This is a genomic window from Poseidonocella sp. HB161398 (assembly GCF_005870025.1).
Lineage (GTDB): Bacteria > Pseudomonadota > Alphaproteobacteria > Rhodobacterales > Rhodobacteraceae > Mangrovicoccus.
Map to the genome: position 1 here is coordinate 1 of NZ_VATA01000055.1, position 42,423 is coordinate 42,423.

The 42,423-nt window shown below is 69.5% G+C and carries 37 protein-coding genes; 20 read left to right on the forward strand and 17 right to left on the reverse strand.

The features are described from left to right. The 4 genes from FGX59_RS28190 to araD form a co-directional block, all read right to left on the reverse strand. Positions 1-672 (reverse strand): aldehyde dehydrogenase family protein (locus FGX59_RS28190; protein ID WP_138470645.1); only part of this gene is annotated, 672 nt, incomplete at its 3' end. A gap of 67 nt (positions 673-739) precedes the next feature. Continuing rightward, positions 740-1,480: an SDR family oxidoreductase gene (locus tag FGX59_RS28195; RefSeq protein WP_138470647.1), complete on the reverse strand. Its 741-nt coding sequence runs from the start codon at positions 1,478-1,480 to the stop codon at positions 740-742. Further along, complete coding sequence (locus tag FGX59_RS28200) at positions 1,477-2,376, reverse strand: dihydrodipicolinate synthase family protein (protein ID WP_138470649.1); 900 nt, start codon at positions 2,374-2,376, stop codon at positions 1,477-1,479. Before FGX59_RS28200 ends, FGX59_RS28195 begins: the two co-directional genes overlap by 4 nt. A gap of 11 nt (positions 2,377-2,387) precedes the next feature. Continuing rightward, positions 2,388-4,130, reverse strand: coding sequence for an L-arabinonate dehydratase (gene araD / locus FGX59_RS28205; RefSeq protein ID WP_138470651.1), 1,743 nt, complete (start codon positions 4,128-4,130; stop codon positions 2,388-2,390). Between the two features lie 245 nt (positions 4,131-4,375). Here araD and FGX59_RS28210 point away from each other — a divergent pair, with 245 nt between their 5' ends. From FGX59_RS28210 to FGX59_RS28225, 4 genes are all read left to right on the forward strand, one after another. Then, positions 4,376-5,419 (forward strand): ABC transporter substrate-binding protein, encoded by a 1,044-nt coding sequence (locus FGX59_RS28210; RefSeq protein WP_138470653.1) that lies wholly within the window; start codon positions 4,376-4,378, stop codon positions 5,417-5,419. Between the two features lie 124 nt (positions 5,420-5,543). After that, the gene (locus FGX59_RS28215; RefSeq protein ID WP_138470655.1) at positions 5,544-5,963 is read left to right on the forward strand and encodes a tripartite tricarboxylate transporter TctB family protein; all 420 of its coding nucleotides are present in this window, start codon (positions 5,544-5,546) and stop codon (positions 5,961-5,963) included. An 18-nt stretch (positions 5,964-5,981) separates the two neighbouring features. Next, positions 5,982-7,466 (forward strand): tripartite tricarboxylate transporter permease, encoded by a 1,485-nt coding sequence (locus tag FGX59_RS28220; protein ID WP_138470657.1) that lies wholly within the window; start codon positions 5,982-5,984, stop codon positions 7,464-7,466. Positions 7,467-7,534: 68 nt separating this feature from the next. Then, positions 7,535-8,581: a LacI family DNA-binding transcriptional regulator gene (locus tag FGX59_RS28225; protein ID WP_240722780.1), complete on the forward strand. Its 1,047-nt coding sequence runs from the start codon at positions 7,535-7,537 to the stop codon at positions 8,579-8,581. 97 nt (positions 8,582-8,678) lie between these two features. On the opposite strand, the gene FGX59_RS28230 is transcribed toward FGX59_RS28225, so the two are convergent. From FGX59_RS28230 to FGX59_RS28245, 4 genes are read right to left on the reverse strand one after another with little or no spacing between them, the layout of a single operon-like run. Beyond that, entirely contained in the window at positions 8,679-9,977 is a 1,299-nt protein-coding gene (locus FGX59_RS28230) for a TRAP transporter large permease (RefSeq protein ID WP_138470659.1), read from the reverse strand. Between the two features lie 3 nt (positions 9,978-9,980). Further along, entirely contained in the window at positions 9,981-10,493 is a 513-nt protein-coding gene (locus FGX59_RS28235) for a TRAP transporter small permease (protein WP_138470661.1), read from the reverse strand. Then, positions 10,493-11,464: a TRAP transporter substrate-binding protein gene (locus tag FGX59_RS28240; protein ID WP_240722781.1), complete on the reverse strand. Its 972-nt coding sequence runs from the start codon at positions 11,462-11,464 to the stop codon at positions 10,493-10,495. The genes FGX59_RS28235 and FGX59_RS28240 overlap by 1 nt, the downstream gene beginning before the upstream one ends. A gap of 40 nt (positions 11,465-11,504) precedes the next feature. Next, positions 11,505-12,629: a glycoside hydrolase family 105 protein gene (locus FGX59_RS28245; protein WP_240722782.1), complete on the reverse strand. Its 1,125-nt coding sequence runs from the start codon at positions 12,627-12,629 to the stop codon at positions 11,505-11,507. Positions 12,630-12,840: 211 nt separating this feature from the next. On the opposite strand from FGX59_RS28245, the gene FGX59_RS28250 reads away from it, so the two are divergent. The 3 genes from FGX59_RS28250 (at position 12,841) to FGX59_RS28260 (ending at position 16,133) form a co-directional block, all read left to right on the forward strand. After that, positions 12,841-13,656, forward strand: a complete 816-nt coding sequence (locus tag FGX59_RS28250) for an IclR family transcriptional regulator C-terminal domain-containing protein (RefSeq protein WP_138470663.1) — start codon at positions 12,841-12,843, stop codon at positions 13,654-13,656. A 79-nt stretch (positions 13,657-13,735) separates the two neighbouring features. After that, complete coding sequence (locus FGX59_RS28255; RefSeq protein ID WP_138470665.1) at positions 13,736-15,064, forward strand: oligogalacturonate lyase family protein; 1,329 nt, start codon at positions 13,736-13,738, stop codon at positions 15,062-15,064. A 148-nt stretch (positions 15,065-15,212) separates the two neighbouring features. Beyond that, positions 15,213-16,133, forward strand: coding sequence for a GNAT family N-acetyltransferase (locus FGX59_RS28260; protein ID WP_171060869.1), 921 nt, complete (start codon positions 15,213-15,215; stop codon positions 16,131-16,133). Positions 16,134-16,163: 30 nt separating this feature from the next. Here FGX59_RS28260 and FGX59_RS28265 read toward each other — a convergent pair whose 3' ends face one another. Next, complete coding sequence (locus FGX59_RS28265) at positions 16,164-17,453, reverse strand: FAD-binding oxidoreductase (protein WP_138470669.1); 1,290 nt, start codon at positions 17,451-17,453, stop codon at positions 16,164-16,166. A 232-nt stretch (positions 17,454-17,685) separates the two neighbouring features. Between FGX59_RS28265 and FGX59_RS28270 the strand changes: the two genes are divergently transcribed. From FGX59_RS28270 to FGX59_RS28305, 8 genes are all read left to right on the forward strand, one after another. Continuing rightward, on the forward strand, positions 17,686-18,054 hold the full coding sequence (locus FGX59_RS28270) for a cupin domain-containing protein (RefSeq protein WP_138470671.1): 369 nt from the start codon (positions 17,686-17,688) through the stop codon (positions 18,052-18,054). A gap of 34 nt (positions 18,055-18,088) precedes the next feature. Continuing rightward, a complete protein-coding gene (locus FGX59_RS28275; protein WP_138470672.1) occupies positions 18,089-19,462 on the forward strand; it encodes an aspartate aminotransferase family protein in 1,374 nt (457 codons plus the stop codon). Continuing rightward, a complete protein-coding gene (locus tag FGX59_RS28280) occupies positions 19,462-20,370 on the forward strand; it encodes a glyoxylate/hydroxypyruvate reductase A (RefSeq protein ID WP_138470675.1) in 909 nt (302 codons plus the stop codon). Before FGX59_RS28275 ends, FGX59_RS28280 begins: the two co-directional genes overlap by 1 nt. 211 nt (positions 20,371-20,581) lie before the next feature. Further along, positions 20,582-21,316 carry an HAD-IA family hydrolase gene (locus tag FGX59_RS28285; RefSeq protein ID WP_138470677.1) on the forward strand — a complete coding sequence of 245 codons (735 nt, stop codon included), beginning with the start codon at positions 20,582-20,584 and terminating at the stop codon, positions 21,314-21,316. Positions 21,317-21,396: 80 nt separating this feature from the next. Then, on the forward strand, positions 21,397-23,010 hold the full coding sequence (locus tag FGX59_RS28290) for an ABC transporter substrate-binding protein (RefSeq protein WP_138470679.1): 1,614 nt from the start codon (positions 21,397-21,399) through the stop codon (positions 23,008-23,010). A gap of 100 nt (positions 23,011-23,110) precedes the next feature. Beyond that, complete coding sequence (locus tag FGX59_RS28295; RefSeq protein WP_138470681.1) at positions 23,111-24,070, forward strand: ABC transporter permease; 960 nt, start codon at positions 23,111-23,113, stop codon at positions 24,068-24,070. After that, entirely contained in the window at positions 24,067-24,927 is an 861-nt protein-coding gene (locus tag FGX59_RS28300; protein ID WP_138470683.1) for an ABC transporter permease, read from the forward strand. Before FGX59_RS28295 ends, FGX59_RS28300 begins: the two co-directional genes overlap by 4 nt. After that, a complete protein-coding gene (locus FGX59_RS28305) occupies positions 24,927-26,591 on the forward strand; it encodes an ABC transporter ATP-binding protein (RefSeq protein WP_138470685.1) in 1,665 nt (554 codons plus the stop codon). The genes FGX59_RS28300 and FGX59_RS28305 overlap by 1 nt, the downstream gene beginning before the upstream one ends. 213 nt (positions 26,592-26,804) lie before the next feature. Here FGX59_RS28305 and FGX59_RS28310 read toward each other — a convergent pair whose 3' ends face one another. The 3 genes from FGX59_RS28310 to FGX59_RS28320 form a co-directional block, all read right to left on the reverse strand. Then, on the reverse strand, positions 26,805-27,599 hold the full coding sequence (locus FGX59_RS28310) for a hypothetical protein (protein WP_138470687.1): 795 nt from the start codon (positions 27,597-27,599) through the stop codon (positions 26,805-26,807). A 296-nt stretch (positions 27,600-27,895) separates the two neighbouring features. Beyond that, positions 27,896-28,162 (reverse strand): hypothetical protein, encoded by a 267-nt coding sequence (locus tag FGX59_RS39845; RefSeq protein WP_138470688.1) that lies wholly within the window; start codon positions 28,160-28,162, stop codon positions 27,896-27,898. Between the two features lie 1,209 nt (positions 28,163-29,371). After that, a complete protein-coding gene (locus FGX59_RS28320; RefSeq protein ID WP_138470691.1) occupies positions 29,372-29,866 on the reverse strand; it encodes an Lrp/AsnC family transcriptional regulator in 495 nt (164 codons plus the stop codon). A gap of 225 nt (positions 29,867-30,091) precedes the next feature. Here FGX59_RS28320 and FGX59_RS28325 point away from each other — a divergent pair, with 225 nt between their 5' ends. Genes FGX59_RS28325 through cowN form a run of 4 tightly spaced genes read left to right on the forward strand, consistent with a single transcriptional unit; the run spans position 30,092 to position 33,627 of the window. Next, entirely contained in the window at positions 30,092-31,138 is a 1,047-nt protein-coding gene (locus tag FGX59_RS28325) for a tartrate dehydrogenase (RefSeq protein WP_138470693.1), read from the forward strand. A gap of 3 nt (positions 31,139-31,141) precedes the next feature. Next, positions 31,142-32,608 (forward strand): NAD-dependent succinate-semialdehyde dehydrogenase, encoded by a 1,467-nt coding sequence (locus FGX59_RS28330; protein ID WP_138470695.1) that lies wholly within the window; start codon positions 31,142-31,144, stop codon positions 32,606-32,608. Positions 32,609-32,638: 30 nt separating this feature from the next. Then, positions 32,639-33,280, forward strand: coding sequence for a Crp/Fnr family transcriptional regulator (locus FGX59_RS28335; protein WP_138470697.1), 642 nt, complete (start codon positions 32,639-32,641; stop codon positions 33,278-33,280). 59 nt (positions 33,281-33,339) lie between these two features. Beyond that, positions 33,340-33,627, forward strand: a complete 288-nt coding sequence (gene cowN, locus FGX59_RS28340) for a N(2)-fixation sustaining protein CowN (protein WP_138470699.1) — start codon at positions 33,340-33,342, stop codon at positions 33,625-33,627. 4 nt (positions 33,628-33,631) lie between these two features. On the opposite strand, the gene FGX59_RS28345 is transcribed toward cowN, so the two are convergent. The 4 genes from FGX59_RS28345 to FGX59_RS28360 all read right to left on the reverse strand — a co-directional run bounded on the left by FGX59_RS28345 (position 33,632) and on the right by FGX59_RS28360 (position 39,703). After that, positions 33,632-35,044 carry a hypothetical protein gene (locus tag FGX59_RS28345; protein ID WP_138470700.1) on the reverse strand — a complete coding sequence of 471 codons (1,413 nt, stop codon included), beginning with the start codon at positions 35,042-35,044 and terminating at the stop codon, positions 33,632-33,634. Positions 35,045-35,185: 141 nt separating this feature from the next. Continuing rightward, positions 35,186-36,700 (reverse strand): amidase, encoded by a 1,515-nt coding sequence (locus FGX59_RS28350; RefSeq protein ID WP_206078458.1) that lies wholly within the window; start codon positions 36,698-36,700, stop codon positions 35,186-35,188. Further along, positions 36,697-38,277 (reverse strand): gamma-glutamyltransferase, encoded by a 1,581-nt coding sequence (locus tag FGX59_RS28355; protein ID WP_138470702.1) that lies wholly within the window; start codon positions 38,275-38,277, stop codon positions 36,697-36,699. Before FGX59_RS28355 ends, FGX59_RS28350 begins: the two co-directional genes overlap by 4 nt. Before the next feature lie 4 nt (positions 38,278-38,281). Continuing rightward, positions 38,282-39,703, reverse strand: coding sequence for an amidase (locus FGX59_RS28360; RefSeq protein ID WP_138470704.1), 1,422 nt, complete (start codon positions 39,701-39,703; stop codon positions 38,282-38,284). Between the two features lie 241 nt (positions 39,704-39,944). On the opposite strand from FGX59_RS28360, the gene FGX59_RS28365 reads away from it, so the two are divergent. After that, positions 39,945-40,745: an IclR family transcriptional regulator gene (locus FGX59_RS28365; RefSeq protein ID WP_138470706.1), complete on the forward strand. Its 801-nt coding sequence runs from the start codon at positions 39,945-39,947 to the stop codon at positions 40,743-40,745. Here the strand turns inward: FGX59_RS28365 and FGX59_RS28370 are convergent. Further along, positions 40,742-42,037 carry an ArgE/DapE family deacylase gene (locus tag FGX59_RS28370; RefSeq protein ID WP_138470708.1) on the reverse strand — a complete coding sequence of 432 codons (1,296 nt, stop codon included), beginning with the start codon at positions 42,035-42,037 and terminating at the stop codon, positions 40,742-40,744. The two genes, FGX59_RS28365 and FGX59_RS28370, sit on opposite strands and share 4 nt — an antisense overlap. Between the last annotated feature and the right edge of the window lie 386 nt (positions 42,038-42,423).

Below are 42,423 nucleotides of genomic sequence, written 5' to 3' on the forward strand. Positions count from 1 at the left end.
CCTTTTTCCGCCTTGAATCAAGGAGAAGACGCCCGCGGGCATGCCGGTTTTCGCGATTGCGGCATGGATCGCCTCGGCGACGATCTCGCCGGTGCCGGGATGCGCGGAATGGCCTTTCACGACGACCGGGCAGCCTGCGGCGAGCGCGGCGGCGGTGTCGCCGCCCGCGGTCGAGAAGGCCAGCGGGAAGTTCGAGGCGCCGAAGACGGCGACCGGGCCGATCGGCCGCTGGATCATCCGCAGGTCCGGCCGCGGCAGCGGCGCGCGGTCGGGCAGCGCCTCGTCATGGCGGCGGTCGAGGTAGTCGCCGGCGCGGATGTGGCTGGCAAAGAGCCGCAGCTGGCCGGTCGTCCGGCCGCGCTCGCCCTGCAGCCGCGCCTCGGGCAGGCCGGTTTCCTGGGAACCGATCTCGGTGATGGCCTCTGCGCGGGCCTCGATCTCGTCGGCGATCGCCTCGAGGAAGGCGGCGCGGGCCTCGCGCGTCGTGTAGCCGTAGGACCAGAACGCCTCTTCGGCGGCTTCGCAGGCGCGGTCGACCAGCGCGACGGTGCCGACGGAGAAGTCATACGCCGGGCCTTGGGCGGGCTCGGAGGCGAAGGTTTGGTCCCCCGCCACCCACTCGCCTGCGATCAGGTGCTTGCCATGCGGCGTGAAAACGGACTTGTCGAGCATCTCGGGATCTCCTTGTCTGGGACGCGCAAGCGCCCGGGATTCCTTGAGTTTCAGGATCGGACGCGGATCAGCCGCGGCCGATGAACGGCATCTTGGTTGCCATGATCGTCATGAACTGGACATTGGTCTCGGGCGGCAGGGTCGCCATCGACAGCACCGCCTGCGCGACATGCTGGACATCCATCATCGCCTCGGCGCGGATCGAACCGTCGGCCTGCGGCACGCCTTTCGCCTGCCCCGCCGCCATGTCGGTCGCGGCATTGCCGATGTCGATCTGGCCGCAGGAAATGTCGAAGGGGCGCCCGTCGAGGCTGAGCGTCCGGGTCATGCCGGTCACGGCATGCTTCGAGGCGGTGTAGGCGATCGAGCCCGGGCGCGGCACATGGGCCGAGATCGAGCCGTTATTGATGATCCGTCCGCCCTGCGGCTCCTGACGGCGCATCCGTGCGAAGGCGGCGCGGGCGCAGTAGAACATGCCGTCGATATTGACCGAGGTGATGCGGCGCCAGTCCTCGACCGACATGTCGTCGATCAGCACGGATTTCAGCGACTGCCCGGCATTGTTGAAAAGCGCGTCGATCCGGCCCCAGGCCGCCATGGCGGTGTCGAAGGCCCCGTCGACGGCCGCGGGATCGGTGACGTCGCAGGGCAGGACCAGCGCGGCCGGGTTGCCCGCGGCAGTCTCTTCCAGGGCTTCGGCGCGGCGGCCGATCAGCCCGACCCGCCAGCCCGCCCCGAGAAAGGCGCGCGCCGTGGCGCGGCCGATCCCGGCGGAGGCACCGGTGACGATGATCGAGGGCGCGCTCACGTGAGACCGACCTCGGCCAGGAACGCCTCCAGCGTTGCCTGCTGGGCGCCGGTCAGCGGCCAGGCGGAGGGCGGACGGGTCGCGCCGCAATCGAAGCCGGTCGCGGCCAGCGCGGCTTTCACGCCGGTCACGTTGGTGCCGTTCAGCTCTTCGGCGCGGATCTCCTCGAAGGGCTTCATCTCGTCGATCAGCTGGTTCGCGGTGACGTAGTCGCCCGCGTCCAGCGCCTTGTGGATCGCGACGGAGCGCTCGGGCCAGACATTGATGAGGCCCGAGGTGAAGCCCCGCGCGCCGACAGCATAGAGCGGCGGCGCCCAGACCTCGGCCAGCCCGCCGACCCAGACGATCGAGGGATCGCAGGCGGCGATGGCATCGGCCAGCTTCAGCGGGTTGGGCGTCGCCCATTTCACGCCCTTGACGCCGGGCAGGTCGCAGAGCGCCTTGATGTTCTTGGTGCCGATCGCGTCATTGCGCAGATACAGCATCATCGGCAGCCCGCCGGAGGCCTCGTGCACCGCCTTGACGTAGTCGACGGTGCCCCGCGGGGAGACGAAGGGATCCGGCGGCTGGTGGATCATCAGCGCCGAAGCGCCCGCCTCGGCCGAGGCCTTCGCCAGGCGGCAGGCGTCGCGGATGCCGCGGCCCACGCCAGCCAGGACCGGCGCGCGGCCGTCGACCATGCGGCAGACCTCGGCGACCATGGTGCAGGCCTCGTCGGTCGTCAGCGCGTAGAACTCGCCGGTATTGCCGTTGACGACCGGGATATGCACCCCGGCCTCCAGCGCGCGGTCGATGATCGGCGCGAGCTTCGCCGGGGCGATTTCCCCGGCCTCGTCATAGGGCGTGACGAGGATGCCGGAGATGCCGGTGAGCGCCTTGTCGAGATCGAATGCCATATGCGGCCTCCTCAGAAGATGTCGGGCTCGCCCGCGGCGCGGCCGAAATCGGATTGCAGGTAGTCGAAATCGCAGCCCTTGTCGGCCTGGGTGACGTGCCTGGAGAACATCCAGCCCCAGCCGCGCTCGTATTTCGGTTCGGGCGGCGTCCACGCGGCCTTGCGCGCGGCGATCTCCTCTTCGGGGACCAGCATGTCGAGGCGGCGGTTCGGCACGTCGAGCCGGACGATGTCGCCGGTCTTCACCAGCGCCAGCGGGCCGCCGACGAAGCTTTCCGGGGCGACATGCAGCACGCAGGCGCCGTAGGAGGTGCCCGACATCCGCGCATCCGAGATCCGCAGCATGTCGCGATGGCCCTGCTTGATCAGCGCCTTGGGGATCGGCAGCATGCCCCATTCCGGCATGCCCGGCCCGCCCAGCGGCCCGGCGTTGCGCAGGATCATGACATGGTCCGGGGTGACCTCCAGATCCTCGTCGTCGACCGCCTTCTTCATCTCCGGATAGCTGTCGAAGACCAGCGCCGGTCCTTCGTGGACATAGTATTTCGGATCGCAGGCGGCGGGCTTGATGACCGCGCCGTCAGGGCAGAGATTGCCGCGCAGCACGGCGAGCGAGCCCTCGTGGTAGACCGGGTTCGAGAGCGGCCGGATCACGTCGTCATTGTAGACTTTCGCGCCCTCCAGGTTCTCGCCCATGGTCTTGCCGGTGACGGTCAGGCAGGTCGTGTCGAGCCGGTCCTCGATCTGCTTCATCAGCGCGCGCAGGCCGCCGGCGAAGAAGAAGTCCTCCATCAGGTAGCCCTTGCCCGAGGGACGGACATTGGCGATCAGCGGCGTGGTGCGCCCCAGCGCGTCGAGATCGTCGAGCGTCAGGTTGACGCCCGCGCGGCGCGCCATGGCGATCAGGTGGACGACGGCATTGGTCGAGCAGCCGGTCGCCATCGCCACGATGGCCGCGTTCTTCACCGCCGATTCGGTGATGATCTGGTCGGGGGTCAGGTCTTCCCAGACCATGTCGACGATGCGGCGGCCGCAATCGGCGCCCATGCGCTGGTGGCCCGAATCGACCGCCGGGATCGAGGAGGCGCCGGGCAGCGTCAGCCCCATCGCGTCGGTGATCGCGGTCATGGTCGAGGCGGTGCCCATGGTCATGCAGACGCCCGCCGAGCGCGCAATGCCGCCCTGGATGCCGACCCATTCCTCGTCGGTGATATTGCCCGCGCGGCGCTCGTCCCAGTACTTCCAGGCATCCGAGCCCGAGCCCAGCCTGTTGCCCGCGTAGTTCCCGGCCAGCATCGGCCCGGCGGGCAGGTAGATGAAGGGAATGCCCGCGGAAATCGCGCCCATCACGAGGCCCGGGGTGGTCTTGTCGCAGCCGCCCATCAGCACCACGCCGTCGAACGGGTGGGAGCGGATCATCTCCTCGCATTCCATGGCCAGCATGTTGCGGTAGATCATCGAGGTCGGCTTGGTGAAGCTCTCGTCGACGCTGAGCGACGGCATCTCGACGGCGAAGCCGCCGCCCTGGAACACGCCCCGCTTCACGTCCTGGGCACGCTCGCGGAAATGGCTGTGGCAGGAGTTGATCTCCGACCAGGTATTGAGGATGCCGATCAGCGGCTTGCCTTTGAAATCCGCCTCCGAATAGCCGAGCTGCATGAGCCGCGACCGGTGGCCGAAGCTGCGCAGATCATCCGGCGCAAACCAGCGTGCCGAGCGCAAGCTGTCCGCGTCCTTGCGGTCCACATCTTTCATGGATCACCCTCCCTAGGCGCAATCGTCTTTGCGTCGATGTATGCGCTTACATTTTCGCTCGTCAATGGGCTTCGCCGAAATTCAATGATATTTTTGTGAGATCAATTCAAAGCTTGACAGCTCGAGCCCCGATATGGTGTTGAGCTGTGTATGCGCTTTCATAGTGCAGCATGGAGCGGTGAGGGGCCGCTCCTCTTTCTCGGGACACCCGTCGCCCGCTCGGGCGACCAATGGGAGGAAAAGACATGACTTTCACCCGCCGGACTCTCCTGGCCGCGGCCTCTGCCGCCGCGATTCTCGCCCAGCCCTTTGCGGCCTCGGCTGCCGATCTGCCGCGCAACATCCGCATGGTGATCGGCTCGACCTCGACCGGGGGCGACACCTACCAGGCCGCCGCGATCGTCGCCGATGCGCTCTCCGACAAGCTCGGCGTGAACATCAAGGTCGATGCCGTCGGCGCCGTGAACGGCTTAAAGGCGCTCGAGCGCGACAAGCGCGGCACCACCATCATGCTGTTCCACGATTTCGCCTATCTGGCCGAGCTCTACGGCGGCAAGGGCTTCGTCAATCCGTTCGACGCCTTCACCGTCGGCGCGACCATCGCCAACAACCCCGGCAATGCCTACCTGGTCGGCGCGAACTCGCCCTACCAGACGATGGAGGACATCCTGACCGCCGCCGAGAACGGCGAGCGCGTGCGCGTCGCGATCCAGCCCGGCGGCGTGTCCGAGATCGGCTTCTCGGCGATGAAGAACGCCGCCAAGGTGCGCGCGCCCGGCTCTGAGGAGAACATCGTCGCGGTCAATACCGGCTCGCAGTCGGACAAGAACCAGGCGATGTGGGACGGGCTTGCCGACGTGATCAACGGCTCCATCCAGGCCAACGAGCAGTTCACCCAGCTCGACGGCGACGACCAGAAGGCGATGCGCTTCGTCTGGATCACCGCCTCGCCGGAGACCCTGGCCGAAGCGCCCGAGGCCGGCATGGGCGCCCTGACCCGCGACGCCATGCTGGACTATGCCAGCCCGAAGACCTCCGTCACCCTCGACGGCACCCAGGACTTCACCTTCGACAAGGAATTCTTCCTCATCTACAACAAGGACATGGACCCGGCGATGATCGACACGATCGACCAGGCCCTGGCCGAGATCTACGAGGAAGGCGAGATCCAGAAGAAGGAAACCGCCGCGTTCTTCACGCCGAACTTCCGCCCCTCCGCGGAAGCGCGCGAGCACCTGATGGAGAAGCGCGAGACCTACAAGAAGGTCATCTCCGACATCTCGGGCTGAGCCTCCCCGGCCTGACGGTCCCTGCCCGCCCGGGCGGGGGCCCCTATCCCGTTCCGGGCTGTGCGCCGCGCGACGCGGCCGCCTAGCCTGCCTTTGCCAAGTTCCGGACCGAAGGGAGACCGCGATGGGCAGCCTGACCCACGTGACCATCAATTTCGAGACATCGCACCTGATCTTCCCGACGCTGATCGGCTGCATCCTGGCGCTCCTCGGCCTGGCCATCGCCATCCGCGACCGCCGCCAGCTTGCCGCCTCGGGGGCCCACTGGCGCAAGATCCTGGGCGAAATGGACAAGATGCGCTTCTTCGGCACGCTCGCCCTGACCGTGCTCTACTTCTCGGCCATGGTGCCGGTGGGCGACATCTGGCCCAATACCGGCATGGGCTTCCTGCTCTGCTCGATCCCGCTCGTGGCGCTCAGCGGACTGCTCTTCATGCGCGAGCGCAGCGCGAGATCCGTCGTGCCGCTCCTGATCGTCGCTGTCGCCGCGCCGACGCTGGTCTGGTGGCTCTTCACCGACCTCTTCTTCCTAACCCTGCCCTGAGATCCGGGACCGCCGCTCATGGACATTCTCGCATTCCTGTCGCCCCTCTTCGTGCTGCTGATCATCGGCGGCACCCTCGTGGGCATCATCTTCGGCGCCATTCCCGGCATGACCGCCACCATGGCCGTCGCCGTCTGCCTGCCGGTCACCTACTCGCTGGGGCTGGAGAACGGCCTGGCGCTGCTTCTGGGCCTCTATGTCGGGGGCATCTCGGGCGGGCTCGTCCCGGCCATCCTGCTGGGCATACCCGGCACGCCATCCTCGATCACCACGACGCTCGACGGCTATCCGATGGCCCGCGCGGGCCATGGCGAGAAGGCGCTGAAAATCGGCATCTGCGCCTCGCTGGTCGGCGGGCTCGTGTCGCTGATGATCCTCTACTTCTTCGCGCCCACCCTGGCCGATTTCGCGATCCGCTTCTCCTATGTCGAGAAGTTCCTGATCATCCTCTTCGCGCTCTCGGTGATGGCCGCGCTCAGCTCCGACCTGCTGCTGGGCATCTTCTCGGGCTTCCTGGGCATCTTCATCTCGCTGATCGGCACCTATGACGTCACCAAGGGCGGCAACGGCGAATGGCGGCTGATCCCGCCGGGGACCGAATACTGGCTGGAGCAGGGCTTCTCGCTGCTGCCGGTGCTGATCGGTCTCTTCGGCCTGGCCGCGATCCTCGACGAAGCCGAGACCGGCATGAAGCCCGGGCTCGGCGGCAAGGGGGTCGATGTCGGCCAGCACGAGCGGTTCTCGCTGTCGATCTTCCGCGGCCAGTGGGTCAACCTGATCCGCTCCAGCTGCATCGGCACCTTCGTCGGCATCCTGCCGGGCGTCGGCGGCTCGGCCGCGTCGATCCTGAGCTATTCGAACGCCAAGACCTTCTCGAAGAACCCGCAGAACTTCGGCAAGGGCGAACCGGCCGGGGTGATGGCCTCGGAGGCCGGGAACAACGGCCTGACCGGGGGCGCGCTGGTGCCGCTGCTCAGCCTCGGGATCCCGGGCGACTCGACGACCGCGCTCCTGATCGGCGCCTTCACGCTGCAGGGCATCCAGGTCGGGCCGCTCTTCATCGGCAACAACCCGGTGACCTGGGACGCGATGATCGTCGCCATGCTGATCGCCAATGTCGCCATGTTCGGGCTGATGTACTTCGCCATCCGCTACTTCGCGATGGTGGTGACGATCCCCAAGCACATCCTCTTCCCCGTGATCCTGATGATGTGCGTGATCGGCGCCTACACGATCAACTACGGCATCATGTTCGATGTCTGGACGCTGCTGATCTTCGGCGTGTTCGGCTGGCTGATGACCAAGATCCGGCTGGAGGTCGCGCCCTTCATCATCGGCTTCATCCTGGGGCCGTCGGCAGAGGTCTATTTCGTCAAGACGCTGGAGAGCTTCGGCGACCTGACGATCTTCTTCACCAAGAGCTGGATCGCGGTCTTCCTGTGGGTGCTCATCGCGCTCTCGGTCGGCGGCTCCGCCTACCTGCAGACCAAGAAGAAGGGCTGATCCGCCCGGGGGCCGCGACAGCGCGGCCCTCTTGCGGCCGCCCGGCCGCTCCGCGAGAATGAGGCGCCATGAAGGACCCCGCCCCGCATAAGAAGACCCGGCGCGCCCCGCCCGAGGGCGGGCCCGTCACCATGGCGACCGTCGGCCGGATGGCCGGGGTCAGCCAGGTCACCGTCTCGCGCGCCCTGTCGAACCCCGAGAAGGTCTCGGCCGCCACCATGCAGCGCATCCAGGAGGCGATCCGCGTCACCGGCTTCGTGCCGAACGCGCTGGCGGGCGCCCTGGCCTCGCGCAAGAGCTCGCTGATCACCGCGCTGGTGCCCTCGATCACCAATGTCGTCTATTCCAGCCTGCTCCACGGCTTCTCCGAGATCATGCGCGCCGAGGGCTACCAGCTGATGGTCTCGGAAACCGGCTTCCTGCCGGAGACCGAGGAGGCGCTGATCTTCACCCATCTGTCGCGCCGCCCCGACGGCATCCTGCTGACCGGCATCCATCACAGCGCCGCGGCGCGCAAGATGCTGCTGGGCGCGGGCATCCCGGTGGTCGAGTTCTGGGACATCACCGAGAGCCCGATCGACTGCTGCGTCGGCTTCTCCCATACCGAGACCGGACGGCGCACCGCCGAGGCCGCCTTCGGCTGGGGCTACCGCCGCGCCGCCACCGTCTCGGCCGGGGACGAGCGCGCGCTGCGCCGCCGCGACGGGTTCCGCAGCCGCTTCGCCGAGCTCTCCGGAGACCGCGACATTCCCGGCATCACCGGCGAGGCCGGGCCTGCCTCGCTGCAGAGCGGGCGGCTGGCACTCTCCGCGCTGATCGCCGAGCATGCCTTCCAGGGCGGGGTGATCCATTGCAGCTCGGACCAGTCGGCGCATGGCATCGTCACCGAGGCCCGCTCGCGCGGGCTGCGCGTGCCCGAGGACATCGCGGTGATCGGCTTCGGCGACCAGGATTACGCGGGCTTCACCGATCCGCCGCTGACCACGGTGCGGGTCGACCGCGACCGGCTGGGCCGCGCCGCCGCCCGCGCGATGCTGACCCGGTTCCGCGGCGAGGAGGACCCCGAGCGCGTCACCGATATCGGCTTCGAGGTGATCCGCCGCGGCTCGGCCTGAGCCTCCGGGCCGCGCCCGTCCATGGAACGCAAAAGGCCCGGGCGGATGCCCGGGCCTTTTGCGTTGAAGGCGTTGTCGCCTGCCCCCGCCTTTCGGCTCAGAAGCCGAAGGCGCGGGGCAGCGACATGGTCAGCGACGGCACGTAGGTGACGAGGAAGAGCAGCGCGAAGAGCGCCAGGTAGAAGGGCGCGAGCCCGCGGATCGCCTGCTCCACCTTCACCTTGGCCACGCTGGCGCCGACGAAGAGCCCGGTGCCCACCGGGGGCGTGATCGTGCCGATCGCCAGGTTGAACACCATGATGATCCCGAACTGCACCGGGTCGACGCCGACCTTCTGCGCGATGGGCAGCAGGATCGGGGTGAAGATCAGGATCGCCGGTCCCATGTCCATGAAGCAGCCGATCACCAGCAACAGCAGGTTGATGATCAGCAGAATCACGATCGGATTGTCCGAGACGCCGAGGATCAGCCCCGAGATCGCCGCCGGGATGCCGGTCAGCGCCATGGCGAAGCTCAGCGTCGCCGAGGCCGCCAGCAGCAGCATGATCGTGCCGGTGATCTGCGCGGTCTCCAGCAGGAATTCCGGCAGCGCCGAAACCGGCCGCGTGCGGTGGATGACGAAGGTCAGTAGCATCGTGTAGATCACCGCGATGCCCGAAGCCTCGACCGCGGTGAAGATGCCGAAGATGATGCCGCCGATCACGATCAGGATCATCAGCAGGCTGGGGATCGCCTCGGCCGTGATCCGCGCCGCGGCGCGCCCGCCCGCCCAGGGCGTCACCGGATAGCCGCGCCGCCAGGCATAGATGCCGGCAATCGCCATGATGACGATGCCCCACAGCAGCCCCGCCACCGCGCCGCCGAGGAACAGCGCCGCGACCGAGGTGCCCCCCGAGACCAGCGAGTAGATGATGAAGGCGGTGGTCGGCGGGATCAGCATGCCGGTCGGCGCCGAGGCGATGTTGACGGCGGCGGCGAAGCCCGGATCGTAGCCCTCCTCCTTCTGCATCGGCACCATGACGCCGCCGATCGAGGTCGAGGCGGCGATGGCGGAGCCCGAGATGCAGCCGAAGAGCATGTTGCCCGCGATATTGGTCTGCGCCAGCGCGCCGGGGATGCGCCCCGCCAGCAGCTTCGCGAAATTCACCAGGCGCAGCGCGATGCCGCCGGAATTCATCATCACGCCCGACAGGATGAAGAACGGCACCGCCAGCAGCGAGAAGCTGTCGAGCGCGGCGAACATCTTCTGCACGGAGGTGAAGAGCGCCATGTCGAGCGGCGCCACCATCGACACCGCGGCCAGTGCGGCGGCGGTCAGCGCCAGCGCCAGCGGCAGGCCGAGCGCGGTCAGCCCGGCGAAGACGCCGACGAGGATCAAGCTGGCAGTTCCGGCCAAGGGTCAGTCCCCCCAGTTGAGCGCCGCTTCCACCTCGTCCGGCCGCGCGCGCCGCTGGCGCAGGAGGTCGGCGAAGTTCAGGAGCGCATAGAGCGTGATGCAGATCCCCGCGGCGGGGATCGCGGCATAGATGGCGGACATCGGCAGCTGCAGCACCGCGGTGCGCTGCCCGGCGGCGATCTCCATCGCCCTGAGCCCGCCGAGCCCCAGCACCACGGTGCCGAAGATGGCGAAGGCGGCCGGGACCAGCAGGTCTAGGATCCGCTGCAGCGGCGGCCGGGCGAAGTCGCGCAGGAGCGTCACCGCCATATGCGTGCCCCGCCCCGTCGAATAGGCCGCCCCGAGAAGGGACAGCCAGACCAGGCCGAAGCGCAGGATCTCCTCGGAGAAGGTCGAGGGGGCGTTCAGCGCGTAGCGGCTGAACACCTGCCAGGCCAGCACCGCCACCATCGCCGCCAGAAGGAGGCAGCAGGCGGTGCCCACGACCCGGTCGAGCAGGCGGCGGGCGGCGGTCATCAGTCGTCCTCGGCCTCGGCGCGGATCGCCTCGAAGAGCGCGTATTTCGCGGGCTCGGCCTTCAGTTCGTCATACATCGGCGCGACGGCCTCCTGGAACTGGGCCACGTCGGTGTCGTAGAACTCGACGCCCATCTCCTCGGCCTTGGTCTTCTCCGCGGCGATCGCCTCGGCCCAGACCTGCTTGTGGAACTCGGTCGACTCCTTCGCCGCCGCGACCACCGCGGCGCGGTCCTCGTCCGACAGGCGCGACAGCGCGGCATTCGAGATCAGCACGATGTCCGGGATGCGGCTGTGCTGGTCGTAGGTGTAGTACTTCGCCACCTCGCCATGGCGGGCGATGGTCAGCGCGTATTCGTTGTTCTCGGCCCCGTCGAGCACGCCCTGCTGGATCGAGGTATAGACCTCGGCCTGCCCCATCGCGATCGGCGCGGCGCCCAGCATCTCGACCATGCGGATCGAGGTCGGGCTCTGCATCACGCGGATCTTCTTGCCCGCGAGGTCGGCGACGCTCTCGACCGGCCCGTCCTTCAGGTAGAAGCTGCGCGCGCCGGAATTGTAGTAGGTCAGCCCGACGAAGCCCTGGTCGGCGGTCGCCTGGTAGACCGGATCCATCACCGCCGGGTCGTCCATCGCCTTGTAGAAATGGTCCTCGCCGTCGAAGAGATAGGGCATGGAGAAGACGCCGTAGACCGGTGCGAAGCTTTCCATCAGCCCGCCCGAGACCTTGGTCATGTCGAGCAGCCCGCCCTTGAGCATCTCCACCAGCTCGCGCTCGCCGCCCAGCTGGCTGTCGGGGAAGAACTGCACGGTGACGTCGCCGCCGGTCTTCTGTTCGACCAGCTCGGCGAATTTCTGCATCGCCTCGACGGTCGGGGTCGCGTTCGAGGCATAGGCGAAGCGCAGCGTCTCGGCCTGCGCAATGGCGGTCGAGGCCAGCAGGGCAGCGACGCCCAGGATCATCCTGGTCATTGAAATTCCTCCCAGATTTCCGTTTTCATTGGGCGCCGCCTCAGATGAAGCTGCGCAGGTATTCCGACAGGGCGAGGATCGCCATGGCCTGGCCGTAGGGCATCGAGGTCAGGGCGATGTCGCGGTAGAATTGCAGGTCGCCGCCCATCGCGGTGCCGAAGCTGACCTGCTTCAGCTCGCCATCGGCGTCGATATTGGCGATCACGCCTTCCATGGCGCGCTCGGCCACGGCGAGGTATTCGGGCGGCAGGTAGCGCTTGCGCACCGCCTTCATCAGCCCGTAGGCGAAGCCCGCCGTGGCGGAGGCCTCCAGGTAGCTGTCCGGATCGTCGACCAGCGTGTGCCACAGGCCCGAGCGGTCCTGCGTCTCCTTCAGGAAGCGCGCCTGCCGTTCCAGCGTCGAGACCAGGTGCTTGCGGACCGGGTCGCCCGCGGGCAGGTCCAGCATCTCGATGATCTCGGGAATGGCGATCGTCACCCAGCTGTTGCCCCGCGCCCAGAGCGCCTCGGCGAAGTTGTGGCGCCCCTCGAAGGTCCAGCCGTGGAACCACATGCCGGTCTTGCGGTCGGCCAGGTACTGGGTGTGGACCAGGAACTGGTACTTGGCCTCGTCGATATAGTCCGGGCGGCCCAGCACCTGGCCGATCCGCGCCAGGGGCAGCACCGACATCATCAGCGTGTCGTCCCACATCTGCTGGTGGTTGACGCTGTTGTAGACGATGTGCTGCAGCCCGCCCTCTTCGGTGCGGGGCATCTCGTGCATCACCCATTCCGCCCAGGCGTCCAGATAGGGCACCCAGGCCGGGTTGCGGTCGCGCTCGTAGAGATTGGCCAGCGTCAGGAAGGGCGCGACGGTGTTGATGTTCTTGGTCGGCGTGCCCTCGGCCAGCCGCGCGTCGAACCAGTCGCGGATGATGCCCATGGTCTTGGCGTCGCCGGTCTGTTCCCAGAACTTGTAGAGCCCGTATAGGCCGACGCCATGGGTCCATTCCCAACCGGCCCAGCCCTTGGTGTCGATCACCCGGCCGTCCTCCAGCCGCAGCAGGAACTCGCCGGTGGTGTCCTCGATATTGACCAGGTTGTCGGTCAGGCAGCCGATCAGACCGGCGACCTCGTCGCGGCTGTGGCGGCGGGCCTTCTGCATCAGTAGCGGGTGCATGGTCATCGTCGGTCTCCTCCCGAACGCGTCCGTATTTTTCCGGAACAGCGTTTCGAAAATCAAGGAACCATAGTCCGGCGAATTATGCAACCGGATTCTTTTTCTGACCAGTTTCGGGAAAACTCATAATTCACGGCGGGTTACGCTAGGCCACTAGACAGGGCGACGATTCTCTGCAAGAAATTCGGAACATAATTCCATAATAATCGGGACAGCCATGACCGCCGGACGCCCTGCGAAAACCGAGAATGTCGCCGCCGTGATGAAGGTCTTTGCGGTGCTCGAGACCCTTGCCGAGAACCGCCATGCCGGGCTTGCCGAGATCGCGCAGACCGCCATGACCTCGAAATCCACGGCGCACCGGCTGCTGCAGACCATGGTCGATCTGGGCTATGTCGAGCAGGATCCCGAGACCGAGCGCTACGGCCTGACGCTGAAGCTCTTCGGGCTGGGCGCGCGGACGCTGCGCGGGCAGGAGGCGCTGCTGACGGTCGCCGATCCCGGCATGGGGCGGCTGAGCCGGGCCTTCGGCGAGTCGGTCAATCTGGGGGTGATGGACAGCCGCGACCAGCGCGTCGCCTATATCCACACCTACGATTCCGCCTTCGCGCTGTCGATGCAGGCGCCTCTGGGCATGCGCAATCCGCTCTACTGCACCTCGCTCGGCAAGGCGCTGCTGGCCTGGCGCGACCCGGTCGAGGTCGAGGAGCGCATCGCCAGCATGGAGTTCGAGCCGCGCGCGCCCAACACGCTGCAGGACGCCGACGCGCTGCGCGCCCAGCTGCCGCAGATCCGCGCGCTCGGCTATGCCGAGGAGATCGAGGAGGCCGAGGCCGGGGTCCGCTGCATGGCCGCGCCGATCCTCGACCATCGCGGCCGCTCGGTCGCGGCGGTCTCGCTGAGCTTCCCCCTCTTCCGCTTCGACGAGGCGAAGAAGCCCGACTACGTGGCGCTGCTGCTCGACGTCACCCGCGAAGCCTCCGAGGGGCTCGGCTACCGCGCCGCCCCGGTCGAGGCGACGCTTCCGGGATAAATTCGAAACTCCATTTCAAAAATATTGCGACTCGGTTCCGAAAGCGTAAGGTGGACCCATCGTTCAAGAGGAGGAAACGATGAAGAGACGCATGCTGCTCGGCCTTGCCGGGGCGGCCGGATCGCTTGCCGCCGCAGGCTTCCCGACCCCCTTCCTTGCCGCCGCGGATGCCGATGACGGCGTCCCGCGCGAATTCCGCGATCCGGTCTCGGGCCAGCTGGTCCGGCGCCTCTCCCGCCAGGCGGGCTCGCATGTGCTCTATTTCCACGACAACGCCTTCACCGCCGATGGCCGCTACATGGTCTATGACGCGCCGAACGGGGTGGACGTGGTCGACATGGCCAGCCACGAGGCGCAGCCGCTGATCGAGGGCCCCTATGAATGCATGATGGTCTCGCGGCAGCAGAACATCGCCTATGTCTACCGCAAGAATTCCGAGGGCGGCGGCAAGGGCGCGATGGGGCTCGACTATTTCGCCGTCTCGATCCCCGACGGCAAGGTCACGCAGATCGCCGAGAAGCTCGATGGCAGCCTGTTCCAGGCGAATGCCGATGACACGCTGATGCTGGGCGTCTGGCAGGAGCGCCCCTTCGAGCTGCAGCCCGGCCCCAAGGTGACGGGCACCGATGGCGGCTACAACGCGGTCGGCCCGGACGGCAAGCCGCTGAGCTTCGCCGCCGCCAAGGAGGTCCGCATGGCCGAGCGCCTGTCGCAGGGCATCCCGATGGAGATCTTCACCCTCGACCTCGCCACCGGCGAGCGCAGGACCGTCACCCGCTCGGACCGCGACTGGCTGAACCACATCCAGTTCTCGCCCACCGATCCGGAACAGATCATGTATTGCCACGAGGGTCCCTGGCACATGGTCGACCGCATCTGGACGATCCGCGCCGATGGCAGCGGCCAGCGCCGGATGCACGAGCGCAGCATGAACATGGAGATCGCCGGGCACGAGTTCTTCTCCTATGACGGCAACCGCATCTGGTACGACCTGCAGACGCCCCGCGGCGAGGATTTCTGGCTGGCCTCGGTCGATCTGGACAGCGGCAAGCGCATCTGGCGGCACATGGGGCGCAACGAATGGTCGGTGCATTTCATGACCGACCGCCAGGGACGGCTGGGCGGCGACGGCGGCGGGCCGGACATGGTCGCCAAGGCCCCCGACGGCAAGTGGCTCTATCTCTATGACGAGGAGATCATCGAGGATCTGGGCGTCTCCGCCCCGAATGCCGAGGATCTGGTCCGCCCCGCGCGGCTCGTCGCGCACAAGCTCGTGGACATGTCCGCCCATGACTACCGGCTGGAGCCGAACCTGCAGTTCTCCGCCGATGGCAGCCTCCTGAGCTTCAAGTCGAACATGCATGGCGAAATCCATGTCTACGCGGTCGAGACCGGGCGCAGCGCCTGAGCCTTCCCCGGCCTGCCGCTTCCGGGCCGCAGGCCGAATAATCTTCTGTTTCCGGTGCGCAAACGGGCTTTTACCCTGCGCGCGCCATGCCATGATGGACCGGGCCGCGGAGGCGGCTCGGCACAATGGCAGGCAAGGACAGGGGCGCATGGCATCGACGGACATCCAGGAGAACGGCACGCAAGGCGCGGTGCCCGGTCCCGGACAGATGATGATCGACAGCTTCCTGGCCACCGCGCACCGCGTCGCGCCCGAGCACCGGCCGCTGCTGCACGAGCTGGCCGTCGGCGTGTTCTGGCCGCACCGCTCGCGCGATCTCGACATGATGATCCGGCTCGGCGAGGGCTATGTCGCCGCCGACGAGATCGGCCGCGCGATGGGCTCGGTCATGTACTTCCCCGCCGAGGACGATTTCAGCTTCCTCGGCATGATGGTCGTGGCGCCGCGGCTGCGCTCCTACGGCACGGGCCGCTGGCTGATGCGCATGGTGCTGGCCGAGAACCGCGACCGCGACCTGCGGCTGACCGCGACCAGGGCGGGCTACCGGCTCTATGAGAGCGAGGGCTTCGAATCCCGCGGCCAGGTCCGCCAGCACCAGGGCCGCGTCCGGCCGATCCGCGCCCCCGATCCGGTCCCCGGGCTCGAAATCCGGCCGATGGAGCCGGGCGACCTGGAGGCGCTGCGCGCGCTCGACGCCCGCGCCTACGGTGCCGGGCGCAGCCGCGCGCTCGACGATTTCCTCGGCGTTTCCGAGGCACTGGTGGCGGTCGATGGCGGCGAGCTGCGGGGCTTCGCGCTGATGCGCGATTTCGGCCGCGGCAAGGTGATCGGCCCGGTCGTCGCCGCCGAGGCGCCGGTCGCCATGCAGCTGGTCGCGCCCTTCCTGCTGGCCAATGAGGGCCAGTTCCTGCGGATCGACACGCTCAGCGACAGCCCGGTCTTCGAGGCCTTCCTCGCCGCCGCGGGGCTCGGCGTCTACGACACGCTGTCCGAGATGGTCCTCGGCGCGCATCGCCGCGCGCTCAAGGGGCCGCAGATCTTCGGCATGGCCTCGCATTCCTTCGGCTGAGCCGGACAGACGCCCGGCGCCCCGGACGCGCTAGGACAGCCGGTCCTTCAGCCCGAACCACAGCCCCACCAGCGGCAGGAACCACGGCTCGCCCGCATGCAGCGGGATCGGCGGCCAGTCGAGCCCGTCAAGCGGATTGGTGTCGCTGCGCCCCATCGCCAGATCGGCCAGCACCTGCCCGAGAAGCGTCGACATCTGCGCGCCATGGCCGGAATAGCCCATGCCGTAGATCATCCCCTCGGCCTCGCCCGCCCGCGGATAGCGGTCCTTGGTCATTCCGACGAGCCCGCCCCAGCAGTAGTCGATGTCGACATCCGCCAGATGCGGGAAGGTCCGGGCCAGCGAGGCGCGCAGGATCTCGCCCGATTTCGCGTCCGAGCGCTGGTCGGAGACCGCCGAGAACCGCGCCCGGCCGCCGAAGATCAGCCGGTTGTCCGGAGAGAGCCGGAAGTAGTTGCCGATATTGAGCGACGTGACATAGGTGCGGTTGCCCGGCACGGTCGCCGCGATCTCCTCGGCGCTCAGCGGCCGCGTGGCGATGATGAAGGAGCCGACCGAGATGATCCGGCGGCGGAAATAGCCCAGCGGCGCGCCCTTCGCCGCCCCGCCATAGGCCCCGGTCGCGGCGATCACGCGGGAGGCCTCGATCGCGCCTTTCGGGGTCTGCAGCCGCCAGCCGCCCGCGGTCTTCTCGCGGCCGGTCACCGGCGCCTCTTCCCAGATCCTGGCGCCATGGCGCGCGGCCGCCCCCGCAAGCCCATGCACGTAGCGGCCCATATGCATCATCGCGGTCTTGCGGTAGAGCGCGCCGCCATGGAAGCCGCCGCCGCCGACCTCCGCCCCCAGCCCCCCGGCCGGGATCCAGTCCGTCTCGGGATCGACCTCGCGGGCGATCAGCTCGATATTCGCCTTCAACCCGTCGGCATGGGAGGCCTTGGAGGCGAGCTTCAGCTTGCCGCAGCGGCGGAAATCGCAGTCGATGCCCTCCTCGGCGATCAGCGCCTCGATCATGTCGATCGAGCGGTCATAGGCGCGGTAGAGCGCATGCGCCCGCTCCGCCCCCAGATGCGCCTTGGCATCGGCATAGCCATGCGCCACGCCGTTGTTGAGATGCCCGCCATTGCGCCCCGAGCCGCCGGCGCCGACATGGGACGCCTCGAGGAGCGCGACAGACACGCCCTCCTTCGCCAGCTTGCGCGCCGCGTTCAGCCCGGTGAAGCCGCCACCGATCACCGCAACATCGCAGCGCCCCGCGACCGGACCGGGTTCGGCGCCGCCGAAACGCGGCGCGGTGTCATGCCAGTAGGATGTGAATTTCACGGCGGTTGTCCTTCCCGGGCGGGCGCGACGGCCCTCTGTGCGAACTCGCCGCCACGCTAGCAGGGCCTGCCCGGCGGGGGATGCGGGCTTTGCGCGCGGGAAAACAGAAAATGCCGTATCCCCGCCCCGATCCGGCGGAAACTGCCGCTCCGCCCGGCAATTCAGCCGCCCGCGCAGAGCGCCCGGCGCGAAGATGGCGGCAACACGACTTGCCTGGCACAGGACCCTGCCCATGACCCTCCTCCTTCCCGTCGACACCGCGCCCGCCTTCGAGCCGCGCTGCACCGAGGCCGCGCCGGACCGGCTGATCGAGGGCGCGCCCGCCTACAGGACCTGGGATCTGGACGCCGCCATCGCCGCCGCCGCGCCCTGGGGCAAGATCCGCACCGGCATCTGGGAGGCCACCCCGGGCACGACCGTGTCGCTGAAGGGCGAGACCTTCGAATTCTGCCACATCCTGTCGGGCCGCTGCCGGATCAGCGAGGACGGCGGCAAGAGCCATGACTTCGGCCCCGGCGACAGCTTCGTCATGAAGCCCGGCTTCAAGGGCAGCTGGCAGACCATCGAGACGGTGAAGAAGATCTTCGTCATCGCCTCCTGACCCCCGATTTCCAACACAGAAGCCAGAGCATATCATGCTGTCCAACTCCCTGGTCGAACTCGACCGCCGCCACCTGATCCACCCCGTCTCCTCGTTCCGCGGCCATGAATCCCGCGGCGTGCGCCTGCTGAGCTCCGCCAAGGGCGCGCAGGTCACCGATGCCGAGGGCCGCACCCTGATCGACGGCTTTGCCGGGCTGTGGTGCGTCAACGCGGGCTACGGCCACGAGCGCGTGGTCGAGGCCGCCGCCGAGCAGATGCGCCGCCTGCCCTATGCCACCGGCTATTTCGACCTCGGCACCGAGGCGCCGATCCGCCTGGCAGCGGAACTGGCCGAGCTGGCGCCGGGCGATCTGAACCACCTCTATTTCTCGCTGGGCGGCTCCGACGCGGTCGACAGCACGATCCGCTTCGTGCGCTACTACTGGCACGCCAAGGGCGAGCCGCAGCGCGACCAGTTCATCTCGGTCGAGCAGGGCTATCACGGCTCCACCTCGCAGGGCGCCGGGCTGACCGCGCTGCCGGCCTTCCACGAGGGCTTCGGCCTGCCCTTCGCCTGGCAGCACAAGATCTCGTCGCACTATGTCTACCGCAACCCGCTGGGCCAGGATCCGCAGACCATCATCGACGCCTCCGTGGCCGAGCTGAAGGCGAAGGCCGCCGAGCTTGGCGAGGACCGCGTCGCCGCCTTCTATGTCGAGCCGATCCAGGGCTCGGGCGGCGTGCTGGTCCCGCCGGCGGGCTGGATGAAGGCGATGCGCGAGGCCTGCCGCGAGCTGGGCATCCTCTTCGTCGCCGACGAGGTCATCACCGGCTTCGGCCGCACCGGCCCGGCCTTCGCCTGCGAGGAAGAGGGCATCGTGCCGGACATGATGACCACCGCCAAGGGCCTGACCTCGGGCTATGTGCCGATGGGTGCCGTCTTCATGTCGGACCATGTCTACGAGACCATCGCCGAGGGCGCGGGCGCAAGGGCGGTGGGCCACGGCTTCACCTATTCGGCGCATCCGGTCTCGGCCGCGGTCGCGCTCGAGGTGCTGGCGCTCTACCAGGGCGGCCTGTTCGAGAACGGGCAGAAGATGGGCGAGCGGCTGATGGCGGGGCTTGCCACGCTGTCCGACCACCCGCTGGTCGGCGATGTCCGCGGCCGCGGCATGCTGGCCGCCGTCGAGCTGGTGACCGACAAGGAGAAGAAGACGCCGCTGCCGGCCGCCCTGCAGCCCGCGACGCGTCTCTTCGACCGCGCCTGGGAGAAGGGGCTGATCATCCGCTCCTTCGCGCAGGGCATCTTCGGCTACGCGCCGCCGCTGTGCTGCACCGCGGAGGAGATCGACGCCATCGTCGAGCGCACCCGCGCGGTGCTGGACGAGACGCTGGAAGACCCGGAAATCCGGGCCGTCCTGGCCTGATGGCACTGCTCTACCTGGAGCCGGACGACCGGATGCCGGTCTGGCAGGCGGCGTTCGAAGAGGCCGGCGAGACGCTGATCCCGGGGCCCGGCGCGCTGGCCGACCCCGCATTGGTGACGCATCTCGCCTGCTGGGTGCCGCCGGATCTGGCGCGCTTCCCCGCGCTCCGGGTGGTGCTGTCGAAAGTCGCGGGCGTGGAGCGGATGCCGCCCATGCCCGCGGGCATCCGGCTCTGCCGCATGGTGGCGCCGGGGATCGAGGCGATGGTGCGCGACTACGTGCTGATGGCGGTGCTGATGCTGCATCGCGACATGCCGGCCTATCTGGCGCAGGCGCGCCGCGGCCAGTGGCAGGCGCAGCCGGTCCGCCGCGCCTCCGGCCGCCGGATCGGCATCCTGGGCATGGGCCGGACCGGCGGGCTGCTCGCCGCCACGCTGCGCGATCTGGGCTTCGAGGTCGCGGGCTGGAGCCGCTCGGGCCAGGGCCCGGAGGGGATCGCGGCCTATGGCGCCGACGGGCTCTCCGCCTTCCTGGCGCGGACGGAGATCCTCGTCTGCCTCCTGCCGCTGACCGCGGCGACGCGCGGGATCCTCGATGCGGGGCTCTTCGCGCAGCTGCCGCAGGGCGCGGCGCTGGTCCAGGCCGGGCGCGGGCCGCAGCTCATCCTCGAAGACCTGCGCGCCGCGCTGGAGACGGGCCAGCTCTCGGCGGCGATGCTCGACGTGACCGATCCCGAGCCGCTGCCCGCGGACCACTGGGCCTGGCGCCATCCGCAGGTGATCGTCACCCCGCATGCCGGCGCCTACACCCCCGCGGAGGAAGGCGCGCGCCACGCGCTGGCGGTGATCCGCGCCGACCGCGCGGGCCTGCCCCTGCCCGGCGAAGTGCCGCCGGAAAAGGGCTACTGAGCGCCGCCGACGATTGTGCCGTGGCGGCGCGGAATTCGGAACAATCTGCCACGGCACGCCCCGCCTTCGGAACCCGGACCCGCCGCGGCAGTGGAAAGATGCAGGCAAGAGGCCCGATCCGCGGCGGCCCGCCCCAGGCGCATCCCCGCAGAGACCGCAGCATTTCCTGCCGACGACCCGAGGTCGCGGCACAGCCGAAAGGACCGCCGCAATGGCACGACCCGCCCCGAAACCGCTGACCGAGTTCCGCTATGTCACCTTCGACGTGGTCGGCACGCTGATCGACTTCGAAGGCGCCATCAAGGAAGGGCTGGCCGAGATCGCCGCCGCCGCGGGCATGGAGATCGACGGCGAGGCCGCGCTGTCGGTCTACCGCGACGCACGCTACGAACCGGAGGCGCTGCGCTTCCCCGACGATCTCGGCCGCTGCTTCTCGAAGATCGCCGCCGTCTTCGGCCTGCCCGATACCGAAGAGAACCGCCAGCACATGATCGACAAGGTCGGCGAGGCCAAGCCCTTCCCCGACAGCGCCGAGGCGATGAAACGGCTGAAGGCCCGCTACAAGCTGATCGCCATGACCAATGCCCGCCGCTGGGCCTTCGACAAATACGCCGAGAAGCTGGGCAACCCGTTCTGGGCGGGCTTCAGCACCGACGACACCGGCTGCGAGAAGCCGGACCCCGACTACTTCCGCCAGGTCTTCGCCCATGTGGAGACGGATGGCGGCACCAAGGACGACATCCTGCACACCGCGCAGAGCCAGTACCACGACATCGGCATCTCGCGCGAACTGGGCATGACCAATGCCTGGATCCAGCGCCGCCACGCCCAGGCGGGCTATGGCGGCACGATCGAGCCGAAGGAATTCACCGAGCCCGACTACCACTTCCACGCGCTGGCCGAGCTCGCTGATGCGGCGGACGCGGCAGCCAAGGCCCCGGCCTGAGCCGTTCCGGCACCTGCCACCGGCCCAGGGCGGCGCCAGACCGCCCGGCCCATGTGATCCTCCAGACAGGGAAATTCGAGATGACCGACAGACTGCCGACCAACTGGACCTCCCGCGATGACGCCATGGTCGAATCCGCGATCCGCCGCGGCGCCACCCGCCGCGACCTGCTGCGCATGCTGATGGCCTCGGGCGTCGGGCTTGCCGCCGGCGGCACGCTTCTGGGCTCCGCCAGCCGCGCCGTCGCCGCCACCCCGGTCGCGGGCGGCTCGATCCGCGCCGCGGGCTGGTCCGCCTCGACGGCCGATACGCTCGACCCGGCCAAGGCCTCGCTCTCGACGGACTACGCGCGGATCTGCGCCTTCTACAACCGCCTGACCTTCCTGGCCGAGGGCGGCGCGCTGCAGATGGAGCTGGCCGAGGAAATCGCCACGGTCGACGCGAAAACCTGGTCGATCAAGCTGAAGTCCGGCGTCCAGTTCCATGACGGCAAGACGCTGAGCGCCGATGACGTGGTCTATTCGCTGTCGCGCCATCTCGACGAGGCGACCGGATCGAAAGTGCATTCGATCGCCGCGCAGATGACCGAGATCGCCAAGGTCGACGAGCTGACCCTGCGCATCGTGCTGGCCGAGGCCAATGCCGACCTGCCGACCATCCTGGCGCTGCACCATTTCATGATCATCGCCGACGGCACCACGGATTTCTCCACCGCCAACGGCACCGGCCCGTTCATCTGCGAGGCCTTCGAGCCCGGCGTGAAATCGGTCGGCGTGAAGAACCCGAACTACTTCAAGCCCGAGGGCCCCTATCTCGACAGCTTCGAGTTCATCGCCATCGCCGACAACACCGCGCGGCTCAACGCGCTGATGTCGGGCGACATCCAGCTGGCCGGGGCGATCAGCCCGCGGGCGCTGCGGATGATGGAGGGCCAGGACGCGGTCTGGGCCAGCACCACGACCGTCGGCAACTACACCGACCTCAACATCCGCCTCGACATGGAGCCCGGCTCGAAGGCCGAATTCATCGAGGGGATGAAATCGCTGATCGACCGCGAGCTGATCCGCAAATCCGTACTGCGCGGGCTCGGCGATATCGGCAATGACCAGCCGGTCTCTCCGGCCAGCCGCTACTACAACCCCGACCTGAAGCCGCGCGCCTTCGACCCGGAGAAGGCGAAGCACCATTTCGAGAAGGCGGGCGTCCTGGGCGCCGAGATCCCGATGGTCGCCTCGGATGCGGCCGCCTCCTCCGTCGACATGGCGACGGTGGTGCAGCAGGCCGGTGCGCAGATCGGCATGAAGCTGAAGGTCGACCGCGTCCCCTCGGACGGCTACTGGTCGAACTACTGGCTGAAGGCGCCGATCCATTTCGGCCATATCAACCCGCGCCCGACCCCGGACATCCTGTTCTCGCTGCTCTACGCCTCCGATGCGCCCTGGAACGAGAGCCACTGGAAATCCGAGAAATTCGACGGGATGCTGCGCGAGGCGCGCGGGATGCTCGACGAGGAGAAGCGCACCGCGATCTACCACGAGATGCAGGCGATGGTCTCGGACGGGGCGGGCACCGTGATCCCGGCCTTCATGGCCAATGTCGACGGCGTGTCCTCAAACCTGGGCGGGCTGAAGCCGAACCCGCTGGGCGGGCTGATGGGCTTCGCCTTCGCCGAATACGTCTGGCTCAAGGACTGACCGCCCTGCGCCGGGCCCGCTCCCGCCCGGCGCATCCTCCCGGCCGCGGCCGCCCCCGGCGCCGCGGCCCCCGTCCATTCCGCCCAAGAGGAGGCGCCGCGTGTCCCCGTCACTGCTCCCCTGGTACTATGTCGGCCAGCGCTTCGCGATCGCGCTGCTGACCCTGCTGATCATCTCCTTCACGGTGTTCTTCGCCACCCAGCTGCTGCCCGGCGATGTCGCCGAGATCCTGCTGGGCCAGGCCGCGACCCCCGAGGCGGTCGCCGGTCTGCGCGAGGCGATGGGGCTGAACGCGCCCGCGCTGAGCCAGTATGCCGGCTGGCTGGCCGGGCTTGCGCATGGCGATCTGGGCACCTCCTATGCCAACCGGATGGAGGTTTCCGAGCTGATCTCGGGCCGGCTGGCGAATTCGCTGCGCCTTGCCGGGGTGACGACGCTGATTTCGGTGCCCTTCGCGCTCGCGCTCGGCATCCTGGCCGCAATGTACCGCGGCTCGGCGCTGGACCGGGCGATCTCGATCTGCACGATCTCGGTCATCTCGGTGCCGGAATTCATGCTGGCCACGCTGGCCGTGCTGGTCTTCGCCGTCTGGCTGGGCTGGCTGCCCGCGCTGAGCATCGGCGGCAATGCCGACACGCTGGGCGGGCTGCTGAAGACCTACGCGATGCCGGTCATCAGCCTGGCCATTGGCGTCTCGGCGCAGATGGTCCGCATGACCCGCGCGGCAGTGATCGAGACCATCCAGACCCCCTATGTCGAGATGGCGCTGCTCAAGGGCGCCTCGCGCTGGCGCATGGTGATCGGCCACGCCCTGCCGAACGCGATCGGGCCGATCGCCAATGCCATCGCGCTCTCGCTGTCCTACCTGGTCGGCGGCGTCATCATCGTCGAGACCGTGTTCAACTATCCGGGCGTGGCCAAGCTGATGGTCGACGCGGTCGCCACCCGCGACCTGCCGCTGATCCAGTCCTGCGCCATGATCTTCTGCGTCAGCTACCTGTCGCTGATCACCCTGGCCGACATCGTGGCCATCCTGTCCAATCCGAGGCTGCGCCGATGACCCTGACCAAGACCCTCGCCGCCGTCCTGCCCACCCCCGGGCGGCTCGGCTACCGCTTCAACCTGGCCGGGCGGACCGGCCTCTGCGTGATCGCCTTCTGGGCGCTGATCGCGGTCTTCGGCCCGCTGATGTCGCCCTATGCCCCGGGCGAGATCGTCGACTGGGACTATTTCAGCCCGATGAGCGGCCAGTTCTGGCTGGGCACCGACTATCTCGGCCGGGACATGCTGTCCCGCATCCTGATGGGCGCGCGCTACACGGTCGGGATCTCGCTGGCGGCGGTGGCGATCACCGTGACCGCGGGCGTGCTTCTGGGCATGACGGCGGCGGTGATCGGCGGCTGGTTCGACATGGTGCTGTCGCGGCTCCTCGACGCGCTCAACGGAATCCCCTCGCTGCTCTTCGGGCTGGTGGTCGTGGCCGCGGTCGGCTCCTCGATCCCGGTGCTGGTCCTGACGCTGGCGGCGATCTACATCCCCGGCGCCTACCGCTATGCGAGGGCGCTCGCGGTCAACATCAACACGATGGACTATGTCACCGTCGCCCGCGCCCGCGGCGAGACGACCTTCTACCTGGCCACGCGCGAGATCTTCCCCAACATCCTCGGCCCGGTGCTGGCCGATCTGGGCGTGCGCTTCATCTTCATCGTGCTGGTGCTTTCGGGCCTCTCGTTCCTCGGGCTCGGCGTGCAGCCACCCAATGCCGACTGGGGCGGGCTGGTGCGCGAGAATCTCGAGGGCATGAGCCTCGGCGCCCCGGCGGTCATCTTCCCCTCGGTCGCCATCGCCACGCTGACCATTTCGGTCAACATGTTCATCGACAACCTTCCCGTGAAAATCCGCGACAGGAGCGAATGATGACCGAGCCCCTCGTTTCCGTCCGCGACCTCCGCATCGGCGCCACCACCGATGCCGGACGCAAGGTCGAGATCATCAAGGGCGTCTCCTTCGACATCGCTCCCGGCGAGATCGTCGCGCTGATCGGCGAGTCCGGCTCGGGCAAGACCACGATCGCGCTGTCGCTGATGGGCCATGCGCGGCCCGGCTGCCGGATCTCGGGCGGGCGGATCGCGATCGGCGGCGACGACGTGACCGCGATGTCCGAAACCGGCCGCGCCGCGCTGCGCGGCACGCGGGTCTCCTACGTGCCGCAATCCGCCGCCGCGGCCTTCAATCCCGCGAAGCGGATCATGGCGCAGGTGATCGAGATCACCGATATCCACAGGCTGATGCCGCGCGCCGAGGCCGAGGCGAAGGCGGTGGAGCTCTTCCGCGCGCTCGCCCTGCCCGAGCCCGAGTCCATCGGCACCCGCTATCCGCACCAGGTCTCCGGCGGCCAGCTGCAGCGGCTCTCGGCGGCGATGGCACTGATCGGCGGGCCCGACCTGGTAATCTTCGACGAGCCGACCACAGCGCTCGACGTGACCACCCAGATCGAGGTTCTGCGCGCCTTCAAGTCCGCCATGGCCCAGGGCGGCGCCTCCGGCGTCTATGTCAGCCACGACCTTGCGGTGGTGGCGCAGATCGCCGACCGGATCATCGTGCTGAAGGGCGGCGAGATCCAGGAGGAGGGCACCACCGGGCAGATCCTGCACGCCCCGGCCCATCCCTATACCCGCGCGCTGCTCGCCGCCTTCGAGCCGCGCCCCCACGCGGCCGTTCCGGCGCCCGGCCATCCCGCCCAGCCGCGGCCGATCATCGAGGTGGCGCATCTGCATGCCGGCTACGGCCCTATCTCGGACGGCGCGCCGCAGGCCAAGGTGCTGCAGGATGTCAGCTTCCGGCTGGAGCGCGGCCGCAATCTCGGCGTGATCGGCGAATCCGGCTCGGGCAAGTCGACGCTGGCGCGCGCCATCGCGGGCATCCTGCCGCCCTATCGCGGCACGGTGCTGGTCGACGGCACCGAGATGCGCCCCGACCTGCGCAACCGCTCGAAGGAGGAGCTGCGCAGGGCGCAGATCGTCTTCCAGCTCGCCGATACCGCGCTCAACCCGGCGCATTCGATCGGCGCCATCCTCGGCCGCCCGCTGGCCTTCTACCACGGGATGCGCGGCCAGGCGGCCGAACGGCGGGTGATCGAGCTTCTCGACATGGTGCAGCTGCCCGCCAATCTGCGCTTCCGCCTGCCCGGCGAGCTCTCCGGCGGGCAGAAGCAGCGCGTCAACTTCGCCCGCGCGCTGGCCGCCGAACCCGAGCTGGTGCTCTGCGACGAGATCACCTCGGCGCTCGACACGGTGGTCGCGGCCGCGATCATCGACCTGCTGAAGGAGCTGCAGCGCGAGCTCGACCTCAGCTATCTCTTCATCAGCCACGACCTCTCGACGGTGGAGGCGATCTGCGACGACGTCCTGGTGATGCACAAGGGCCGGGTGGTCGAGGCGCTGCCGGCGCGCGACATGTCCGCGAAGGCGGCGCATCCCTATTCGCGGCTGCTGATCTCCTCGATCCCGCAGCTCGACACCGGCTGGCTGGCCTCGCTGGAACAGGACCCGGAACTGGTCCGCCAGTTCGCCCTGCGCTGAGCGCCGGCCAGACCGACGGAGAAAAGGCGCCGCGGCTCTCCGGGGCGCCTTCTGCCGTGCGGGACACAGGCCCGGGCCGCTTCCCTCTCCGCCGGACCCCGGATGGGAACGCCTCCAGACCGGCGGGCCCGGACGGGCGCCGGGGAAGCCTCCGATCCGTCGCTGACGGACGCATTCCCGTCCGGATCGCCGGTCGGGCCCGCCGCCTGCCCGTCAATTCGCGGTCCCATGGCCGGATGCTCCAGCCAGTCCCCCCGCACGGAAAAGGGCGGCGAGCGCCGCGCGGACCACCCCGCCGGACACCGCGACAGAGACCGCACGCTGCAGGTCCCGCGCGGAGGCTCCCGCCCTCCGCCCGGGATGACCGGCCTTCCGCTGCGCCGGCAGCGTCGGCGCCGCCCTGTTCTCCGCCCCGGTCTCCGCGCCTTGCTCCAGCCCCGGAGCGCATGCGCGAGGCAAGGATCTGCACCGCCCCCCGGCCCGCATGCCGATCCTGCACAGTCCCGCACACGCGCGGAAGCCGGCCTCGTCCTCGAGCGGCCTCCCCTCGACCTGCAGCTCCGGCGAGGCGACGTCGATGCAGGACAGCCCCTGACCGAAACTTGGTTCGGCGCGCCGCATCAGCGGCGGCCGGCAAGGATGCCAGCCGCTCAGCGCGCCACCCGGTGCCCGCCGGGGAGGGAACGCCAGACCGCCCGCCCGCCGGGACCTCAGCGGATCGGCCATCGCCTCGTCCTCGGCCCGGCCGGTCCACCAGACTCCGACGATGGCCTTCCCGCGGTCGCACCGGGCAGCCGCCGTCACCGCCGAGCCGTTGCGCATCGCCACCAAGCGGAGCACGCTGATCGCGGCCAGGCTATCCGGCAGGCCGCGCAGCCGCCCCGGCAGATCAAGTTCGCTGCGGTCCCGACCCTCGGCCTCATGGACATCGGGCAAGCCGGGCGCGGCAAAGCCCCGGTCCGCCCAAACGGCGCAGGCCGCGGCGTGCACATCCCGCGCCGACAGCACGACATCCCGCCTGCCGACCGGCGCGAAGGCAGGCTGGTCCCCAGCCTCCGAGCCCCTGCGGCAGAGCGCATCAAGCGCACATCCCGCCCGCCCCCGATCGGCCCGCGCACGTCCCGCCCATTGCTCGCACGGGCGGCTGCCAGCTCGCCAATCAAGGCGGTTTTCCGCCCCGGGGCAGGCATGACCGGCAAGCTCCCGCCATTCTCCGGGAACACGGCGGATGCCACCGCCGCCCGCCGCGCCCCTGCGTCGTGCTCGCTGTCGGCGCCCAACCCATCGGGCACAGACGCCGCGCGTCACCCACCCAGCAGCCGGACTCGCACCGCCAGCCGGGAATTGCGCCGCTCCGCCACCTGCCCAGTGGCATGGTCCGCCTGCAGGCGCCCGGTCGCGGGCCGACATCCGGGTGTGGCCCCGGCATTGACGGCCGCGACCGGATTGCAGCCCCCGCCCTCGTCCGGGATCACCACACCGCCGAAGCCCCACTCCCCGCGCAGCACCCCACCCAGCAGCCCGTCATCCTCCGAGGTGCGGGTGCCGTTGACCCGGTTTGAGGAGGTCATCGCTGCCCGAACTCCCGAAGACGATCCGGACGTTGCGCGCGCACATCTCCCGCAGCGTCCGCATGCCCGTCTCGGCGCTGACGTGGCGGTGACAGGCTTCGGGCGGGCGCCGACGCCGCACCTCCGAATGCCGCGGCAGCCGCCCCGGCCAGCGAGGAACGGTGCCTCCGGACAGGACCCGGTTCTCCCGCCGCAGAGCGGGCTGCGCGTCAGGTTCGGACCCGGCCGCGGCAAGACGTCGATCCCCGCCGCCTTCGCCTTGCGGACCGGCACGTCACGGGCACTCTCGATCGGCACCTCGCCCAGGGGAAGGCCAGCACCGGCGCTCACGGAACGCGGGCGGCGGGAAGAGCGCGCCAACTCAGGATGGAGCTGCAGCCGCGCTCCGTCCGGCCCATCGGCAAAGCGCAGGTTGCGGATCCCCCGCACTCAGGCAACCGGGGGTCCGATCTCACTGCCCGGTCGACGGCTGATACCGGAACACCGGTCGTGCCGTCCCCGGCCGTCTCCATCTGCCAAGGGAGATGGGGCGATCGGGGCGCCGGCCCTGCTGGAGGCAGAGCCCGTCCGTATCCGGATCGCCCGCAGCCTGACCGGCCAATCGCGCCTTCCCGCAACAGCGCCGACGCCCCCGCAAGCATTCCCGATCTTCTGCCCCGGCCGCAGCGGGCGGAACAATGTTCCACGCGGCGCCAGCCCCCGAAAGGCAGGTCAAGCCGGACACGCCAGCCGCAGACAAGGGCAAACGGGTTTGAATTCCGCAAGCGGCCCTCGAGCAGGCTGCATATCCTCGCCCGGGCAAGTGTCCCAGCCACCCGCCAGGGCGGCCGCGAGCCTCGGCGGCCCGCGGACCGGAATGCCACGGCACGCGCCGGGCGCCCGCCCGTCATGAACGGCCGCATGCAGCAGACCGGGCGGAGGCCCGGCAGGACCTCTTCCGCCGCACCCGGCACCATCCGCTGGCCAGCGCCTCGTCCAGCGCATGCACACCGATCGCGCCGCCTCAGTTCGGCCGCGCGACGGGCCACCAAGGCCGACGCCCCGACGCCTCCCAGATACCGGCATCCTCGCGCAGCCCCGGCACGGCCCGCCGATGTCCCCGTCTCGCGATCTGCGGGCCCGACCGCCATCGACACATTCCCGATGCACACGCCCTCTCCGCAAGGGCGCGGGGGAGGGTCCGGGAGGGGGCCCGGCCCTCTCCCGGCCTCAGAGCCGCTCGCCGAAGAGACGGTTCAAGGGGGCCTGGGTCTTCACGAAGGGGGTCTTGATGACCACGAAGCTGAAATATTTGTCGATCCCGACATCGCGCTCCAGCAGCCCCTCCATGATCGTCTGGTAGTCGACGATCCCCGCGGTGATGAATTTCGCCAGGTAGTCGTAGCCGCCCGAGACCAGATGGCACTCGACGCAGCTGTCGATCTTCTCCACCGCCTCCTGGAAGCGGGCGAAATCGATCTGGCGATGGTTCTTCAAGGTGAATTCGGTGAAGACCGTCAGGGTCTCGCCCAGCTTCGCCATGTCGATCTGCGCCGAATAGCCGGTGATGTAGCCCGCCTTCTGCAGCTTCTTCACCCGCATCAGGCAGGGCGAGGGCGACAGCGCCACCAGATCCGCCAGCTCCACATTGGTGATGCGGCCGTTGCGCTGCAGCTCGGCGAGGATCCTGATATCGATCCGGTCCAGCTTTTCCCCAGCGCCCATCTTTCCAGCCCCTGCCTCGGATTTGGGCAGGAATGGCGTCCTGCGGGCCCGGCTGTCAAGACGTTTCGCTTCGCCCTTGCAGCCGCGCAATCTTCTGCGCCAGAGAGCGTCGCGCAGCGTTTCGTGCCGTTTCGCCCCCCGCCTTCGGCAGCATCGCGCGCGTTCTGGGCCCTATGATCGGCCCGCAACAGGCAGACCGCCCGGCCGGCGGCCAAGGAGAAGAGAATGACGACCTACAAGCTTGCCCTCATCCCCGGCGACGGGATCGGCGTGGATGTGACCGACGCGACGATGAAGGTGCTCCGCGGGGCGGCAGCGAAATTCTCCTTCGCGCTCGAGACCGAGACCTTCCCCTGGTCCTGCGAATACTACCTGGAAACCGGCGCGATGATGCCCGCCGACGGCATCGCCACGCTGAAAGGCTTCGACGCGATCTATCTCGGCGCGGTCGGCTGGCCCGCCACCGTGCCCGACTCCGTCTCGCTGCACGGGCTCCTGCTGCCGATCCGCAAGGAATTCCGGCAATACGCCAATATCCGCCCGCACCGGCTGCTGCCGGGCGTCGAGGGCCCGCTGAAGTCCGAAGGCTTCGACATCCTGTGCATCCGCGAGAATACCGAGGGCGAGTATTCCGGCGCCGGCGGCCGCGTCCACCAGGGCCAGGACAACGAGGTCGCGGTCGAGACCTCGGTCTTCACCCGCACGGGCGTCGAGCGCATCCTGCGCTTCGGCTTCGAGCAGGCGCGCGCCCGGCGCAAGCACCTGACCTCGGTCACCAAGTCGAACGCGCAGAAATACTCCATGGTGTTCTGGGACGAGGTCACCAGGGAGCTGGCCGCCGAATATCCGGACGTCACCGTCAGCCACATGCATATCGACGCCATGGCGGCGAAGATGGTCATGGCGCCCGAAGACCTGGACGTGATCGTCGCCTCGAACCTCTTCGGCGACATCCTCACCGATCTGGGCGCCGCGATCCAGGGCGGGCTGGGCTTTGCCGCCTCGGCCAATATCTGCCCCGACCGCAGCGGCCCCTCGATGTTCGAGCCGGTCCACGGCTCGGCCCCCGACATCGCCGGCAAGAACATCGCCAATCCGATCGCCGCCATCTGGTCCGGCGCGATGATGCTGGACCACCTGGGCGAGACGGAGGCGGCCACGGCCGTGCTGGCCGCCATCGAGACCGCGACCGGCCAGGGCATCGGCACCCGCCCCGGCAGCCATTCCACCGACGACATCACCGCGGCGATCCTGTCCGCGCTGGAGGCCTGAGACATGACCCTCGACACCCTGCCCGGCCTGCGCGCCCAGCTGGCCGATCCCGATCTGTTCCGCGAAGCCGCGCTGATCGCGGGCGACTGGATCGCGCGTCCCGACATGGAAGTGGCCGATCCCGCCACCGGCGACGCGCTCGGCACCATGCCCGACTGCACCGCCGCAGAGACCGAAACCGCGATTGCCGCAGCCGAGGCCGCGATGAAGGACTGGCGCGCGCGCACCCATGCGGAACGCGCCGACCTGCTGATGGCCTGGCACGACCTGATGCTGGCGCATGAGCAGGACCTGGCGCGCATCCTGACCGCCGAGCAGGGCAAGCCGCTGGGCGAAGCCCTGGGCGAGATCCGCTACGGCGCCTCCTTCGTGCGCTGGTTCGCCGAGGAAGCCCGCCGGATCAACGGCACGATCATCCCCTCGCCGGTGAAGGGCAAGAAGATCCTCGCCATGAAGGAGCCAGTCGGCGTCTGCGCGATCATCACGCCCTGGAACTTCCCGAATGCGATGATCACCCGCAAGGTCGCCCCCGGCCTCGCCGCGGGCTGCACCATGGTGATCAAGCCCTCGGATTTCACCCCCTACTCGGCGCTGGCCCTCGGCGTCCTGGCCGAGCGCGCGGGCATCCCCGCGGGCGTGCTGAACATCCTCACCGGCCGGCCCGAGGCCATCGGCGGCACGCTGACCGCCTCTGCGGTGGTGCGCAAGCTCTCCTTCACCGGCTCGACCCGGGTGGGCGCGCTGCTGGCGGAGCAATGCGCGCCGACGCTGAAGAAGATGTCGCTGGAGCTCGGCGGCAACGCCCCCTTCGTGGTCTTCGACGATGCCGATCTGGACCTCGCGGTCGAGGGCGCGATGGTGTCGAAATTCCGCAATGGCGGCCAGACCTGCGTCTGCGCCAACCGCCTGCTGGTGCAGTCCGGCGTCTATGACGCCTTCGTCGCCAAGCTCGCCGCCAAGGTCGACGCGCTGAAGGTCGGCGCGGGCACCGAGGAGGGCACGGATATCGGCCCGATGATCAACGCCGCCGCGATCGAGAAGATCAACGCCCATGTCGAGGACGCGCTGTCGAAAGGTGCCGAGCGCGCCACCGCGCAGCGCGATCTGGACGCCCGCTTCGCCGATCCGGTGGTGCTGAGAAACGCCACGACCGAAATGCGGCTGGCCGGCGAGGAAACCTTCGGCCCCGTCGCCCCGGTCTTCCGCTTCGAGACCGAGGAAGAGGCGCTGGCCATCGCCAATGGCACGCCCTTCGGCCTGGCGGCCTATTTCTACACCTCCGACATGGCGCGGGCCTTCCGCTTCGGCGAGGCGCTGGAATTCGGCCTGATCGGCGCGAATACCGGCGCGGTCAGCCATGCCGAGGCGCCCTTCGGCGGCGTCAAGGCCTCGGGGCTCGGCCGCGAGGGCGCGCAGGAGGGCATCGAGGAGTATCTCGAAACCAAGGCCTTCCATCTCGGCGGTCTCTGAGACTGGCACGGGCCATGCTCCGCCAGGGGCATGGCCGCCGAGCACCCTTCCCCCTCCGGCCGCCCCGGCCCCGGCTGGCTTGCCCGGCTGGAGCCGGGGCGGCGGCGCGACTACGGCACCGGACAGGCGATCTGCCTGCCCGGCACCGAGGAGAACCGGCTGTTCCTGCTCGAGCACGGCATGGCCCGGATCTGCCTCAATGGCGGCGCGCGCGACCTGACCATCGGCTATCTGCGCCCCGGCGGCATCTTCGTCACCCATACCCGCGCCTGGGTCGCCGCGCTGGAGCCCGTGCGGGTGATGAGCTGGCCGGTGCGCGACCTCCTGGGCCTGATCGCCGCCGAGCCGGAATTCGCCGTCGCCGCGCTGCGCGAGATCGGCGCGGTGCTGCATGGCGCCTTCGACCTGATCGAGGATCTGGCCTTCCGCCCGGTCGAGGCGCGGCTGGCGCGGTTCCTGCTGGCCGAGCGGATCTCGCAGGGCGGCGACCGGCTCTGCCTGCCCGAGCGCACCGAAGGGCTGGCCGAGGCGCTCGGCACCACGCGCCAGACGCTGTCCAGCCTCGTCGCCCGGCTGGTGCGCGACGGCGCGATCCGCCGCGACGGCCGCCGCCACCTCGTCATCCTCGATCCCGCGCGGCTGGAAAAAATCGCCGATCTGTCGGGCGGCTGACAGTTCCGCGGCCCTGCCGCCGCTATCCTGCCCGGGTTCCCTCGGACAGGAGTTCCCGGATGACCGCCACCACGCCCACCACCACCGACCGCTATGTCAGCTTCTGCGGCCTCGACTGCGACGGCGATGCCCGCCGCATGATGCTGCATCTCGACGCCGCCATGGCGCAGGGCGCCTCGAAATGGCGCGACTATTTCCGGAAGAAGCTTGCCGAGAAGACGAAGATGGGCGTCGACGACCTGTTCTTCGTCGGCGCCCAGGTCAACTGCCTGCGCGCCTATCTCGAAGAGGCCGCCGACGGGCCCGGGCTGGCCCTGCTGGACCAGCTGGAGGAGACCTGCTGCTGAGCCCTCAGAGCCCGGCCACGGCCATCAGCACGATCCAGGCCGAGAGGCAGGCGCCGCAGGCCAGCGTGTAGGGGCCGTTCCAGATCAGCCCGACGCGGCGCGCCGAGACCCGGCCGAAGCTGGCCACCAGCAGCGTCGAGGCGGTGAAGGGCGAGGTCGCCCCCGACAGCGCCCAGCCCGAGGTGATCGCCACGACCATCGCCGCGGGCGTCACCCCCAGCGCCTCGGGCGCGGGCAGGATCGGCCCGATCAGCGACACGGCCAGGATCGGGTTCATCCCCAGCTGGCCGGTCAGCGGCACGAACCAGAAGAGCAGCACCAGGAGCAGCGGCGCCGGCACCACCGTCAGGTCGAGCCCGCTCGCCGCCATCAGCGGCGCCGCCAGATGGCCGCCCACCGTGCCGATGAAGGCCGCCATCACCAGAAGCACCGTCTGGTTGCGCAGCTCCGGCATGTCGCCGAAGGCGAAGCCCTTGGCGCGCGACAGCGCATGGCCCGGATCGGGCCGCCCGCCCGGCGCCTGGAAGGCCGCCCAGACGAGCGCAATCACCGGCACCAGCGCCATCACCGTGCCGATGATCCGCACGCCGGTCGCCAGGTGGAGCGCCGCGGTCAGCCCGGCCAGCAGCCCGAGCAGGACCAGAAGCGGGCTCATCCGCTTCAGCCACTGCCCCTCGGCCTGGCCGCGCGGCCGCGGCGGGGTGCTCAGCCGCGGCTTGAAGATCGTGTCGAGCGCCCAGCCGATCCCGGAAAAGAGCAGCACGCCGACCAGGGAATAGGGCAGGACCTGCGCCCATTCCGCGCCGGGCACGATGCTCAGCGTGATCGCCGAGGCGAAGGAGAGCGGCGACCAGGGCAGGGTCGAGACGAAGCCGCGCTGGATCGCGACCAGCATGCGGCGGATGCGGTGGCGCCGGATCTCGGGATCGGGCTCCTTCTCCGCCGCCTCGGTCGCCAGCGTGCCCAGAAGCGCGATGCCGCCATAGATCAGGATCAGCCCGAAGAGATGGCCGCCCACCGTCAGGGCCAGATAGCGCCGGCCGGGCGGCTGCGCGGCCAGGAAGCGGCCGCAGGCGACGATCGGCTCGGAGCCGCCGGCCGCGGCGCGCATCGCGTTGATCGCGGTGAAGAAGGCGGCGATGAAGCCGCCCTTCTGCACGGCATTGACCAGCGTCGGCTCCCAGTCGGCCTGGAAGATGGCCGAGAGCGCCACCAGCCCCGCCGCGATCAGCATGAAGCCGCGGCTGGTCCAGCTGATCCCCGGCCAGAAGCCGAGGCAGCCGGTCAGGGCGAAGACCCCTGCCATCGTCGAGAAGGCGGGCTGGCCGCTGAACTCGCCCGCGATCCCCGAGGCCAGGGCGGCGATCAGCATCGCGCCGCCGAAACGGGTCAGGCCCGGTGAAAGCGGCTTTACCATGCCGGCCCCATGGGGGCGCGCCCGGTCGTCATCACGGCGTGTTCCGATCGTTACTATGTGCCAACGGTCCCTGCATGGCGCAAATGGCCGGTGCATGGAACCCCGGCCTGCCGCCCCGGGGCGGCAAACCGGCTATGCGTCTCAGTCGAAGCTGAGGAACGCCTCGGCCTCCGCGATCGGCGGCGCGGCGCGCAGCGCGGCCAGATCGGGCCGCGGCAGCGCCAGATCAGGCAGCCCGGCGATCACCGCCTCGATCTCGGCCGCGATGGCCAGAAGCGCCCGGTCGCCATGGCGCCGCCCGACGATCTGCAGGCCGAAGGGCATGCCCTTGGCATCGAGCCCGCAGGGGATCGAGATCGCCGGATGCCCCGCGACGGTGGTCGCATAGGCCAGCGCCAGCCAGTGGAAGTAGGTCTTGGTCGGCGCGCCGTCGATATGGGTCGGGTAGAGCTCGCGCCAGGGCCGCGGGCTGACGGTGATCGCGGGCGAGACCAGCACGTCCCAGTCGCCGAAGAAGCGCTGCCAGCGGCGGTGGTAGTCGCCCTGGCGGAACAGCGCCCTGGCCACGTCCTCGCCGGAATAGCTGCGCCCTTCCAGGACGTTGTCGCGGACATTCGGGCCGACATGCTCGGGCGCGCGGTCCAGCAGATCGGCATGGGTGCCGAGGAAGGAGATGCCGCGCAGCACGCCGAAGATGTCGTCGGCATCGCGGCAGTCGGGCGCCGTGTCCTCGACCCGGCCGAAGAAGGGCGAGAGCTGCGCCAGCGCCTTGCGGAACTGGTCGCGGACAGTGGATTCCGTCGGGGCGAAGCCGAAATCCTCGGTCGCGGCGACCTTCAGCGACGACAGGTCGACCCGCGGCAGCGCGGCGAAGCCCGCCGGATCCCAGGCGGTGCGGCCCTCGACCTCGATCGAGAACGGATCGTCCCGCCCCGGCCGCGACATCACCGAGAGCATCAGCCCGGCATCGGCGACCCTGCGCGCCATCGGCCCCGAGGTCGACAGCGGCAGCAGCGCCGTCGCCCGCGCCTCGCCCGGCACCACGCCGGGGCTGGGACGGAAGCCCACCACGCCGCAATGCGCCGCCGGATTGCGCAGCGAGCCGCCCATGTCCGAGCCGGTGGCCAGCGGCGCATAGCCGAGCGCCAGCGCCACCGCCGAGCCGCCCGAGGAGCCCGCGCAGGTCTTGGTCACGTCATAGGGGTTGCCGGTCGCGCCGTAGACGAGGTTGCGCGAATTGGCGCCCGCGCTCCATTCCGGGACATTGGTCTTGCCCATCGGCAGCGCGCCGGCCGCGGCCAGCTCCTTCACCGGGGCGCCGTCCCGCTTCGGGACATTGTCGCGGAAGGCGGTGGAGCCGAAGGTGGTCGGCAGCCCGGCCATGTCCTCCATGTCCTTCACCGCCAGCGGCAGCCCGTGCAGCGCGCCCAGCGGCCCCTCGGCGGCCACGGCCGCCTCGGCCGCCTTCGCGCCGTCGCGCAGTCGGTCGAAATCGCGGGCCGGCATGGCATTGACCGCATGGTCCAGCGTCTCGGCCCGCGCGATGCAGGCCTCGGCCAGCTCCACCGGCGACAGGCGGCGGCGCGCGATCAGGCGGCGCGCCTCGAGGGCGGAGAGATCGGCGGGATCGGTGGCAGTCATCGTCAGGTCCTTCATGCGGTGTCTTCCTCGGCAACCGCGTCGCCCCAGGGCGACAGCGTTTCGGTCGTGCCGGAGTTATAGCCGTCCTCGCGCAGGACTGCAGCCGGGCAGGCGAAGGCGAAGGGGAACGGCAGCCGCTTGGCCAGCGCGACCGGTCCCTGCGCCTCGAGCGCGCGGGTCACCGGCCCGTCCAGCCGCTCGTCCGCCACCGCCAGATCGCCGCCCGAGACGTCGATCCGCGGCGCCTCGACCGCCTGCTGCAGCGTCGCCCCGGTCTCGAGCAGCTGCGCCGCGATCTGGCCGACCGCCGGCATGATCTTGCGCCCGCCCGAAGCGCCGAGCGCGAAGCGGCGGCGGCCGGTCTCGCCGACAACCGGGCAGACATTCATCAGGCAGCGCTTGCCCGCGCCCAGCGAGTTCGGCTTGCCCGGCTCGGGGTCGAACCACATGATGCCGTTGTTCAGCACCAGCCCGGTCGAGGGCGACACCGTGCGCGATCCGAAGATCGACAGGAGCGTCTGGGTCATCGACACCATGTTGCCCTGGCGGTCGACGATCGAGAAATGCGTGGTGCAGCCCGGCGCCTTCTCGGAATCGTGGTCGCCCATCCCCGAGAGCCTGCGGGCATAGGCGTCGCGCAGCGCGGCGGCGCGGGCGGCATGGGCCGCGGGGCCCGCCGCCTCGGAGGCAGAATAGAGCGCCTGCCACTCCCCGGCCGCATCCGCGAGCGTCGGCCCGGCGGTCAGCCCCGGCACGGCGAGGATCCGGCCCTTGCGGTAGGGGATCTCCAGCGGATCGGCCCAGTCGGGCGCGTAGCCCGCCAGATCCGCCGCGGTCAGGAAGCCGCCCTTCGCGGTGACGTCCTTGACCAGCGCCGCGGCGATCTCGCCCTCGTAGAAGTCGCGCGGCCCGGCCTCGGCCAACCGCTCCAGCGTCGCCGCCATGCCCGACTGGTCGAGCCGCACATCCGACAGCGCCGTCCAGCCGAAGGCCTTGGGCCACTGCCCGTCCTCGAGGAAGAGCGCCGCCGCGTCCGGGTCCTTGGCCAGATCGCGCGCCGAAGAGGCGATCACCAGCGCCGCGTACCAGTCGACCTCCATGCCCTTCTTTGCATGGGCGATGGCCGGGGCCAGCAGCTCGGCCCAGGGCATCCGGCCGAAGCGGCCATGCGCCGCCTCGAGCCCGGCGACCGTGCCCGGCACCGCGACCGAGCTGCCGCCGATGATGTTGCGGTCCTCGACCACCGCCTCCCACGGGAAGAGGTCCGAGGCCTTGCCCGCCCCCGAAAGCGGATAATGCGCGGTATCGAGCGCGGCCGAGGCGCGCATGCCGTAGGTCAGCGCATGGCCCCTGCCCTCGTCCTCGCGCCAGAGCATCATCGCGCCGCCGCCCATCGGGCCGGACATCCAGGGCTCCAGCACGCCGATGGCGAAGCTCACCGCGACCGCGGCATCGACCGCGTCGCCGCCGGCGGCCAGCACCGCGGCCCCGGCCTCGGCGGCCAGCACATGCTGCGCGGCGACGACGCCGCCCTCGACCGAGACGACGCCCGGCTTGGTGACGATCTGGCTGCGGGAAAACGATCCAGCCATGGTCTCAGCCTCCGAATTTCATAGGGAAAGGGCGCATCGCGCCGCGCATCGCCTCATAGGCCTTCGCCATCCGCAGCGCGCCCATGTCGTCGAAGCGGTGCGCCGCGATCTGCAGGCCGAGCGGCACGCCGTTCGAGTCGTAGCCGCAGGGCAGCGAGGCGACCGGCTGCTCGCTCATGTTGAAGGGCACCGAATAGCTGATATGGTCCATCGCCCGCGCGGGATCATTGGTCGGATAGCCCCATTCGGCGGGGAAGCTGATATGCGGCGACAGGGGCGCCAGCACGAAATCGAAGGGCTGCGTCGCCGCGATCGTCCGGCGGCGGATCTCCACCGTCGCGGAATAGGCGTCGAAGGCCTCGAAGCCGCTGAACTCCGTCCCGTGCGAGGCGTATTCGAGGAAGAGCGGCAGCACCTTGGCCCGCTGCGCGTCCGACAGCGCGGCGATGTCCTTGGCGGCGCGGATCAGCCAGAAGCGGTCGAGCCCCTGCAGCAGCTCCGGCGTCATCCAGGGGTCGAGCGGCTCGATCACCGCGCCGGCCGCCTCGAAGAGCTTCGCCGCCGCCTCGACCGGGGCGATCACCTCGGGGTTCACCTCCATGCCGCAGCCCGGATGGAGCTGCAGGCCGATCTTCACGCCCGTCAGATCCATGTCCAGATCCATCCAGCGGATCGTCTCGGGCGGCAGGTTGCGGTAGTCGCGCTCCTCGGGGTCGGGACGCGACAGCACCCCCATCATCAGCGCGGCATCCTCGACCGTGCGGGTCATCGGCCCGGCGCAGCGTCCCATATAGGGCGGGTCGATATTGATGCGGCCCAGCGACGGCTTCAGCCCGGCGAGGCCGCACCAGGCCGCCGGGAAGCGGACCGAGCCGCCGATATCGGTTCCGATATGGAGCGGCCCGTAGCCCGCCGCGCCGCCCGCGCCGGCGCCCGCCGAGGAGCCGCCCGGGTTCATCGCCAGGTTCCAGGGGTTGCGGGTCAGCGCGTGCAGGCTGGAGAGCCCCGAGGACATCGCGCCGTATTCCGGCATGGTGGTCTTGCCGAGGATCACCGCGCCGGCCTCGCGCATCCGCGCGGCGGGCGGGGCGTCCTTGGCGGCGGGGACCAGCGGCGTCGCCGCGGTGCCGATCGGCGAGGGCTGGCCGACGGTGGCGATGTTCTCCTTGATGGTCGAGGGCACGCCGTCGATGCAGATGCCGTCCTTCTCCAGCGGCGTGCCGGCCATCCAGCGCGCCTCCGAGGCGCGGGCCATGTCCCGCGCGCCCTCGGGGTCGAAGATGTAGAAGGCATGGATATGCGGTTCGCAATGCCCGACCTGGGCGATCACCGCCTCGGTCACCTCGACCGGAGACAGCTCCTTGGCGCGATAGGCAGCGACCAGCTCGGTCGCTGTCAGTTCATGCAGGGCGGTGGTGGTGGTCATGGCGTTTCCTCGTCACTGTCGGACCCGGGCGGGCCGCACCGGTGCAGCCTGCCAATTCGAAGAGGAATCAGGCAAGCTGTATTGATTGTTGATACAGTTTCATCATAGAATGGGACAAGAGAACCGGTAAATGAGTTGCTCAGGCCGTAAGCAGATACAAACCCAAAATTGAGCCCGCGGGAGGCCGCATGATTAAATTTAAGGCACTTGCAGAATCACCTCCGGGCGCGGGGCCGGGCGCATGACCGGCTATGTCCGGCGCCCCCCCGCCGCCGATGCCGGTGCCGAGGGCGATCCGCTCTTCGTCCGCGCGGTCGGCCGCGCCATGTCCGTGCTCTCGGCCTTCCACGAAGCCGAGCACCCGCTGAGCCTGACCGAGATCGCCCGCGCCGCCGATCTCGACCGCTCCACCGCGCAGCGCATCGTCCACACGCTGCGCAAGCTCGGCTATATCGCCCGCGACCGCCATGACCGCGGCTTCGTGCCGGGGCTGCGCATCTACGACCACATTTTCGACGCGCAGCGGCTCGACGGGCTGATCCAGCGCGCCGTGCCCTATCTGCTCGACCTGCGCAGCACCGTGAACGAGCGGGTGGACCTGTCGCTGTGGGACGATACGCGGCTGGTCTACGCCTCGCGGCTGCAGCCCAAGCGCGAGGTGCTGCATGACCTGATGGTCGGGCTCTCGGTGCCGGTCTGCTCCACCTCGGGCGGCTGGGCGGTGCTGTCGCGCCTGCCCGAGGCCGAGGCGCGCGACATCATCCGCCGCTCGGAGCGCAAGAGCTACACGCCGCGCACCGTGACCGAGGAAGAGTCGATCCTGGCCAAGGCGCGCGAAGGCCTGGAGATGGGCTATGTCATTGCGATCGAACAACTTCTTCCGGGAGAGATCGGCATTGCCGCGCCGGTGACGGACCCTTCGGGGCGCCCGGTCGGCGGCGTGACGATCACCGCGCTCCTGTCGGACTGGACGCCGGAGGAATTCGAGCGCGCGATGGCGCCGAAGCTGATGCAGACGGTGCGGGCGCTCAGCCGGTTCTAGACCGGCTCGAGCCCGCACCACTCGGCCACGAAGAGCGCGATGGCCAGTGTCACGCGGCGCAGCGACTCGATCTCGACCCATTCGTCGATGCCGTGCAGCACCCCGGCGACCGGCCCGTAATTCATCGCCGGAATGCCCTCGTAGAGCGCGTGGATCCGGGCATCGAGATAGGCCGGCATGATGTGGCTGCCCATCGCCCTTCCGGTCACCGCCAGATGCGCGCGCCCCAGCGCCGCCTCGGCCGCGCTGCCCTCGGGCAGCTCGTAGCCCTCGGCCATGAAGCCGTTCCAGACCAGCTTCGGCGGGTTCTGCGCCAGATAGGGATCGGCGGCGGCGAACTCCGCGAGGAAGCTCTCGATCTCGGCCGCATGCTCGGGCGCGGACCAGCCGGGCAGCAGCGAGATGCGGAAATCCACCGCCGCCGCGGCCGGCACGGAAGACGCCCATTCGCCGCCCTCGATCTTGCCGACATTGAGGTTGATCGGCTTGGCCAGCCCGGCAAAGCGCGGATGCGACACCCGCCGCGCATTCCAGTCGCGCTCCAGCTCGCGCAGCGCCGCAATGGTGCGGATGGCCGCGTCGATGGCGTTCTGCCCCTCGCCCATCTGGCTGACATGGCAGGGAATTCCGGCGAATTCGACGCGGAACCAGATCACCCCGGTATTGGCCCGCACGAGGCTCTCGCCGGTGGGTTCCGGGATCAGCGCCGCCTCGGCGCGGTAGCCCCTGAGATGCGCCGAGAGCGCGCCGTTGCCGGTGCTCTCCTCCTCGACGACCGATTCCAGGTAGAGCGTCGCGGCGGGCTGCCAGCCGCAGGCCCGGAGCGCGTCGAGCGCGGCAATCGCGCAGGCCAGCCCCGATTTCATGTCCCCCGCGCCGCGGCCGTACATCCGCCCGTCGCGGATCTCGGCCTCGTAGGGCGGGCTGGTCCACAGCGCCTCGGGCCCGGTCGGGACGACGTCGACATGGCCCTGCAGGATCAGCGAGCGCCCGGTCTCCGCCTTCGGACGGTGGATGCCGGTGACGATCGGCGCCTCGGAATGGCTGTCGCTCCAGGCGCCCGCGCCGGGATGGCGGGCCAGCGCCGCGCGGTCCATCGCGAAGCGCTCCATCGCCAGGCCGCGGCGGGACAGCTCGGCGAAGACCAGGTCCTGCACCGCATGCTCGGCGCCGCGCTGCGAGGGGCGGCGGACCAGCTCGCGGGTCAGCGCGATCTGGGCGTCGAAGCCGGCATCCACCGCCTCGGAAAGCCGCGGCACCAGGTCTTCGGGCAGGGTCGGGGGCAGGGTCATGGCAGCGGTCTCCGCGCGTCTGGCAGTCCGCGCGACACTGGCGCCGGGCGGCCGGAAAGGTCAATTCCCCGCCCCCGCCGGCGCCGCTCCGCGCCGCGCGGAGCGCCCCGGGCCGGGCCGCCTGCAGCGCGCGGCGGGCCCCCGCCGGCGCTGTCGCGAAAACAGCACAAATTTTGGGCGGTTCGAAAAAAGTCATTCGCGGCTATTGGTTTCGCTTGGGTCGGCCGCGCCGCTGTGCCGTTCTGGCGCCACATTCCCCGAACCAACGGGGAGCGCAAGGAAACGTCCCCGAGGGGCGTCAACAGAGAGGTACGATCATGACCGCCATTTGGAGTGGCCTGCGCAGCGGACTCGCCGCGGCGACCGCCGTGACGATGACCACCGTC

Coding starts and splice junctions, on each gene's coding strand:
- FGX59_RS28200 (WP_138470649.1), bottom strand. CDS start 2,376: ATGGCATTCGATCTCGACAAGGCGCTCACCGGCATCTCCGGCATCCTC.
- araD (WP_138470651.1), bottom strand. CDS start 4,130: ATGAAAGATGTGGACCGCAAGGACGCGGACAGCTTGCGCTCGGCACGC.
- FGX59_RS28210 (WP_138470653.1), top strand. CDS start 4,376: ATGACTTTCACCCGCCGGACTCTCCTGGCCGCGGCCTCTGCCGCCGCG.
- FGX59_RS28215 (WP_138470655.1), top strand. CDS start 5,544: ATGGGCAGCCTGACCCACGTGACCATCAATTTCGAGACATCGCACCTG.
- FGX59_RS28220 (WP_138470657.1), top strand. CDS start 5,982: ATGGACATTCTCGCATTCCTGTCGCCCCTCTTCGTGCTGCTGATCATC.
- FGX59_RS28225 (WP_240722780.1), top strand. CDS start 7,535: ATGAAGGACCCCGCCCCGCATAAGAAGACCCGGCGCGCCCCGCCCGAG.
- FGX59_RS28235 (WP_138470661.1), bottom strand. CDS start 10,493: ATGACCGCCGCCCGCCGCCTGCTCGACCGGGTCGTGGGCACCGCCTGC.
- FGX59_RS28240 (WP_240722781.1), bottom strand. CDS start 11,464: ATGACCAGGATGATCCTGGGCGTCGCTGCCCTGCTGGCCTCGACCGCC.
- FGX59_RS28245 (WP_240722782.1), bottom strand. CDS start 12,629: ATGACCATGCACCCGCTACTGATGCAGAAGGCCCGCCGCCACAGCCGC.
- FGX59_RS28250 (WP_138470663.1), top strand. CDS start 12,841: ATGACCGCCGGACGCCCTGCGAAAACCGAGAATGTCGCCGCCGTGATG.
- FGX59_RS28255 (WP_138470665.1), top strand. CDS start 13,736: ATGAAGAGACGCATGCTGCTCGGCCTTGCCGGGGCGGCCGGATCGCTT.
- FGX59_RS28260 (WP_171060869.1), top strand. CDS start 15,213: ATGGCATCGACGGACATCCAGGAGAACGGCACGCAAGGCGCGGTGCCC.
- FGX59_RS28270 (WP_138470671.1), top strand. CDS start 17,686: ATGACCCTCCTCCTTCCCGTCGACACCGCGCCCGCCTTCGAGCCGCGC.
- FGX59_RS28275 (WP_138470672.1), top strand. CDS start 18,089: ATGCTGTCCAACTCCCTGGTCGAACTCGACCGCCGCCACCTGATCCAC.
- FGX59_RS28280 (WP_138470675.1), top strand. CDS start 19,462: ATGGCACTGCTCTACCTGGAGCCGGACGACCGGATGCCGGTCTGGCAG.
- FGX59_RS28285 (WP_138470677.1), top strand. CDS start 20,582: ATGGCACGACCCGCCCCGAAACCGCTGACCGAGTTCCGCTATGTCACC.
- FGX59_RS28290 (WP_138470679.1), top strand. CDS start 21,397: ATGACCGACAGACTGCCGACCAACTGGACCTCCCGCGATGACGCCATG.
- FGX59_RS28300 (WP_138470683.1), top strand. CDS start 24,067: ATGACCCTGACCAAGACCCTCGCCGCCGTCCTGCCCACCCCCGGGCGG.
- FGX59_RS28305 (WP_138470685.1), top strand. CDS start 24,927: ATGACCGAGCCCCTCGTTTCCGTCCGCGACCTCCGCATCGGCGCCACC.
- FGX59_RS39845 (WP_138470688.1), bottom strand. CDS start 28,162: ATGACCTCCTCAAACCGGGTCAACGGCACCCGCACCTCGGAGGATGAC.
- FGX59_RS28320 (WP_138470691.1), bottom strand. CDS start 29,866: ATGGGCGCTGGGGAAAAGCTGGACCGGATCGATATCAGGATCCTCGCC.
- FGX59_RS28325 (WP_138470693.1), top strand. CDS start 30,092: ATGACGACCTACAAGCTTGCCCTCATCCCCGGCGACGGGATCGGCGTG.
- FGX59_RS28330 (WP_138470695.1), top strand. CDS start 31,142: ATGACCCTCGACACCCTGCCCGGCCTGCGCGCCCAGCTGGCCGATCCC.
- FGX59_RS28335 (WP_138470697.1), top strand. CDS start 32,639: ATGGCCGCCGAGCACCCTTCCCCCTCCGGCCGCCCCGGCCCCGGCTGG.
- cowN (WP_138470699.1), top strand. CDS start 33,340: ATGACCGCCACCACGCCCACCACCACCGACCGCTATGTCAGCTTCTGC.
- FGX59_RS28345 (WP_138470700.1), bottom strand. CDS start 35,044: ATGGTAAAGCCGCTTTCACCGGGCCTGACCCGTTTCGGCGGCGCGATG.
- FGX59_RS28350 (WP_206078458.1), bottom strand. CDS start 36,700: ATGAAGGACCTGACGATGACTGCCACCGATCCCGCCGATCTCTCCGCC.
- FGX59_RS28355 (WP_138470702.1), bottom strand. CDS start 38,277: ATGGCTGGATCGTTTTCCCGCAGCCAGATCGTCACCAAGCCGGGCGTC.
- FGX59_RS28360 (WP_138470704.1), bottom strand. CDS start 39,703: ATGACCACCACCACCGCCCTGCATGAACTGACAGCGACCGAGCTGGTC.
- FGX59_RS28365 (WP_138470706.1), top strand. CDS start 39,945: ATGACCGGCTATGTCCGGCGCCCCCCCGCCGCCGATGCCGGTGCCGAG.
- FGX59_RS28370 (WP_138470708.1), bottom strand. CDS start 42,037: ATGACCCTGCCCCCGACCCTGCCCGAAGACCTGGTGCCGCGGCTTTCC.